We start from the raw sequence: 57249 nt of genomic DNA on the forward strand, positions 1-57249 counted from the left end.
GCATCGGCGCCGCCGTGCGCCTGCGCGCCGTCGGCCGCCGCCGCCACCGACGCGCCCGACGGCACGAGATCGGGCGGCAGGTCCTTGATCTCGACGGTCTGCGCGGGCGCCATCACGGTCAGCCAGTTCGCGAGGTTCTCGAGCTGCCGCACGTTGCCGGGAAACGGCAGCGACGTCAGGTATGCCAGCGCCTCGTCGGACACGCGCTTAGGCTCGACGCCGAGATCGCGCGCACTCTTCTGCAGGAAATGGCGCGTGAGCAGCGGAATGTCGTCGCTGCGCTCGCGCAGCGGCGGCAGGCGCAACCGGATCACGTTGAGCCGGTGATACAGGTCCTCGCGAAACAGCCCCTGCCGCACGCGCGATTCGAGATTCTGGTGCGTCGCGGCGATCACGCGCACGTTCGCGCGCAGCGGATTGTGGCCGCCGACGCGATAGAACTGCCCGTCCGACAGCACGCGCAACAGGCGCGTCTGCAGGTCGAACGGCATGTCGCCGATTTCGTCGAGGAACAGCGTGCCGTTCTCGGCCTGCTCGAAGCGGCCCTGCCGCGTCGTCTGCGCGCCGGTGAACGCGCCGCGCTCGTGGCCGAACAGCTCGGATTCGAGCAGGTCCTTCGGAATCGCCGCGGTGTTCAGCGCGATGAACGGGCCGTTCGCGCGCGGGCTGTGACGATGCAGCGCCCGTGCGACGAGTTCCTTGCCGGTGCCCGACTCGCCGGTGATCAGCACGGTCGCGGCCGAATGCGACAGGCGGCCGATCGCGCGGAACATGTCCTGCATCGCGGGCGCCTGGCCGAGCATCTCGGGTGCCTCGGCCACGCGGTCGTCCTGCGGCGCGCCGCTGCGCAGGCTTTCCTCCACCGCGCGGCGAATCAACTCGACGGCCTTGTCGACGTCGAACGGCTTCGCGAGATATTCGAACGCGCCGCCCTGGAACGCCGCGACGGCGCTGTCGAGATCGGAGAACGCCGTCATGATGATGACGGGCAGGCCCGGCAGGCGTTCGTGCACCGCCTGCAGCAGCTCGAGGCCGGAACCGCCCGGCATCCGGATGTCGGACACGAGCACCTGCGGCGTCTCGTGATCGAGCGCGGCCAGCGCATCGCGCACGTTCGCGAAGCTCTTGGTCGCGAAGCTGTCCCGGGCGAGCGCCTTTTCGAGCACCCAGCGGATCGATTGATCGTCGTCTACTATCCAGATCGGCTTCATAGGTCGGTCAGATATTGGTGAATCCGGTGAATCGCACTGTCGCCGCTCAGGGGTCGAGCGGCAGCAGAATCTGAAATTCGGTACGTCCCGGGCGGCTTTCGACCTCGATCATCCCGTCGTGCTGCTGCACGAAGGTCTGCGCAAGCGTGAGGCCGAGGCCGCTGCCGTCGTCGCGCCCGGACACGAGCGGATAGAAGATCCGGTCGCGGATCTCTTCCGGAATGCCGGGCCCGTTGTCGATCACGTGCAAGTCCAGTGCCAGCTTGTACAGCCGCTTGGCGATCGTCACCTTGCGCGCGACGCGCGTGCGCAGCTCGATCTTCGCGTCGCCCTGCGCGATCCGTTCGCGCAGCGCCTGCGCGGCGTTGCGCACGATGTTCAGCAGCGCCTGGATCAGCTGCTCCTTGTCGCCGCGCAGGTCCGGCACGCTCACGTCGTAGTCGCGCTCGATCGTGAGCCCGCGCGGGAATTCGGCGAGCATCACCGCACGCACGCGCTCGCAGACCTCGTGGATGTTCACGTCGCCGACAATGTGCGGATGCCGGTGCGGCTCCAGCAAGCGGTCGACGAGCGTCTGCAGGCGGTCGGACTCCTTGATGATCACCTGCGTGTATTCGCGCAGCTCGTCGCGCTCACGTTCGCCGAGCTCGAATTCGAGCAGCTGCGCGGCGCCGCGAATCCCGCCGAGCGGGTTCTTGATCTCGTGCGCGAGGTTGCGGATCAACTGCTTGTTGACCGCGGTCAGGTCGTGGATGCGCTCCTCGCGGTCGGTGCGCGACTGCCGTTCGTTCTCGAACAGCTCGACGAGCACGAAATCGGGTGCGCTCTCGAGGAAGCCGACGATCGCATGCACGTGCAGCGGCTCGCGGCCGGGCCGGTCGAGCACGGTGTCGAGATGCGTCGCGTGAAAGCGCTCCTCGCCGATCGCGGTGATCGTCGACGCCAGCTCGTTCGCGTTCGGAAAGATCTCGCCCCACGGCCGCTGCGCGAGCTGGCGGCGCGAGATGTCGAGCATCGCCTCCGCGGACGGATTCGCGAACGCGATGCGCAGCGTCTTGCGGTCGAGCACCAGCACGACCGTCGGCAACGCCTCCAGCCCCGCCAGCAGGCCCGAGCGCGCGAGCCGCTCGTCGTCCGTCGGTTGGCCGGCGTGTCCTGTCTTCGCCTTGATCAGATTCTTCAGAACCATCGTGCGTGCGTGTCGCGCCTGCTGCGCCAGAAGCCAGAAAAAAGAAATCGCGGAACAAAAAGGGGACGGCTGGGCGCCGTCCCCTTTTCAGACTCCGCCGTTCCCGCCGCGCGCCGCGCGACGGGAACGAACCGGCATGACGGCGCTGAATCGAAGCGCCATCGCCGATTACAGCGAGTAGTACATCTCGAACTCGATCGGATGCGTCGTCATGCGGAACTTCGCCAGCTCCTGCTCCTTCAGCGCGAGGTACGCATCGATCATGCCGTCCGTGAACACGCCGCCGCGCGTCAGGAACTCGCGATCCTTGTCGAGCGCTTCGAGTGCCTGGTCGAGGCCCGCGCAGACGGTCGGGATCTTTGCATCCTCTTCCGGCGGCAGGTCGTACAGGTTCTTGTCGGCGGCTTCGCCCGGATGGATCTTGTTCTGGATCCCGTCCAGGCCGGCCATCATCAGCGCGGTGAAGCACAGGTACGGGTTCGCCATCGGATCCGGGAAGCGCGTCTCGATGCGGCGGCCCTTCGGGTTCGACACGTGCGGAATGCGGATCGATGCCGAGCGGTTGCGCGCCGAGTACGCGAGCTTGACCGGTGCCTCGAAGTGCGGAACCAGGCGCTTGTACGAGTTCGTCGTCGGGTTCGTGATCGCGTTCAGCGCACGAGCGTGCTTGATGATGCCGCCGATGTAGAACAGCGCCTGTTCCGACAGGCCCGCGTAGCCGTTGCCCGCGAACAGGTTCTGGCCGTCCTTCCAGATCGACTGGTGAACGTGCATGCCCGAACCGTTGTCGCCGACGACCGGCTTCGGCATGAACGTCGCGGTCTTGCCGTACGAGTGCGCGACGTTGTGGATGATGTACTTCGACCATTGCGTCCAGTCGGCGCGCTGCACCAGCGTCGAGAACTTCGTGCCGATTTCGTTCTGGCCCTGGCCCGCCACTTCGTGGTGGTGCACTTCGACCGGGATGCCGAGCTGTTCGAGCAGCAGGCACATTTCCGAACGCATGTCCTGGAACGTGTCGACCGGCGCGACCGGGAAGTAGCCGCCCTTCGTGCCCGGACGGTGGCCCGTGTTGCCGCCTTCGAAGTCCTTGCCCGACGACCACGGCGCTTCTTCCGAGTTGATCTTCACGAAGCAGCCCGACATGTCCGTGTTCCACTGGACCGAGTCGAAGATGAAGAATTCCGGCTCCGGACCGAAGTAGGCCGTGTCGCCGATGCCCGTGCTCTTCAGGTACGCTTCGCCGCGCTTCGCGAGCGAACGCGGATCGCGCTCGTAGCCCTTGCCGTCGGCCGGCTCGACCACGTCGCAGGTCAGCACGAGGGTCGACTCTTCGTAGAACGGGTCGACGAATGCCGCGTTCGGGTCCGGCATGAGCAGCATGTCCGACGCCTCGATGCCCTTCCAGCCGGCGATCGACGAACCGTCGAATGCATGGCCGCTCTCGAACTTGTCCTCGTCAAACGCCGAAACCGGCACCGACACGTGCTGCTCCTTGCCGCGCGTATCCGTGAAGCGGAAATCGACAAACTTGACGTCCTCGTCCTTCACGAGCTGCATGACGTCGGCGACGGTTTTACTCATAACCTCTTCTCCTGATTGAACAATTCCGGCGGACTGGGAACCGCCTCGTTTATCGAGCTGACCGGGGATCAGGCTTTGGCGCAGCGTGCCCCGATTCGACCGAATTCCATAGAGCAGCTTCCGTGCCAGCATGCGCGATTCCGGCGCAAATCGCGCGGAGGCGCGCCGCCACGGGGGCCGGCTGCGCGATTCCGGGGCCCGGCGCCGCCTCGGCCGCCGATCGCATGCACCGCGCCGGTGCAATCCCGCCGGCGCGCCGCCGACACCGAATCATCTTGGTGCACGCGCGCCATTCTGCACCTTTTTGGTGAGCGCGTGTGCGGTGCGCGCGCGGCATCGCCACCGGAACGCCCGGGCGACGGCGCGGCGCTAGAATGTTCGTTTGACCGATATGGAGACTCCCTGCCATGAGTACGCTCGAACAGCTTTACGCGAAGGCCGACGAACGCCGCGCGCAAGGCTCGCTCAACTATGCCGGCGCGCTGCTGCCGGCCGAGGCTTTCGAACTGCTGCAGCTCGATCCGTCGGCGCGCCTCGTGGACGTGCGCACCCGCGCCGAGCTCGACTGGATCGGCCGCCCGCTCGTCGGCGACGGCCAGTACCTGCATCTCGAATGGACGCGCTACCCGGGCGGCGTGCCGAACGCCGGCTTCGTCGACGAACTGCAGGCGGCCATCACGCCCGATACGCCCGTGCTGTTCCTGTGCCGCAGCGCCGCGCGCTCGAAGCTCGCCGCGGTCGCCGCGTCGCAGGCCGGCTTCACGAAGGCGTTCGACCTGCTCGAAGGCTTCGAAGGCGCGAAGGACGCCGAAGGCCACCGCAAGACGGTGGACGGCTGGTGCTTCCGGAAACTGCCCTGGATCGGCGCCTGACCGCGCGCCGAACCCGCCCGCATCATCGTCGAGCCGGGCGATGACATGCCGATGACGGGCCGCGTTGCGCGGCCCGCTGCTTTTGCGCCGCCGGGCCGCGGCCGGCGCGCGTCGGCCGTCAGCGCGGCGTGCCAGGCTCGACGATGTCGCCGCCGAGCAGGTGGACGCCTTCGCGCAGCTTCACGAACGCGGCCGCGACCGCTTCCGGCTCGCCCTTCACGCCGAGGTCGATATGGCGGCGCGCATAGATGCCGCCGCGCTCGGCGTCGCCGACGCTCGGCAGGCTGAACACGCGCACGCCGGGGAAATCGCGCTCGATGCGCTCCATCAGCGGCGTGAGCGTCGATTCCGGCAGCTCGAACACGTACAGCGAGCGCTCCGCATGCGGCGTCGCGTGATGCAGGTGCGCGTACTTCGTGTCGAGCACCCATTCGATCATCGGCCACGCCATCACCGGGAAGCCCGGCATGAAATGGAGATCGCCGACCGAGAAGCCCGGAATCCGGTTGTAGCCGTTCGGGATGATCGTCGCGCCGACCGGGAACACGCCCATGTTGAAGCGGTGCTGGTTTTCCGGCGAATCGAAATCGACCGGGCGGTCGGGATCGGTATGCGTTTCGCGGATCCGCTCCTCGATCAGCCGCTTCGCTTCCGGATGCAGCTCGAGCGGCACGCCGAGCGCGGCCGCCGCGCACTGGCGCGTGTGGTCGTCCGGCGTCGCGCCGATGCCGCCCGTCGAGAACACGATGTCGCCCGACGCGATCGCGCGTGCCAGCGTCGCCGTGATGCGCGCCGGATCGTCGCCGACGTACTCGGCCCAGTCGAGCGCCAGGCCGCGCGCGCCGAGCAGCTCGATGATCTTCGCCAGATGCTTGTCCTGCCGGCGGCCGGAAAGGATTTCGTCGCCGATGATGATGATGCCGATGCTCATGCCTGCCCCAGGTCGATGGTGGTGGCGCGCGGTGCCGCGCGCAGGTCTTCCAGCGCGCGCAGGCAGTAGTGCCCGAACCACAGCGCCGAGAAGACGAGGATGAAAGCGTAAACCCAGATCATGGCCGCCGCGACGAACGGGAACAGCACCATCATCCAGATCGACGACACCCAGACGAAGGTCGGCACGGTGCCGAGCAGCCCGGTCGCGATGCCGATGCCGATCAGCGGCCAGCGGTGCCGCCGGATCAGCTCGCGGCGCTCGTCGCGGCTCGCATGCTGCGCGAGCGCATCGTAGGTCATCACGCGATAGGTGAGCCAGCCCCAGATCACCGGCGGCAGCAGCGCGAAGAACGGCGGAATCAGCCACAGCGGGATCGTGACGACCAGCACGACCACGCCGACGATCGCCGCGCCCAGCGAATTGAACACGCTGCCGAAGAAGGTGCCGCCGCGCTTTGCCTCCAGCGCGGCGAACTGCCGGTTCGACAGGTGCTTGACGACGACCGGCATCGAGATCGACGCGATCAGCAGCAGCACGGTCAGCACGATCAGCGGAATCGCGAGCGACACGACGACGAACGGTGCGACCACCGCATGCAGCTGCGACATGCCGACCGCGTCGAAAGCGCGGTACAGCGCGGCCGTCAGCACGAAGCCGTCGAGCGCGCCGCGCGCGGCGTCGATCAGCGTCTGCCACGAGAACCACAGCAGCGCGCCCCAGAACAGCGCGGAGACGACGAACGGCATCAGGGTGAGCCACAGCATGCGCGGATGCAGCGCACTCGCGAATGCACGGATGAAGGAGCGCAGCAGGTCGTTCATGCGAGCCTGTCTCGATGAGGAAAAACGGGGAAAGGATAAACCACGCGGCCCGCATGCGCCAAAGCGCATGCGGGCCGCGGGGGAAAGCCGTTCAACGGGAAAACGGCCGGATCAGGCCGACGCCGCGCCGCGCTTGGCGGGGAACAGGCGGCGGAAGATCCGCACGAACGCGAGGCCGTGCTGCGCCCAGAAGCCGTCGCCGTAGGAAACGCCCTCGACCTGGTCGCGGATGCCGGTCGGCTCGACCGTGCGGTTCCACGACGCGGTGCCGAACATCATGTCCCACCACGGGAACAGTACGCCGAAGTTGCAGCCGTACTTCGTGCCTTCGTGGCCGTAGCCGACCGCGTGGTGGCGCCGGTGGAAGGTCGGGCTCACGAACAGGCGCTCGCCGAGCCAACCGAACGACAGCCGCGCATTCGTATGCTGGATGCTCTGCATGAAGTTCGTGAACGCGGTCAGCACGACGAACTGCGACGGCGTCACGCCGATCACGAGCGCGATCGCCGCGAAGAAGCACGACTGGATCACGTCGTCGAGCAGGTGGTTGCGGTCGTCGCACCACAGCGACATCTGCCGCTGGCTGTGATGCACCGCGTGCAGCTCCCACCAGATGCCGAACTTGTGCTGCCAGCGGTGATACCAGTAGCCGGCGAAGTCGAGCACGACGAGGTAGATCGCGAACGCGACGATCGGCTGCGAAGTCACGCCCGGCCACAGATAGTCGAGATTGACGTTCGCGACGCCGTGCAGCCGCAGCCACGCCTGGAAGTTGTCGAACAGCGGCTGCAGCGCGAAGAAGAAGAACAGCGAGTAGATGCCGAGCTTCGCGATCGCCGTGTAGATCACGTCGACCCGCACCGCCTTGCGGCTGCTCCAGCGCTCGACCGGCAGCAGCGCCTCGAGCGGGCGCAGCAGCACGAACATCAGCACCATCTGCAGCGCGCCGACGATCACCCAGTACAGCGCGTCGTAGGTGTCCTCGTCATAGTCCATCAGGTTGAACTTGAAGAGGAGCGGCTGCACGACGTCGACGTACAGCCAAGTCTGGATGTCCGACACGAACGCATCGATCAGGTGCAGCATGGCCCGTCTCCGTCCGTCACGCGCCGTTCGCCGCGCGCCACGGCGCGCGATCGTAGAAGTAGATGCCGTGCGGCGAGCGGCCGACGGCGATCGTCTGCACCAGCTTGCGCGACGCCAGGTCGATGATCCCGACCTTCTTCGCGAAGCGGAACGTCACCCACAGCGTCTTCTTGTCGGCCGACAGCTCCATGTCGTCCGGGCCCGGCAGCAGGCCGGTGATGTCGCCGACGTTGGTCAGCGTGTTCTCGTCGATGATGCTGATCGTGTTCGCGACGCGGTTGGTGACCGCGACGTGCGTGCCGTCGGCGAGCGAGCGGAAGTTGTGCGCACCCTTGCCCGTGTAGATCTGCTTGACGACCTTCTGGTTGCGCCAGTCGACCACGGCGACATAGTCCGCGCCGGTCATCCCGACCAGCAGGTACTTGTCGTCCGGCGTGAGCCACAGCCCGGCCGGCACCTTGCCGACCTTCATCTTCCACTTGACCGTCTGGGTCGGCAGGTCGATCGCCGCGATCTCGCCGGACACCTGCAGCGACACGAGCAGCGTCCTGCTGTCCTTGGTGAACGCGAGGTGGCTCGGCATCACCGCGAGCGGCACGCGCTTCGCGAGATGCAGGTCGCGGCCGTCGTAGCTGTAGATGTCGACGCGGTCGAGGCGCAGGCCGGCCGCCGCGAACCACTTGCGGTCCGGCGAGAAGCCGAGCTGGTACGGGTCGTCGATCCCTTCGACGGTGCGCTGCAGCTTGCCCGTCTTCGGATCGAGGAACATCAGGCTGTTCGAGACCGAATTCGCGACGATCAGCGACGAATTGTCGGGCGTCGCCATCAGGTGATGCGGTTCCTTGCCGGTCGGCATCGTGCCGACGACCTCGCGGGTCTGCTGGTCGATCAGGGAAAGCGTCGCCTCGGCCGAATTGAGGACGATCACGTTATTCGCATGTGCGGCGGGCGCCAGCACGGCGGCGGCCAGCGCAAGCGTGCGGCCGAGGGAAAGGAAAGTGCGCATGAAGACTCACGTCGTGGAACAACCGTCATTGTAGAACGTTCAACCGGCCCCGCCGGTTGACGGAGGCCGGCATTGCGCCACTTCGACGCACGCCGCCGGCGGCATGCGCGGCGCCCTGACCGGCTGCCGGCCGCAGCCGGCAGCCGCACGGGCCGGGAAAGCGGTCGCGCGTCAGCGCTGCATCGACTCCCAGACCTTGTACAGGCGCTTGACAGAGACCGGCATCGGCGTGCGCAGTTCCTGCGCGAACAGCGAAATTCGCAATTCCTCGAGCAGCCAGCGGAATTCGGCGAGGCGCGGGTCGACCACGCCGCCGCGCTGCGATACCGCGCGCTGGTATTGCTGGACGAGCGGCTGCAGTTCGCCGGCCTGCTTCGCGTCGCGCGCCGGATCGGCCTTCAGCTTGTCGATCCGCAGCGCGATGCCCTTCAGGTAGCGCGGGAAATGCGCAAGCTGCACGTAAGGCGTGTCGATCACGAAGCGCTTGCCGACCAGCGCGCCGAGCTGCTGCTGGAGGTCCGCGTACGCCTGCGCGAACGGCTTCGCCTGCGCGAGCTTCTTCGCGAGCCCCGCGTATTCGGCGAGGATCTGCCCGACGAGCCGCGCGATCTCCTGCGCGAGCAGGTTCAGGCGGCTGCGACCCTCGTCGCGGCGCGCGTGGAAGCTCGCGTCGTCGTCGGGCAGCGGATCCTGCAGGCACGCGCGGTCGAGCGCCGTGTCGATCAGCTGGTCGCGCAGTTCGTCCTGCGTGCCGAGCGACATGTACTGCATCGCCATCTCGCGCAGGCCCGGCAGGTTCTTCTCCAGATACTTGATCGGCTCCTTCAGCTGCAGCGCGAACAGCCGGCGCAGGCCTGCGCGGTGGATGCGCGCGGCTTCCTCGGGCGAATCGAACACCTCGACGTCGCAGTGGCTGCCGCGATCGACGAGCGCCGGGTAGCCGTACAGCGTCTGGCCGCGCCGGCGGATTTCCAGCAGCTCGGGGAGCTTGCCGAAGTTCCACGTCGTCAGGTTCTCGTACAGCGCGGTCGCGCCGGCTTCGGCCGAAGCGGCCGTGTGCGGCGCCGCGCCCTTCTCGCCCTTGCCGCCCTTCCCGCTGCGGCCGTCGTGGCCGGCAGCGCCGCCCGCGGCGGCCGGCATCGTCGCGGCGCCCGCGTCGGCGTCGCCGCCGGCCGCGATCGTCGACGCCGCCGCGATCTTCTGGAACTGCTGCTGCGCCTGCGCGCCGAGCTCCTGGCGAAGCTGCGCGAGATTGCGCCCCATCGCGAGCTGGCGGCCGTGCTCGTCGATCACCTTGAAATTCATGAACAGGTGCGCGGGCAGCGTCTCGAGCTTGAAGTCGGCCGTCTTCATCGCGACCTGCGTCTCGCCGCGCACGTCGGCGATCAGCGCCTCGACGAGGCCGCCCGCGCCGAAACGCTCGCGGCCCGTGCGCTCGACGAAGCCGGCCGCGTACTCGGGCAGCGGCACGCAGTGGCGGCGCAGCTTCTGCGGCAGCGACTTCAGCAGCAGCTGCACCTTTTCCTTCAGCATCCCCGGCACCAGCCACTCGCAGCGGCGCGCGTCGACCTGGTTCAGCGCGAACAGCGGCACCGCGAGCGTCACGCCGTCGCGCGGCGTGCCGGGCTCGAAGTGATAGGTCAGCGCCATCTCGACGCCCGCCATCGTCGCGCGCTTCGGGAACAGCTCGGTCGTCACGCCGGCCGCCTCGTGGCGCATCAGGTCGTCGCGCGACAGGTACAGCAGGCGCGGCTTGTCCTCGGACTGGCCGCTTTTCTTCACCTCGTCGCGATACCAGCGCTCGAATGCGGCGCCCGTGTGGATGCCGTCCGGAATCGCGTGGTCGTAGAACGCGTAGATCAGCTCGTCGTCGACCAGCACGTCCTGCCGGCGCGACTTGTGCTCGAGCTGCTCGATGTCGGCCAGCAGCTTGCGGTTGTGCGCGAAGAACGGCAGCTTCGTGTCGAACTCGCCTTCGACGAGCGCGCCGCGGATGAACAGCTCGCGCGCCCGCGCCGGATCCTGTTTGCCGAACGCGACGCGCCGCCGGTGGTAGATCGGCAGCCCGTACAGCGTCGCACGCTCGAACGCGCTGACCTGCGCGGGGCGCTTCTCCCAGTGCGGCTCGGACAGCGACTTCTTCAGCAGGTGCGCGCCGATCTTCTCGATCCATTCGGGCTCGATCTTCGCGAGGCAGCGCGCATACAGCCGGCTCGTCTCGACGAGCTCGGCCGCCATCACCCAGCGGCCGGCCTTCTTCGCGAGCGCGGAGCCCGGCCACAGATAGAACTTGATGCCGCGCGCGCCGAGATAGTGCGGATCGTCGTCGGCCTTCATGCCGAGGTTGCCGAGCAGGCCCGTCAGCAGCGCCAGATGCACCTGCTCGTAGGTCGCGTCGGCTTCGTTGAGGCGCCAGCCGTGCTCGCGCACGACCGTCAGCAGCTGCGAATGGACATCGCGCCACTCGCGCAGCCGCAGGTGCGACAGGAAGTTCTGCCGGCACGCGTCGATCAGCTGGCGGTTCGACTTCTTGTGCGCGACCGCTTCCTCGAACCATGCCCAGATCTTCAGCCACTGCAGGAATTCCGAGCGCTCGTCGGCAAAGCGCCGATGCGCCTGGTCGGCCTGCTCCTGCGCTTCGATCGGGCGGTCGCGCGGATCCTGCACGGACAGCGCGCTGGCGATGATCAGCACCTCGCGCAGCGACTGCTGGTCGCGCGCGGCGAGAATCATCCGGCCCACGCGCGGGTCGAGCGGCAGGCGCGCGAGTTCGCGACCGAGCGGCGTCAGCGCGTTGTCGTCGTCGACCGCGCCGAGCTCGTTGAGCAGCTGGTAGCCGTCCGCGATCGCGCGGCCCGGCGGCGGCTCGAGGAACGGGAAGGTTTCGATCGCCGTCAGGTGCAGCGACTTCATCCGCAGGATCACCGACGCGAGCGACGAGCGCAGGATTTCCGGATCGGTGAAGCGCGGCCGCGCCTGATAGTCGCTTTCCTCGTACAGGCGGATGCAGATGCCGTCGGCCACGCGGCCGCAGCGGCCCGCGCGCTGGTTCGCGGCGGCCTGCGAGATCGACTCGACCTGCAGCTGCTCGACCTTGTTCCGGTACGAATAGCGCTTCACGCGTGCGAGACCCGTGTCGACGACGTAGCGGATCCCCGGCACCGTCAGCGAGGTCTCGGCGACGTTGGTCGCGAGCACGATGCGGCGCGCGTTCGACGCCTTGAACACCTTGTCCTGGTCGGCCGCGGACAGCCGCGCGAACAGCGGCAGGATCTCGGTATGCGGCGGGTGATGCTTGCGCAGCGCCTCCGCGGCTTCGCGGATCTCGCGCTCGCCGGGCAGGAACACGAGCACGTCGCCCGGGCCTTCCCGGCACAGCTCGTCGACCGCGTCGACGATCGCGTCCATCAGGTCGCGCTCGGCCTCGCGCGCGGTTTTCACGCGGTCGCGGCTTGCGGTGCCTTCGGCATGCTTCACCGCCGGCCGATCCTCGGCCACCGGGCGGTAGCGCACCTCGACCGGATACAGCCGCCCGCTCACCTCGATCACGGGCGCGGGGCGCGCGTCGGTGCCGAAATGGCGCGCGAAGCGATCGGCGTCGATCGTCGCGGACGTGACGATCAGCTTCAGGTCCGGCCGCTTCGGCAACACTTCCTTCAGGTAGCCGAGCAGGAAGTCGATGTTCAGGCTGCGCTCGTGCGCCTCGTCGATGATCAGCGTGTCGTACGCCTTCAGCAGCGGATCGGTCTGCGTCTCGGCGAGCAGGATGCCGTCCGTCATCAGCTTCACCGACGCGCCCGGCGCGAGATTGTCGGTGAACCGCACCTTGTAGCCGACCACTTCGCCGAACGGCGTGCCGAGTTCCTCGGCGATCCGGCGGCCGGTCGACGACGCGGCGAGACGGCGCGGCTGCGTGTGGCCGATCAGGCCCGTGCCGCCGGCGCCGAGGCCGCGGCCGAGTTCGAGACAGATCTTCGGCAGCTGCGTGGTCTTGCCCGAGCCGGTCTCGCCGCACACGATGACGACCTGATGACCGGCGATCGCGCGCGCGATTTCGTCGCGTCGGGCCGACACCGGCAGGCTTTCGGGGAACGTGATCGGCGGAATCGGATTCGGTGCGACGGCGGCGCGCGGCGCACGTTCGCGGCGCGGCGCGCGCGCGTCGGGTGCAGCGGGCTGGCGCGGCTCGCCGCCGTGCGGCTTGCCTTGCTGCGACTTCGGCGGCTGGCCCTGCGCGTGGCCCTTTACCTCGCCCTGCTGCTGGCGCGCGTCGGCCGCACCATCCGGGTGCCGGGCCGACGGCGTTTTGGCCCGCGTCGGCGCGGGACTTTTAGGTACATTCGACATGGGGGCGCATTATAATCCCGCCCATGAATTCCCAAACCGACCTCCCCCCCGCCCAGACCGGCGACGCGAACCCGCCGGCCGCCGACGATACGGCCGCCAGCCACGCGCAGTTCGTCGACTGGATGCGCTCCGTCGCGCCCTATATCCACAAGTTCCGCAACAACACGTTCGTCGTGGGGTTCGGCGGCGAGGTGGTGCAGCAGGGGCTGCTGAATGCGCTCGTGTCCGATATCGCGCTGCTGCAGGCGATGGGCATCCAGATCGTGCTGGTGCACGGCTCGCGGCCGCAGGTCGAGGAGCAGCTGAACCTGCACGGTGTCGAATCCGAGTTTTCGCACGGGTTGCGCATCACCGATGCGCGTGCGCTCGAATCGGCAAAGGAAGCAGCCGGCGAAGTGCGCCTCGACATCGAGGCCGCGATCAGCCAGGGGCTGCCGAACTCGCCGATGGCGCATGCGCACATCAGCGTCGTGTCGGGCAACTTCGTGACCGCGCGGCCGGTCGGGATTCTCGACGGGGTCGATTTCGCGCATACGGGCATCGTGCGCAAGATCGATGCCGAATCGATCCGCCATTCGCTCGCGAGCCGCAAGCTCGTGCTGCTGTCGCCGCTCGGTTTCTCGCCGACCGGCGAGGCGTTCAACCTGTCGATGGAAGACGTCGCGTCGGCCGCCGCGATCGCGCTGCGCGCCGACAAGATCGTGTTCCTGACCGAAGGGCCCGGCATCGTCGACGACGAAGGCGCGCTGATTCGCGAAATGTCGCTCGATTCGGCCGCCGACCTGCTCGATTCCGGCGACCTGCAGGGCGACGACGCGTTCTTCCTGAAGCATGCGATCCGCGCGTGCCGCGGCGGCGTCACGCGCGCGCACCTGATTCCGCAATCGCTCGACGGCAGCATGCTGCTCGAACTGTTCCTGCACGACGGCGTCGGCACGATGATCTCGTACGAGAACCTCGAGAGCCTGCGCGAGGCGACGCCGGACGACGTCGGCGGCATCCTGTCGCTGATCGAGCCGCTCGAGACGGACGGCACGCTGGTGCGGCGCGGCCGCCACCAGATCGAACGCGACATCGATCACTTCTCGGTGATCGAGCACGATGGCGTGCTGTTCGGCTGCGCGGCGCTGTATCCGTACCAGCAGGAGAAGATCGGCGAAATGGCGTGCCTGACGGTCGCGCCGGAAGCGCAGGGCTCGGGCGACGGCGAGCGCCTGCTCAAGCGCATCGAGCAGCGCGCGCGGGCGCGCGGCCTCACGCACATCTTCGTGCTGACGACGCGCACCGAGCACTGGTTCCTCAAGCGCGGCTTCGTGAAGGCGACCGTCGACGACCTCCCCGAAGACCGCCGCAAACTCTATAACTGGCAGCGCAAGTCGCTCGTGCTGATGAAGCAGCTCTGAGCGCAGGCACGCCTGCCCTCCCCCAGACCGATTACAGGAGAAGTACACGATGGCTCGAATGATTCAATGCGCGAAGCTCGGCAAGGAAGCCGAAGGTCTCGATTTCCCGCCGCTGCCGGGCGAACTCGGCAAGCGCATTTACGAAAGCGTGTCGAAAGAAGCGTGGCAGGGCTGGCTCAAGCAGCAGACGATGCTGATCAACGAGAACCGCCTGAACATGGCCGACCCGCGCGCGCGCCAGTACCTGATGAAGCAGACCGAGAAATACTTCTTCGGCGAAGGCGCGGACCAGGCGTCCGGCTACGTGCCGCCGACGGAAGGCTGACGCACGTCGCAAGGGCGGCCCCGTTCGGCCGGCCCTGCGGTCATACGAAAACGGCACCGTGTTGCGCACGGTGCCGTTTTCGTTTCGGGCGACGCGACCGATCGGACGCACTGGCGCGTCCATTGCGACGCGACGCCACCGGCGACTCACCCGGCCGGCTTCAGCGCGCCGCGCTCGTCGCCGTTGTCGCCCGTGCCGGCCTGCTCCGGTTCACCCGACGCGCTCTCGATGCCCCACTCGGCCGCGTCGCTGCGCTCGGCCGTCGACAGCTCGTCCGCGCGATGGCCGGTGCGGTTCAGCAGCGCGAGCATGCAGACCAGCGACACCAGCGCATAGACGCCCGACGCGATCGCGACGCCGACGATGCTACCGGTCGCGTTGAGGATCGCCTGCGCGAGCACCGGCGTGCCGCCGCCGACGACCAGCGCGCTCAGCTGGTACGCGAGCGACAGCCCCGTATAGCGAATGTTCGCCGGGAACACGCGGGCAAGCACGCCGCCGACCGCGCCATAGAACATCGCCGACGGAATCGTCGAGATGCACATGCCCGCGACGGCCGTCCAGTACGAGCCGGTGCCGACCGCATGGAACATCACCGGCATCAGCACGATCTCCGGAATCAGGATCCAGCACATCGCGCGGCGCATGTCGACCTTCGACACGAACCACGCGCCGACCGGCTGCATCAGGAACTGCACGACGAGCGAGATCGACAGGATGCCGAGGAAGGTGCCCTGCGCGTAGCCGAGCTCCTTGGTCGCCCACGACAGCGCGAACGTGCTGCGGAAGTACGTGACGTTGATCACCGGCAGCGTGCCGGCCGCGAGCAGCACGACCACCCAGTGATCGCGCACGACTTCGCGCAGCGGCAGCTTCACGGTGCGCTTGCGCGCGAGCACGCGCTGCATGTCGACCGACTCCTCGAGCTTCAGCCGGATCACCATCCCGACGATCACGAGCACCGCCGACAGCAGGAACGGAATGCGCCAGCCCCACATCAGGAAATCGGGCGTCGGCATCGCGCTCAGCGCGAAGAACGCGCCGGTCGCGAGCAGGTTGCCGGTCGGCGAGCCCTGCTGCGCGAACGCCGCATAGAGAATGCTCTTGCGCTTCGGCGCGTTCTCGCTGGCGATCAGCACCGCGCCGCCCCATTCGCCGCCGACCGCGATGCCCTGCAGCACGCGCAGCGCGACGAGCCCGGCCGGCGCCCACACGCCGATCTGCGCGTAGCTCGGCAACAAGCCGATGCCGGTCGTCGCGAGGCCCATCATCACCAGCGTGATCACCAGCGCGGTCTTGCGGCCGACGCGGTCGCCGAGATGGCCGAACACGATGCCGCCGAGCGGCCGCGCGGCGAAGCCGGCCCAGAACGTGACGAACGCGAGCAGCGTCGCGACGCCAGGATCCATCGCGCTCGAAAAGAACACCTTGCCGAACACGAGCGCCGCGGCCGTGCCGTAGATATAGAAGTCGTACCACTCGATCGTCGTGCCGACGAAGGCCGCGAGCGCGGCGCGGCCGGGCTTCGGGGGCGAGGCGGGTTGGGTTTGCGGACCGGTCATCGATGTCTCCATGTTCGTTGTCGGCGGCGCGACTGTCGCGCGCCTTGTCCGTTTGGCCGGTGTCGCGCCGCCGGCCGGCGGCGGCCCGTCAGCCGGGCGGTTCCTGGTCGGGCGCCGCCTTCAGCACGCCGGCGTCGAGCAGCTGCTGCTGGCGCTCGGGATCGATGCCGAGGCGATCGAGCACTGCGCGCGTGTCGCGGCCGAGCGCCGGCGGCGGCGAACGGTAGGTCGCCGGCGTGCGCGACAGCTTCACCGGCGATGCGGTGCCGCGGTACGCGCCGAGTTCGACGAACAGGTTGCGATGCAGCGCATGCGGGTCGCACGCGACGTCGGCCACCGTGCGCACCGGCCCGCACGGCACGCCGGCCGCCATCAGGTCGCGCGCGAGCGGTTCGCACGCGTGCGCGGCGAGCCGCGCCTCGAGTTCGGCCTTCAGCTCGGGCCGGTGCGCGCAGCGGCTGCGGTTGTCGATGAAGCGCGGATCGCCGGCGAGCGCCGGCGCGCCGAGATGCGCGACGAGCCGCGCGAACTGCCGGTCGTTGCCGACCGCGAGAAAGATCGGCCCAGTCGCGGTGCGGTAGCTGTCGTACGGCGCGATGTTCGGATGCGCATTGCCGCTGCGCTCGGGCACGCGTCCCGAACCGAAGAAGTTCGGCAGGTGCGGATGCAGCAGCGACACGCCGCAGTCGTACAGCGCGATGTCGATCGACTGCCCTCGCCCGCTCTTGTCGCGCTCCGCGAGCGCCAGCAGGATGCCAGCGAGTGCGTTGAGGCCCGTGACCATGTCGACGATCGGCAGGCCGATGCGCGTCGCGTCGCCGTCGCGTTCGCCGTTCACGCTCATCAGCCCCGCCATCGCCTGGATCACCGCGTCGTAACCGGGCAGGCCGCCGAGCGGACCGTCGTCGCCGAACCCCGTCACCGCGCAGTGGATCAGGCGCGGGAAGCGCGGCTGCAGGTCGCGCGCGTAGTCCATCCCCCAGCGCGCGAGCGTGCCGGGCTTGAAGTTCTCGACGAGCACGTCGGCGTCCTCGAGCAGGCGCCACAGGATCGCGCGCCCTTCGTCGCGCGACAGGTCGAGCGCGAGCCCTTCCTTGTTGCGGTTCACGCCCATGAAGTACCAGGCCGTCTCGCCGACGAACGGCGGCCCCCAGCCGCGCGTCTCGTCGCCGGCCGGCGGCTCGACCTTGATCACCGTCGCACCGTGATCGGCGAGCGCCTGCGTGCAATATGGGCCGCCGAGCACGCGGCTCAGGTCGACGACCTTCAGGCCGTCCAGCGCACCGCGCGACGCGCTCATCGCATCACCTCCGGCAGCAGGTCGAGCGCCATGTCGAGCGGCACGGGCGCGCCGCGCAGCAGTGCGCCGATCGCCGCCGATTCGTCGTCGTGCGAGGCCGGCGCGAGCGGATCGACCGGCAGCAGCTTGTAGCGTACGAGCAGGTGCGCAAGCGCGAGGCGGCGGAAGTCCGGCGCGAGCTGCGCGCCTTCGCACGCCATCAGCACGGCCGCGCTCGCGTAGTACAGCGCGGACGCGGCCTGCCGCACGCACGCGTCGTCGCCTGCCGAGGCGACCCGTGCGAGCCCGTCGCACGCCCGCGCCAGGACGCGCCGCAGCGCCGCGCGGCTTGCGTCGGGCAGCGGCGCCGCGCCGAGCCGGTCGCCGAGGAACGCGCGCAGCGCATCGAGCGCCTGCTCGCGCTGTGCGGCGCGCGCGACGTCGAGCGCGACGATGTTGCTGGTGCCTTCCCAGATCGAGCCGAGATGCGCATCGCGCACCAGCCGCGCGTCGCTCCATTCCTCGATATAGCCGGTGCCGCCGCGCACTTCCATCGCGTCGCCCGTCACGCGGCGTGCGTCGCGGCACGCGCGGAACTTGATCAGCGGCGTCAGGATGCGCACGCAGCGCGCGGCCTGAAGATCGCCCGCGTCGGCCTGCGGCAGCAGCAGCGCGATCTGCATGAACATCGCGCGCGCGGCCTCGGCGGGCAGCAGCATCTTGATCAGCTGGCGCTGCATCAGCGGCATCTCGATCAGCTTGCGGCCGAATGCGTCGCGGTGCGCGGCGACATGCAGCGCCTCGTTCAGCGCGCGCCGCATCAGCCCCGCCGCGCGCACGCCGTTCGACAGCCGCGACATGTTGATCATGTCGGCCATCTGGTGAAAGCCGCGGCCGATCTCGCCGATCAGGTAGGCCTGCGCGCCTTCGAGCGCAATCTCGCCGCTCGCCATCGAGCGGCTGCCGAGCTTGTCCTTCAGGCGCACGATCCGGTAGCGGTTGCGCGTGCCGTCCGGCAGCGTCTTCGGCAGCAGGAACAGCGCGAGGCCCTTGATGCCGTCCGGCGCGCCGTCGGGACGCGCGAGCACCATCGCGAGATCGGCGTCCGCGTTCGAGCAGAACCACTTGTCGCCGTACAGGCGCCACACCGCGTTGCCCTGCGCGTCGGTGTCGCGCGCCGCGCGCGTGCCGATCCGGCCGACGTCGGAGCCGGCCGCCTGCTCGGTCATGAACATCGCGCCCTGGTACAGCGTGTCGAAGTCGCGCGACGCGAGCTTCGGCAGATAGTGCGCGACGAGATCGGGATCGCCGAAGCGGCGCAGCGTGCGCGTCAGCGAATCGGTCATGCTGACCGGGCAGCACAGCCCGAATTCGGCCTGCACGAACAGGAAGGTCAGCGCGTACTTGACGAGCGGCGGCACCGCGTCGGACTGGTGGCTCAGCGCCGCGAGCCCGAGCTCCGAATACGCGACGCGTTCGAGCGCGACATAGGCGGGATCCTTGTCGATGCGCTGCACGGCCTCGCCGCGCCGGTTGCGATGTTCGAGCACGGGCGGATGCTTGTCCGCGCGCGACGCCCATGCGTCGAGCTCGTCCGACACGCGCGCGCCGAGCGCATGCAGTTGCGGTTCGAGTTCGGCGTATTGCGCGTCGCCGAGGTGCAGCTTCAGCAACGCGCCGAGATCGGGATCGGCGGTGAAGAAATTGACGCCCCGGCTGTCGGGGATATTGGATGCGCCGGCGGCCGGCGGTCGAGCGGTGTCGTTCATGCATGCGTCTCCGGTATCGGCCGGCCGCGTGGCTGCTGCCCCGCGCCGGCGCTCTGTCAGGCTTTCCGGACAGCGTAGGCGTGCGATCGATAAGCGTCCAATACAGGATTTATCCGGTACGATAGACGGCACTTATCGATGCCGGGGCCGGGAGGAGACACCATGGAACTGAGGCAGTTGCGCTACTTCGTGGCGGTCGCCGAAGAACTGCATTTCGGGCGCGCGGCCAAGCGCCTGTTCATCTCGCAGCCGGCGCTGAGCTTCGACATCCGCAAGTTCGAGGATGCGCTCGGCGTGCAGCTGTTCTCGCGCACCAACAAGGCGGTCGCGCTGACCAATGCTGGCGAGGTGCTGCTCGGCGAAGCGCGCCGGCTGTTGCTGCAGGCGGCCGAGGCCGAGCGCCTGACGGTGCGCTCCGCGTCGGGCCTCGCAGGCCGGCTGCGGATCGGCTTCGTCCATTCGATGCTGTATCGCGGGCTGCCCGACGCGGTGCGGCGCTTCGAAGCCGACTATCCGGGCGTCGAGGTCGTGCTGAGCGAGATGAACACGCACGCGCAGGTGCAGGCCGTCCAGCGCGGCCAGATCGATCTCGGCTACGCGCACTGGGGCCACTTTCCGCCCGAGGTCGAGTCGACGCCCGTCTATGCGGAACCGTTCGTCTGCTGCCTGCCGGCCGCGCACCCGTTCGCGCGGCGCCGGCAGGTCGCGCTCGCCGCGCTGGCGGCGGAGCCGTTCATCCTGTTTCCGCGCGACGCGGCGCCGCACTATCACGACCTGATCATCGCGCAGTGCGTGAACGCGGGATTCAGCCCCGTGATCCGCCACGAGGCGCGGCTGTGGCAGACGATCCTGTCGATGATCGAGTTCGGGATGGGCGTCGCGCTGGTGCCGCGCGTGCTGCAGCAGGTGAAAAGCGACCGGCTCGCGTTCCGGCCGCTGAAGGATACGTCGCTGGAATCGCGCACGCTCGAACTGAAGCGCGGCGGCAGCGCGGAACCGGTCGCGCTGCGCTTCGCCGGGTATGTGCGCGCGTCGATCGACGCGCTGCCCGCGTTGGCGGGCTAGCGTCTCGGCTGCGGCGCCCCGCTACTTCGCCTCCGGCTGCAGCGCGGGCTGCGCGCGGCGATACCACACCGCGTAGACAACGGACAACGCGACCAGGAACGGGATGCCGAAGACCAACGTCATGTGGAATTCCGGCGTGAAGTACGTCGTCGCCATCACCGCGATCATCAGGCCCGCGCCGAGCAGCGTCAGCACCGGAAAGCCGCGCATCCGGAAGGCGGGCGCCGGCAGCCCGAGCGCCGCGCGGCGACGCCGGAAGCAGTAGTGCGTGACGAAGATCATCATCCACGTGAACAGCGCGCCGAACATCGACACCGACATCATGATCGTGAACGATGCGTCCGGATACAGCACGCTCAGCACGGTCGCGAGCGCGATGCCGAGCGTCGACAGCATCAGCGCGCCGAACGGCACGCCGCGCGCGTTCACCTCGCCGAGCGCCTTCGGCGCGTGCCCCGCGCGCGACAGGCTGAACATCATCCGCGTCGTGATGTAGAGCTGGCTGTTCATCGCCGACAAGGCGGCGATCAGCACGACGAAATTGATCAGCCCCGCGGCGCCCGGCAGGTGGATCGCCTCCATCACCTTGACGAACGGGCTCTCGTCGCGCCCGGCTGTCGTCCACGGCACGATCGCGAGCATCAGCGCGAGCGTGACGAGATAAAACAGCACGAGCCGCACGATCGTCGAGCGGAATGCGCGCGTGACCGCGCGCTCGGGATCCTCCGCCTCGCCAGCCGCGACCGCGATCATCTCGATGCTCAGGTAGCTGAAGATCGACACGATCACCGCCACCCACATCCCCCACATGCCTTTCGGGAAGAAGCCGCCGTGACCGGTGTAATGATGGAAGCCCGCGCGCGCCGCGCCGCTGCCGACCAGTTCGGGATTGCCAAACACGACATACGCGCCGAGCGCGATGAAGCCGACGATCGCCGCGATCTTCACGACCGAGAAGCCGTACTCGACCGCACCGAACACGTCGACGCTGCGCGCGTTGACGAACACGAGCAGCGCCGAGAAACCGACGATCCATACCCAGCCCGGCACGCCCGGAAACCAGTACTTCATGTACAGCGCGATCGCGGTGACCTCGGTGCCGACCGCGAGCACGATGCACGCCCAGTACGCGTAGCGCACCAGGAAGCCCGCCCACGGGCTCACGTAATGCTCGGCATACGCGCCGAACGAACCGGACGTCGGATGGGCGACCGTCATCTCGGCGAGACAGCCCATCAGCAGCAGCGAGATGAACGCGCCGATCGCGTAGCTGACGAGCACGCTCGGGCCGGCGAAGCCGATCGCGAAGCCGCTGCCGAGAAACAGGCCGGTGCCGATCGCGCCGCCGATCGCGATCATCGCCATCTGCCGTGCGGAAAGCGTGCGGCGCAGGCCGTGCTCGCGCGCCGCGATATGCTGGAATTGCCCTTCTGGTTGCATCGAATGACCTCGTTCGAAAGCGATTGTCTGGTCGAAGCCGCGACGGCGCGCGGCGCGGCGCCGGTCCCTCCGGCTGCCGCGACGCGACGCACGCCGCGCACTCAGAACATGTGGCGCAGGCCGGCCGCGACGCCGGTCTGGTTGCCGCGGCCCGGCATCTCGGTGAACGCGCCGCCGGTGACGCGGTTGTAGTCGACCGTCGCGTAGACCTGCGTCGCCTTCGACAGCGCGTATTCCGCCTCGAGCACGCCCGTATAGCGCTTGCCGCCGTTACCGGCGATGCCGTTGACGTTGCGGATGTCGTCGTAGTACGCGACGCCCGTCACCGACACCGCCGGTGTGAGCTTCACGCTCGCGCCGGTGTAGAAGATCGCGTCGCGGCGCGGGTTGTCGGCGAACGAACCGTAGGTCACGTCGCGCTCCGGCGCATTCAGCAGTTGCTGGTCGAGCACGCCCGAACGATCGATGCCGCCGAGATAGCCCGCATACAGCGTCGCCGCGCCGAACGCGTAGCGCGCGCCCGCGCCCCACGCCTGCTGCGCGCGACTGTTCAGGTCGCGCACCTGCTGGTACGTCGCGCCGACCATCAGTCCGCCCCGCGTATACGACGCGTGCGCGCCCCAGTACGCATTCGCGCCGAGGCTGCCCGCGACGCCGCCGAAGCCGTAGCTCGCGCCGACGTTCAGTCCGCCGAAGGTGCCGTCGTAGCTGACCGCGTTACTCGCGCGCCCTTGCGTGAGAAAGTACGGCCACATGTTCGCTGTGTAGTTGCCGACCGTCAGCGGATCGAGGTCGCCGAACAGGTTGAACGCCTCGGTCGCCTGCCGGCCGAGCTTCACCGTGCCCCAGCCGCTCGCCAGACCGACATACGCGTAGCGGCCGAACAGCGCGCCGTCGAGCTGCCCGTTCTGCGGTTCGAAGCCGCTTTCGAGCTGGAAGATCGCCTTCAGCCCGCCGCCGAGCGCCTCGCTGCCCTTCAGGCCCCAGCGGCTGTTGGTGATCGCGCCGTTGGTCATCTGCACGCTCGCGTCGTTCGACGCATCCGCATGCGTCGTGTAGCGGATGCTCTGGTCGACGATCCCGTACAGCGTCACGCTGCTCTGCGCGATCGCGCCGCCGGCGACGAGCATGCCTGCCGTCATCGGGACTACGAATCGACGGATTCTCCTCATGTTCTCCTCCAGGCCTGTTCTGATGATTGTGGTGGGGTGATGCAAGCCGCCCGCAGGCGGCTTTCCTGCTAGGTTCGTACCGTCGGCAGCGCGACGTATGCGACGAGTTCGACGCGCATCGCCGGATGCGCGAAGCCCTGCACGCCGACGCACGTGCGGTTCGGATAAGGCGCGCGGAAATGACGCCGGTATTCGGCATCGAATTCGGGCATCGCCTGCACGTCGGACAGGTACACGAGCACCTGCGCGACATCGTCCATCGTCGCGCCCGCCGCCGCGACCGCCTTCGCGAGATTCGCGAGCGTGATGCGCGCCTGCTCCGCCATCGTGGCGCCGACGATCGCACCGGACGCATCGACCGGCCCGTGACCGGTAAACATCAGCCCGGCCGCGCGGGTCGCCCACGAGAACGGCTGCGCGAGCGGCGGCAAGTCGACCGGAATCGTTTCTGCCATCGTGTCTCCTCCTTCGAATCGGTAACGGGGCGCTCAGGCGGCCCGGCGCGCCGGGCTGCCGAGCACGTCGCCGATCGCGGCAGCGACGTGGTCGACGTTCGCGTCGTTCAGGCCCGCGATGCACATGCGTCCCGAGCGCAGCAGATAGACGCCGTGCGACGCGCGCAGGCGATCGACGTCCGCCGCCGCGATGCCCGTGTAGCTGAACATCCCGCGCTGCGTGACGAGCGCATCGAACGAGCGGCCGGACAGGCGCGCGTCGAGCCGTTCCTTCAGCGCGCCGCGCATGCGCTTGATGCGCGTGCGCACCTGCGCGACCTCGTCTTCCCAGCGCGCGCGCAGCGCGTCGTCGTTCAGCACCGTCGACACGAGCTGTGCGCCGAACAGCGGCGGGCTCGAATAGGTGCGGCGCACGCCGGCCTGCAACTGGCTCAGCACGGTCGCGGCCTCGCCTGCGCTCGCGCAGACCACCGACAGCCCGCCGACGCGCTCGCCGTACAGCGAAAAATTCTTCGAGAACGAATTGCCGACGATCGCCGGCAGCCCTGCGTCGACGATGGCGCGCACGGCCCAAGCGTCGTCGGCAAGGCCGTCGCCGAAACCCTGGTACGCCATGTCGAGGAACGGGATCAGTCCGCGCCGCGCGAGCACGTCGATCACCGCGCGCCATGCGTCGCGGTCGAGGTCGAGGCCGGTCGGGTTGTGGCAGCACGGCTGCAGCAGCACGACGCTGCGGGCGGGCAGCGCATCGAGCGTCGCGAGCATCGCGTCGACGCGCAGCGCGTTGCGCGCTTCGTCGTAGTACGGATACGTATGCACGTCGAGGCCCGCCGCCGACAGGATCACGCGATGGTTGTCCCAGGTCGGGTCGCTGATCCACACCGCGCTGTCGGGGAAGTAGCGCTTCACGAACTCCGCGCCGAGCCGGATCGCGCCCGAGCCGCCGAGCGTCTGCAGCGTCGCGATGCGCCCTTGCGCGAGCGCGGCGCAGTCGGCGCCGAACACGAGGCGCTGCACGCCCTGCCGATACGCGGCCTGCCCTTCCATCGGCAGATAGGTGTGCGGCGCGGCGGCCTCGCGCAGCCGCTCGGCCGCGATGCGCGTGCTGTCGAGCACCGGAATGCGGCCCGCGTCGTCGTAGTACAGGCCGATGCTGAGGTTGACCTTGTGCGGATGCGCGTCCTGCTGGAACGCCTGGAACAGCGACAGGATCGGATCGCCCGGATAGGCGGGAATGTGTTCGTACATGGCGAAGATGACGTGAAGGTTGAAGGCGGCGGCACGGCCGGCGACGGGCCGTGCGGTCGAGGCATGGGGCGCATGTTATCGAGGACGAAATAGAATGAGCTTCACTTTTCGATGACGAATCCGGCCGTTTGCAGTAGAGTCTGCGGCTTCCATCTCAATTTTTATCGGATTCTGCGAAATGGCTCTGGACCGAACCGATATGCGGATCCTGCGACAGCTCGAGCGCGACGGCCGCATCAGCAATCAGGACCTCGCGAACGCGGTCGCGCTGTCGCCGTCCGCGTGCCTGCGGCGCGTGAAGCTGCTCGAGGAACGCGGCGCGATTTCCGGCTACCGCTGCATGATCGAGCCGAAGAAGGTCGGCGTCGCGTTCGAGGCGCTCGTGCATGTGTCGATGCGGCCCGACGTGCCCGAATGGCACGACACGTTCGTGGAGGCGATCCGGCAGTGGCCGGAAGTCGTCGCCGCGCAGATCGTGACGGGCGGCTCGAACTACGTGCTGACGGTACGCGCACGCGACCTCGACCACTACTCGGATTTCGTGATCAACCGGCTGCATCGCGCGACGGGCGTGATGTCGATCAACTCGAGCATCGTGCTCGCGACGCTCAAACGGGACGGGTCGATCCTCGACCTGGTCGAGCCGTCGACGGCCGGCTGACCGGTTCATGCACGCGCCTGAAAAAAATTTGCAGAAAGTACTTTACGAACCCGAAAAGCTCTGACATAATTTCAGCTTCTTTGGGCGGTTAGCTCAGCGGTAGAGCACTGCCTTCACACGGCAGGGGTCACTGGTTCGATCCCAGTACCGCCCACCAAAGAATTCGAAGGCCTGCGTCTCACGACGCGGGCCTTTTTCATTTCCGTGCCCCTTCCCTTCGATCGACAATCGCACGCGCATTCGCGACATCGCGGCCCATCGCCGTAATAGCCGGTAACGATTTCGTAACATCGCGCCGATATCGGCTGACTAGAATCGACGCACAAACAACGGCCGACCGAGGCGGCGCCGGCTCCCAGTCAATACGAACAGGACGGATGGCCCGGAACACGCATCGCGTGTCCGGTTCGCACCGTTCCGACTACCCATGACAACGTCCAACTCACATACGCTGTGGTTGACCGGCCTGAGCGGCGCCGGCAAATCCACGCTGTCGCGCGAAGTTGCCGCACATCTGCGCGAACACGATATCCCGGTCTGCATCCTCGACGGCGACGAACTGCGTTCGGGCGTCTCGCCCGATCTCGGCTTCAGGCGCGAGGACCGCGCCGAAAACTGCCGGCGCACCGCCGAAATCGCGAAGCTGCTGAACAGCCAGGGCATCACGGCCGTCGTCGCGCTGATCTCGCCGTACGCGGCAGACCGGCAGCTGGCGCGCGAGATCGTCGGCGACGAACGCTTCGTCGAGATCTACCTGAAGACCGACATCGCGACCTGCTCCGCGCGCGATCCGAAGCGGCTCTACGCCAAGGCGATGACGGGCCAGACGCGTCAGTTCACCGGCATCTCCGATCCATACGAGGCGCCCGTGTCGCCCGATCTCGTCATCGAGACCGGCGCGATGTCGATCGCCGATTCCGTCGCGCGCATCGTCGCGTTCGACCAGCAGCGCTTCGCCCATCTGTAGCCGCGCGACGCACGCGGCGACGCGGCCGCCGGCGGGCGACGCCCCGTCACGCCGCGCCGCCGATCCGCTGCGCCGTCGCATCGAACGCGCGCTTCGCCTTGTCGACGATCTCGTCGATCTCCTCCGTGCCGATCACCAGCGGCGGCGACAGCAGCATCCGGTCGCCGGTTGCGCGCATGATCAGGTTGCCGTTGAAGCAGAAGTCGCGGCAGATCGTGCCGATATCGACGCCTGCATCGAAGCGCGTGCGCCGCCGCCGGTCGCGCGCGAGCTGCACGCCCGCGACCAGCCCCGCCCCGGCAATCTCGCCGACGATCGGATGATCGCCGAGCGCTTCCGCCAGCCGCCGCTGGAAATACGGTCCGGTGTCCTGCTTCACGCGCGCGACGATCCCTTCGTCGCGCAGCAGCTTCAGGTTCGCGACCGCGACCGCGGCCGCCACCGGATGCCCCGAGTACGTGAGGCCGTGGTTGAATTCGCCGTTGTCGATGATCGGCCGTGCGACGCGCTCGTGGATGCCGACCGCGCCCATCGGGATATAGCCCGACGTCAGGCCCTTGGCCATCGTGATCAGGTCCGGCTCGAAGCCGAAGTGCTGGTGCGCGAACCATTCGCCGGTGCGCCCGAACCCGCCGATCACTTCGTCGGCGACCAGCAGGATGTCGTACTTGCGGCAGATCCGCTCGATCTCCGGCCAGTACGTCGACGGCGGGAAGATCACGCCGCCCGCGCCCTGGAACGGCTCGCCGATGAACGCCGCGACGTTCTCCGCGCCGAGTTCGAGGATCTTCGCTTCCAGCTGCTGCGCACGCGCGAGGCCGAACGCCTCGGGCGTCTCGCCCGGCTGCGCTTCGCCGAAGAAATACGGCTGGTCGATATGCACGATGTTCTCGACCTTCGACGGCATCTGCTCGTGCATGTAGCCCATCCCGCCGAGCGTGCCGCCGGCGATCGTCGAGCCGTGATAGCCGTTCTTGCGCGAGATCACGTATTTCTTCTGCGGCTTGCCCTGCACGCGCCAGTACTGGTGCACGACGCGCAGCACCGTGTCGTTGCCTTCCGAGCCGCTGTTGCAGTAGAAGAAGTGGTTGAAGCCGGCCGGCGTGACTTCCGCGAGCATCGCGGACAGCTCGATCACCGGCGGGTGCGTGGTCTTGAAGAACGTGTTGTAGAACGGCAGCTCCTGCAGTTGGCGATACGCGGCGTCGGCGAGCTCCTTGCGACCGTAGCCGACGTTCACGCACCAGAGGCCGGCCATCCCGTCGATGATCTTGTTGCCTTCCGAGTCCCACAGGTAGACGCCGTCGGCCTTCACGATCACGCGGCTGCCTGCGCGGTTCAGCGCGCCCATGTCGGAGAACGGGTGGATGTGGTGCGCGGCGTCGAGCGCGCGGTATTCGGCGGTCGAGCGCGCGGCTTGCGTCGTGCGGGCCGCGGGCGCGGCGGGCTGGATCCAGGCAGATTCGTTGCGGTACGTCATGTGTTTCCTCCGTATTGCGGTCGTTGCGCGCTTACACGTGCAGCAGCAGATGGCGGCGTTCCCACGAGCTGATCACGCGGAAGAACGCTTCGTATTCGGTGTCCTTCAGCGCCAGGTACGCCTTCACGAACTTGTCGCCGAGAATGCCGGCCAGCGGCGTGCACGCGGCCATCAGCGAGATGCCCTCCTCGAGATTGCGCGGCAGCTGGTACGGCAGGTCGTAGCCGTCCGACGCGATCGGTTCGGTCGGCGCGAGCTGTTGCGTGAGGCCGAGATAGCCGGCCGCGAGCGTCGCCGCGAACGCGAGGTACGGGTTGCAGTCGACGCCCGGAATCCGGTTCTCGATGCGCCGCGCGACCGGGCTCGACTGCGGGATCCGGAAGCCGACCGTGCGGTTGTCGTAGCCCCACTGCACGTTGATCGGCGCGGCCATGAAGCGCGACAGCCGGCGATACGAGTTGATGTACGGCGCAAAGATCGGCATCAGCGCCGGCGTGTACTTCTGCAGGCCCGCGAGATAGCTGTGGAACAGCGGCGAAACCGCGCCGTCCTCGTCGGCGAACAGGTTGCGGCCGGTGCGCGCATCGGCGAGGCTCTGGTGGATGTGCATCGCGGAGCCCGGCTCGCCTTCCATCGGCTTGGCCATGAAGGTCGCATACATGTTGTGGCGCAGCGCGGCCTCGCGCACCGTGCGCTTGAACAGGAACACCTGGTCGGCCAGCGACAGCGCGTCGCCGTGCACGAAGTTGATCTCCATCTGCGCGGCGCCGACTTCGTGGATCAGCGTCTCGATGTCGAGGCCCTGCATTTCGCAGTACTCGTAGATGTCCTCGAACAGCGGATCGAACTCGTTGACGGCCTCGATCGAATACGACTGACGCCCGGTTTCCGCGCGCCCGGTGCGGCCGACCGGCGGACGCAGCGGCAGGTCGGGATCGGCATTCATGTCGACCAGGTAGAACTCGAGTTCCGGCGCGACCACCGGCTTCCAGCCCTTGGCCTTGTACAGGTCGAGCACGCGGCGCAGCACGTAGCGCGGCGAGATCTCGACCGGCGAGCCGTCGAAATGGACGCAGTCGTGGATCACCTGTGCGGTCGGGTCGACCGCCCACGGGATCAGGCAGATCGTCGACGGATCGGGCACGCAGACCATGTCGGGATCGGTGACGCCGGTCAGCGTGCCGTCTTCCGGATAGTCGCCGGTGACGGTCTGCACCATCACGGCCTGCGGCAATCGCATCGATTCGCCGGATTCGAATTTGTTGCGCGGAATGATCTTGCCGCGCGCGATGCCGGCCATGTCGGGAATGATCGCCTCGACCTCGGTGATGCGATGCTGACGCAGGAATTCGCTCAGTTCGGGTTGCATGATCGGCCTCTTTCAGTCGACGTCGGATGCGGACGGCAGCGGCGACTCGCCGCCGGCCGCATGAATGCGATGCGTCATGCGTGCGCGGCACGCCGCGCCGAATGCCGCGAAGATGGCGCGCGACAGCGGCTGTTCCGCGTAGCGCCACTCGGGATGCCACTGCACGCCCAGCGCGAATGCGCGCGCGCCGCGCACGCTGACGGCCTCGACCAGCCCGTCGGGCGCGCTCGCCTCGACGGCGAGCCCCGCACCGACGCGCGCAATGCCCTGGTCGTGCAGCGAATTGACTGTCGCTTCGCGCGCGCCGTGCGCGATCCGCTGCAGCAGCCCGTCGGCCGCGAACTGCACGACGTGCGCGGGGCCGTACTGCCGCTCGAGCGGATCGTCCAGTCGCTCGCGGTGATCGTCGAAGCCCGCGGTCGCATGCAACCGCTGATGCAGCGTGCCGCCGTAGGCGACGTTCAGCTCCTGCATGCCGCGGCAGATCGCGAGCACCGGCACGCCCGCGTCGATCGCCGCGCGGATCAGCGGCAGCGCGGTCGCGTCGCGCGCGGGATCGTGCAGCGTGTCGGGCGCGCTGGTCTCGCCGCCATAGTGATGCGGCTCGACGTTCGAATAGCTGCCGGTCAGCAGCAGCCCGTCGATCGATGCGGCGATCGCGGCGGCCGGCTGCCGCGCGCCGAGCGCGGGCAAGACGAACGCGAGCACGCCCGCGCCGTCAATCAGCGCGGCGAGGTATTTCTCGCCGGCCGTATGGTTCGGGTGGGCACCGCGCATGATGCGGTCGGCGGTGACGGCTACGATCGGGCGCGCCCGCATGATCGCGTCTCCGGTGACGGCGCGACGCGCGGCCGCGCGCTGGACGAACAAAGCCCGCGCCGTGCCGGCATGCGCATGACGCGCTGCGTCGCGCACCCACGGACGATCCGGCCGCCCAAGCGGTGCGGCGGCAGGCGATGCGGGCCGGTGTGGAAGCGGAAACGGACGCTAGGGCAACAACGAAGCGCTGCCGTCGCACTGCACCGCGCTGAATACGTGCACGGTCACGAGGTTGAAGCGGCGCAGGCCGCGAGGAGAGGCAATGAAAAAACGAGGCTCGCGCAAACGGGCGGCACGCGTGCCGCGATCAGCATGCCGGTTCGTCCCGGCCTGATGCGGCGCGCCCGCCGACGGACTTCGGGTCCGGCGTATCGATGGGCTGGCGGCTTTCACGATCGTACTCGACTGACTGATGAAGGCAGGACACGTGTCGCGGTCAAGCGGATACGGCGCGCGGCACGTCGGCTAGACATCACGGCGCCCCGGCGCGGCGCGGTTCGGTGTCCCGGATGCCCGCCCCGCCGATGCGTATGTGACGACTCCCTGACATTCAGCTTATATCACCTAAAAATTGCGTCAAATTTTCAGGTACCGATCGCGACTCCGGCCAGACGAAAAAAACGGCGTCGATCCGGACGAATCGATGCCGTTTTTGTGCGTTGCGGTCGCGCATGCGCGAAGCGGCGCAGGCCGCCCCGCTCCGTTTCGCCGCACCGCCGCAACGGGGCGGCGCGATGCTCAGCGATGCGCGAGCGCGGTTTCGACGAGCGTCTGCAGCAGCGGCGCGACCTGTGCCGCGCGCGCTTCGTCGTACGCGTACGGGCGCGTTTCTTCCATGTAGGTGATCTGCGACAGTTCGAGCTGCACGGCCTGCACGCCGGTGGCGGGCACGCCGTAGTGACGCGTGATGTAGCCGCCCTTGAAGCGCCCGTTCGCGACGGCCGTGTAGCCGCCGTGTTCGAGCACGCGCGCGGCGAGCGCTTCGGCCAGGCCGGGCGCGGCGCTCGCGCCGCTCGACGTGCCGAAGTTGAAGTCCGGCAGGCGGCCTTCGAAGAAGCGCGGCACATGCGAGCGGATCGAGTGCGCTTCCCACACGAGCACGCGGCCGTGCTCGCGCTTCAACCGCTCGATTTCGCGTTGCAGCGCGCCGTGATACGGCAGCCAGTAACGATCGCGGCGGCGCATGATTTCGTCGTTGCCGGGCAGCGCGCCGGCCGGATACAGCGGCGCCTTGTCGAACGTGTCGACCGGCACGAGGCCCGTCGTGTCCTGCCCCGGGTACAGGTTCTCGTTGTCGGGCGGACGGTTCAGGTCGACGACGTAGCGCGCGTGCGACGGCACGAGGATCGACGCGCCGAGCGTCGCCGCGAACCCGTACAGGCGTTCGAGGTGCCAGTCGCAGTCGTCGACGAAGCGCGCGTCGGGCGTCATCGTCGCGGCGATGTCGTCGGGGATGTAGGTGCCTGCATGCGGAATCGAGATCAGCAGCGGCAGCGTGCCCTGCTTCAGCGTGAATACAGCCGGTTGTTCAGTCATGTCGCATCACCGTAGAAGTCGAGCGGCGCACGCATGCGGCGTGCGCCGGTTATCGCGCGTCAGCGCAGCAGTTGCGCCAGCGCGGCGCGGTAGTCGGCATACGCGGCGGCTTCGTCGCGATGGCGGCGGCCGCTCACGACGCGCTCGCCGCCCGTATAGACGTCGAGCACCGGCGTGTCGCCGTGCTCGGCGAATACCGCGCCCGACAGCCAGGCCGCGCTGTCGTGTTCGGCGATCGCCGGGTGGTCGGGGTCGAGCACCAGCCAGTCGGCGCGGCAGCCTTCGCGCAGCGCGCCGATGCGCCGCCCGCTCGCCTGCGCGCCGCCCGCGAGCGACGCATCGAACAGACGATCCGCGACGCGGGCCTGCGTCTCGCTCGCGAGCACGTTGCGCGCGCGGTGCACGAGCCGCTGCCCGTATTCGAGCAGGCGCAGTTCCGCGCGCCAGTCGACCGATGCGTGGCTGTCGGAGCCGACGCCGATCACGCCGCCGTGCGCGAGATAGTCGACGGCCGGAAACACGCCGTCGCCGAGATTCGCCTCGGTCGTCAGGCACAGGCCGGCCACCGCGCGACGCTTCGCGAGCGCCTGCGTCTCGGCCGCGTCGATGTGCGTCGCATGCACGAGGCACCAGCGCGCATCGACGTCGAAGCGGTCGAGCAGCCACTGCACGGGGCGTGCGCCGTACGCGCGCACGCAGTCGTCGACCTCGGCCGTCTGCTCGGCGATATGGATATGCACGGGCGCGTCGTCGGGCAGTCCGTCGAGCAGCACGCGCAGGCCGTTTTCGGACACCGCGCGCAGCGAGTGCGGCGCGACGCCGTAGCGCAGCCCGCCATGCTCGGGCGCGGCACGGCGCATCGCGTCGAGCAGTTCGAGCAGGCCGTCGGGCGTGTTGATGAAGCGGCGCTGGTCGTCGCGCGGCGGCTTGTTGCCGAAGCCGGCGAACTGGTACGACACCGGCAGCATCGTGATGCCGATGCCGGCCGAGCGCGCAGCGCCGACGACGCGCGTGCCGAGCTCCGCGAGCTGCGGATAGCGGGAGCCGTCCTGCGCGTGATGCACGTAGTGGAATTCGCACACCGACGTGTAGCCGCACTTGAGCATCTCGACGTACAGCCAGCGCGCGATCGCCGCGAGCGCATCGGGCGTGATCTTCAGCGCGAAGCGGTACATCAGGTCGCGCCAGCTCCAGAAGCTGTCGGCCGGATTCGCGCGGTATTCGGTAAGGCCCGCCATCGCGCGCTGGAACGCATGCGAGTGCAGGTTCGGCATGCCCGGCAGCACGGGCCCGGCTGCGTGCGCGACACCTGCCGGCGCGTCGGTGTCGGGCGTCACGTCGGTCAGCGTGCCGTTCGCGTCCCAGCGCAGCAGCACGTTGCGGCGCCAGCCGTCGGGCAGATACGCATGGTCCGCAAACAATATCGAATCGGTCATCGTGAGTCCTTTGTCGGGCGGACTTGGCGCTTTAGCGCTTAGTCCACCCCCATGCAAAGCTGTCGGGTGGACTTGGCGCTTTAGCGCTTAGTCCGACCCCATGCAAAACCGTCAATTCACGCGACGAAACACCGTCGTCCCGCCGCGCACGACCTGCTCGCACAGCGGCCGGCCGATCCAGTAAGCCAGCTCCGACAGCGAACCGGCCGACCACACCGCGAAGTCGGCACGACGACCGACCTCGAGCGCGCCATGAGCATCCGCCCGGCCGAGCGCCGCGGCCGCATGGCGCGTGACGCCCTGCAGCACCTCGGGCACCGTCATGCGGAACAGCGTGCACGCGAGATTCATCGTCAGCAGCAGCGATTCGAGCGGCGACGTGCCCGGGTTGTGATCGGTCGCGAGCGCGATCGGCACGCCGTGCTTGCGCAGCAGTTCGATCGGCGGCAATTGCGTTTCGCGGATGAAGTAGTACGCACCGGGCAGCAGCACGGCGACCGTGCCGGCCGCCTTCATCGCCTCGATGCCGGCTTCGTCGAGAAATTCGAGGTGGTCGGCGGACAGCGCGCGATAACGCGCGGCCAGCGCAGTGCCGCCCGCGTTCGACAACTGCTCCGCGTGCAGCTTCACGGGCAGCCCGCGGCGCGTCGCGGCCTCGAACACGCGCTCGGTCTGCGCGAGCGAAAAGCCGATGCGCTCGCAGAACACGTCGACCGCGTCGACGAGGCCTTCGCCGGCCAGCGCCGGCAGCATCCGGTCGCACACTTCGTCGATGTACGCATCCGCGCGGCCCGCGTATTCGGGCGGCAGCGCATGCGCACCGAGGAAGGTCGTGTAGACCGACACCGGGAAGCGCTCGCCGAGCTGGCGCGCGACGCGCAGCATCTTGCGCTCGCTCGCGAGATCGAGCCCGTAGCCCGACTTGATCTCGATCGCGGTCACGCCTTCGGCGAGCAGCGGCTGCAACCGCGCGGCGGCCTGCACGAACAGCGTGGTCTCGTCGGCCGCGCGCGTCGCGCGCACCGTCGACACGATCCCGCCGCCCTGCCGCGCGATTTCCTCGTAGCTGACGCCCGCGAGGCGCTGCGCGAATTCGTCGGCGCGCGTGCCGCCGTAGACGAGGTGCGTATGGCAGTCGACGAGGCCCGGCGTCACCCACGCGCCGTGCAGATCCTCGCGCTGCCAGTGTGCATAACCGTGCGGCAGCTCGCCGAATGCGCCGAGCCACACGATCGTGCCGGTTTCGTCGACGGCGATCGCCGCATCGTCGATCGTTTCGTCGGGATGGCCGTGCGCGCACAGCCTCAGGTGATGCCAGACAGTCGGTTTCATGCGTTCAGTCTCGTTCGCCGACGGCAAGCGATACGGCCAGCAGCGCACCGCCACCGCTCACGACGACGTCAAACGCACGCTGCAGCCCGTCGAGCCGCAGCGTGTCCATTTCTTCCAGTGCGTAGCGCGCGCCGGCGACCGCGACGTCGACGGCGCCCGCGGCGCAGAACAGCAGCACGGTATCGGCGCGCTCGACGCGATGCACGCCCGCGCGCCACACGTCGAGCGCGCCGCGCGCGGCCGAACGGCGCGTCATCAGGTTGAAGTCGCGGGTCGGCCCGTCGTGCAGCGTCGCGTCGATCGCCGTTTCGCCGGCGAAATCCGCGCGCGCGAGCGGCGCATCGAGCACGTGGCGCGCGCCGTCGGCCGCCGCGAGCGTCATGCCCGCGCCGGACAGCAGCACCAGCGTGCGGTCGATTCCGTCGAAGCGCGAGAACGGCCCGGCCGCGCCGACGTCCGCGACGCTGACGCGCCATGCGAACGCATCGAGCGCGGCGCCGGGCGGAAATGCGGCGATCTCGCGCGTCACGCCGCCGCCGTTCTTCCACGGCGACGCGACGAGATCCGCCGCGCGGGTCAGCGCGGCGGACACGGGCGCCTGGTCGAGCGCCGTCATGCTCAGCGGCCGAGCATCGGCAGCTTCAGGCCGGCTTCGCGGGCCGTCTGCTGCGCGAGTTCGTAGCCGGCATCCGCATGGCGCATCACGCCCGTCGCCGGGTCGTTCAGCAGCACGCGACCGAGACGCTCGTGCGCGTCGGCCGTGCCGTCGGCGACGATCACGACGCCCGAGTGCTGCGAGAAGCCCATGCCGACGCCGCCGCCGTGGTGCAGCGACACCCACGATGCGCCGCCTGCCGTGTTCAGCAGCGCGTTGAGCAGCGGCCAGTCGCTGACCGCGTCCGAGCCGTCCTTCATCGATTCGGTCTCGCGGTTCGGGCTCGCGACCGAACCCGTGTCGAGGTGGTCGCGGCCGATCACGATCGGCGCCTTCAGCTCGCCGTTCTTCACCATCTCGTTGAACGCCTGGCCGAGGCGGTAGCGATCCTTCACGCCGACCCAGCAGATCCGCGCCGGCAGGCCCTGGAACGCGATGCGCTCGCGCGCCATGTCGAGCCAGTTGTGCAGGTGCGGATCGTCGGGGATCAGCTCCTTCACCTTCTGGTCGGTCTTGTAGATGTCTTCCGGATCGCCTGACAGCGCGACCCAGCGGAACGGCCCCTTGCCTTCGCAGAACAGCGGACGGATGTACGCCGGCACGAAGCCCGGGAAGTCGAACGCGTTCTCGACACCCATTTCCAGCGCCATCTGGCGGATGTTGTTGCCGTAGTCGAGCGTCGCCGCGCCGCGTTCCTGCAGCGTCAGCATCGCGCGCACCTGGGCGGCCATCGACTGCTTCGCGACCTTCACGATGCTTTGCGGATCGACCTTCTGCGCTTCGCGCCATTGCGCGACGGTCCAGCCCTGCGGCAGGTAGCCGTTGATCGGGTCGTGCGCGCTGGTCTGGTCGGTCACGCAGTCCGGCGTGACGCCGCGCTGGACGAGCTCCGCGAACACGTCGGCCGCGTTGCCGAGCAGGCCGACCGACACTGGCTTGCCGGTGCGCTTCGCTTCCTCGATCATGCCGAGCGCTTCGTCGAGCGTCGTCGCCTTCTTGTCGACGTAGCGCGTCTTCAGGCGGAAGTCGATGCGCGTCTCGTCGCATTCGACCGCGATCATCGAGAAGCCCGCCATCGTCGCGGCCAGCGGCTGCGCGCCGCCCATCCCGCCCAGGCCGCCCGTCAGGATCCAGCGGCCCGACGGATCGCCGTTGAAGTGCTGGTTCGCGACCGAGAAGAAGGTTTCGTAGGTGCCCTGCACGATGCCCTGGCTGCCGATGTAGATCCAGCTGCCGGCCGTCATCTGGCCGTACATCATCAGGCCCTTGCGGTCGAGCTCGTGGAAGTGGTCCCAGTTCGCCCAGTGCGGCACGAGGTTCGAGTTCGCGAGCAGCACGCGCGGCGCATCCTTGTGCGTGCGGAACACGCCGACCGGCTTGCCCGACTGGATCAGCAGCGTTTCGTTTTCCTCGAGATCCTTCAGCGACGCGAGGATCTGGTCGTAGCATTCCCAGTTGCGCGCCGCGCGGCCGATGCCGCCGTACACGACCAGCGCGTGCGGATGCTCGGCGACTTCCGGGTCGAGGTTGTTCTGGATCATCCGGTAGGCCGCCTCGGCCAGCCAGGTCTTGCAGACTTTCTCGCTGCCGCGCGGGGCGCGGATCGTGCGCGTCGGATCGAGACGGGGATCGATGTGTTTCGGATGGTTCATGACGACAGCTCCCGAAGGAAATGAAATATCAATAGGAATCAGAAATGCCCGGTGAAGCGATAACGGCTGCCGGGGTGCCACAGATTCGCCACCGAGGCGACGACGCCCTGCGACCAGGTGCGCCGATGTAAAACCAGACACGGCTCGACGTCGTCCATCCGCAGCTGCTCGCGCCGCTCGGGCGCCGGGGCCGCCGCTTCGATCCGGTATTCGACGCGCTGCAGCGGAGCCGCGCGCATCAGGTACTGGTTCGGCGTCGTGTTCGTGAAATCCTGCCGGGCGTAATCCGGCGCGACCGCCGGATTCACCCACCGCTCTTCGAGCTGGACCGGCTCGTCGTTCTCGAAGTGCAGCACCTGCGAATGAAACAGCTTCGCGCGCACGGCCACCTGCATCTCGTCGGCGAGCGCCTCGTCGGCGCGGACCGTCTCGAGACCGAGCACGCGGGCGTGGTACGCATGCCCGCGCGCGTCGACCTCCTCCGAGATGCTGCGGATCGCCACCAGCGTCGACTCGTACTTCGGCCGCGCGACGTAGGTGCCCGCGCCCTTCATGCGGGTCAGCACCTGCTCGGCCGTCAACTCGCGCAGCGCGCGGTTGACGGTCATGCGCGCGACCCCGAACTCGCGGGCCAGTTCGTTCTCGGACGGCACCTGGTCGCCCTCGGCCCACTCGCCGGCGTGGATGCGGCCCAGGATGAAGTCCTTGATCTCCTGGTAGACCGGCGCGTTCATCGGCTTACTGTTCCGACGCGAACGAGAACGGCGCGACCTTCGCGAACGCACGCTCGCCGACGAGCTTCGCGATCACCGCGATGTCCGGTGCGAAGTAGTGGTCGAGCTCGTAGTGCGCGACCTTGCTGCGGATCGTTTCCATCACGCCGGCGAGCTTCGGGCTCGTGTGGTACGGCGCGCGCAGGTCGACGCCCTGGGCGGCGGCCAGCAGTTCGATCGCGAGGATGTGCTTGGTGTTGTCCGCGATGTCGGCGAGCTTGCGCGCGGCGAACGTCGCCATCGACACGTGGTCTTCCTGGTTCGCCGAGGTCGGCAGCGAGTCGACCGAAGCCGGATGCGCGAGCGTCTTGTTTTCCGAGGCCAGCGCGGCGGCCGTCACGTGGGCGATCATGAAGCCCGAGTTCACGCCGCCGTCCTTCACGAGGAACGGGGGCAGGCCCGACAGCGTCGCGTCGATCAGCAGCGCGATGCGGCGCTCGGCCAGCGCGCCGATTTCCGATGCGGCGAGCGCGAGGTTGTCGGCCGCGAACGCGACGGGCTCGGCGTGGAAGTTGCCGCCCGACAGCACTTCGCCGGTATCCGGGAAGATCAGCGGGTTGTCCGACACGGCGTTCGCCTCGACCAGCAGCACGTCGGCCGCGTGGCGCATCTGGTCCAGGCACGCGCCCATCACCTGCGGCTGGCAGCGCAGGCTGTACGGATCCTGCACCTTGTCGCAGTCGCGGTGCGACTGGTTGATCGGCGAGCCTTCGAGCAGTTCGCGGTAAGCCGCGGCCGCGTCGATCTGGCCTTGATGACCGCGCAGTTCGTGGATGCGCGCGTCGAACGGCTTCACCGAGCCGGCGGCCGCGTCGACCGACAGCGCGCCCGCGACCAGCGCGGTGCGATACAGGTCTTCGATCGCGAACATGTTGTCGAGCGCCAGCGCGGTCGATGCCTGCGTGCCGTTCAGCAGCGCGAGGCCTTCCTTCGCCTGCAGCGTCAGCGGCGCGAGGCCCGCGACGCGCAGACCGTCGAGTGCGCTGGCGCGCTCGCCGCGGATGAACACTTCACCGACGCCGAGCAGCACGGCCGACATGTGCGCGAGCGGCGCGAGGTCGCCCGATGCGCCGACCGAGCCCTTCACCGGGATCAGCGGCAGCACGTCGGCGTTGAACAGCGTGATCAGCGCGTCCATCACCTCGCGGCGGATGCCCGAGTGGCCGCGGCCGAGGCTCGACAGCTTCAGCGCCATCAGCAGGCGCACCGACGAGCGCGCCATCGGCTCGCCCACGCCGACCGCGTGCGACAGCACGAGGTTCTTCTGCAGCAGTTCGAGCTGGTCGTGCGGGATATGCGTGCTGGCCAGGCGGCCGAAGCCCGTGTTGATGCCGTACGCCGGCTCGCCCTTCGCGGCGATGTCGGCGACCGCCTTCGCGCCGGCGTCGATCTTCGCGAAGCTGGCCGGGTCGAGCTTCAGCTGCACGGACTCGCGTGCGATCCGACGCAGTTGCGGGAGGGTCAGGTGGCCGGGGGTAAGCGTGATCATGTGAGCAATCCTGTCTAGACAAGTTCGGGATGGATTGCAGTGTAGCCATCCAAACTTGTCTAGACAACCCGTTTTCACCGATTTCGACTCAGGAGTTTCCCTGATGTCCGCCCCGGCCCGCCGGCTCGGCCCGCGGCACCGCGGGTTTAACATATGTTGCAGTTATTTTGTCTTTGGCAACATACGGATCACCATTCGTCTACGGAGATCCGCCATGAACTTCCCGTCCCGGCTCGCCGCCCTGCTCGTCGCCGCCGGCGCGCTTGCCGGCGGCGCAGCGCACGCCGCCGAACCGCTCTCGGGCACGCTCGAGAAGATCCGGCAGAACAACCTGATCTCGATCGGCCATCGCGAAACCTCGGTGCCGTTCTCGTACGTCGATGCGAGCGGCAAGGTGATCGGCTTCTCGCAGGATCTGTGCGACCGCGTGATCGCCGCCGTGAAGGCGCGCACCGGCAAACCCGACCTGCAGGTGCGCTTCATCCCGGTCACGTCGCAGAACCGCATTCCGCTCGTGCAGAACGGCACCGTCGATCTCGAATGCGGCGTGACGACCAATCTCGCCGCGCGTCATGCGCAGGTCGCGTTCTCGACCACCTTCTTCGTCGCGACGACGCGCCTGCTCACGCGCACGAACTCGGGCATCCGCGACTTTCCCGATCTCGCCGGCAAGACGGTCGTGACGAACCAGGGCACGACGTCCGAACGCCTGCTGCGCAAGATGAACGAGGAAAAGAAGATGAACATGCAGATCATCAGCGCGAAGGACTACGGCGAAGGACGCCTCACGCTCGAATCGGGCCGCGCGGCCGCGTACATGATGGACGACGTGCTGCTCGCGGGCGTGCGCCAGCTCGCCGCGAAGCCGGCCGACTGGCAGATCGTCGGCACGCCGCAGTCGTCGGAAGCCTACGGGTTCATGCTGCGCAAGGACGATCCGCAGTTCAAGGCGCTCGTCGACGGCGTGCTTGTCCAGATGATGAAGCGCGGCGAGATCGACGCACTGTACGACAAGTGGTTCATGAAGCCGGTGCCGCCGAAGGGGCTGTCGTTCGACTTCCCGATGAGCGACGTGATCAAGGCGCGCTACGCGGCGCCGAACGACATGCCGCTCGAATGAGCGCCGGCGCCGCTCACGTGCGCGGCCACGCGACGCACGCCGCGTAGTCGGGCGCCGCGTCGAGCCACGCGGCGTCGAACGCGGCCACGCCGGCGGCGGGCGCGGCCGGCGCGACGATCGTCGTCGCGGGCGTTGCCGCGTCGCGCGGCGGCACGACCGCGAACGCGCCGAGCCCGCCGACGATGCCCGTGCCGAGCGCCTTGAGCAGCGCCTCCTTCGCGGCCCACACGCGCATGAACGCGGGTGCGCGCGCCGCGTCGGGCAGGCTGTCGAGATAGGCCGACTCGGCCGGCGCGCACACTTCGCGCGTGAGCGCACGCCAGTCGGTCGGTCGGCGGCACGATTCGATGTCGATGCCGACGCGGCCGGCGGGCGCCCACGCGATCAGCGCATGGTCGCCCGAGTGCGATACGTTGAAGTCGAGCGACGTGCAATGCGCGGCATCCAGCGACGGACGGCCCGACGCATCGACGACGATCGCGACCGCATCCGGCGCGACGCCCAGCGCCGCACCGAGCAATTCGCGCAGCGCGGCGCGCGTCGCGGCGCTGCGCACCGCGTCGTCGTGCCTCAGAAAGCGGGCGGCCCGCGCCCGCTCGGCGTCGCTCAACGACGCATACGCGGGCGACGCGAGCGGCACGTTCCAGTCGAAATCGATGCGGACGATCCGCACGCCGGCGCGGGACGCGGCAGGCGGTGCGTCGAGCGCGTGCATGCGATACGCGCGCGGCGTGTCGGCGGAAGCATCGAGAGCGGGCGGACGGGACATCGGATGTGCGGCGGGCTGTGACATGAAACGTCCGATGTTAATCGATCGCGCCGGCGCGCGATCCATGTCGTGTCGCGTGCGCCGCTACCCGTTCGCGACGACACCCGGCACGCCGATGCCCGTCGGCCGCTCGCGCAGCGCCGGATGGCGCGCATGCGCGTAGCCCGGCGCATCGGCCGGCAGCGCGCCGTGCTGCAGCCAGTACAGCGCGAGCGGCCACAGCGTGTCGGTAAAGCGGCTGTGGAAAAACGCGAAATGGCCGATCGCCTCGACGCCGATGTCGCGCGGCGCGATCCGCCAGTGCGTGACGTCGCTGCCGGTGTAGTAGCCGACCAGCCGCTCGATCGCGTCGACGGTGCCGAATTCGTCGTCGTCGAGACCGATCGCGAGCATCGGCGCGGTCAGCCGCGCGAAGCGCGCGGGCAGCGCGGCGCGGCCCGCGGCGGTTTCGGCCAGCAGGCCGCCGGTGTAGACGTCCTCGAAACGCGGCCGCGAGCGCGCCCACGACAGCGCGACGCCGCGCGGCGTGTCCTCCATCCAGCCGAGCCGCTTCGCGGGCACGTAGCCGAACACGGCCGCGAGCGCCGGCATCGCGACGTGCCACTTCCACCACATGCGCCGCCGCACGGCCGGCAGATAGTCGCGCCAGTACGCGTACTGCGAACCGACCGTCAGCACATGCCGCACCTGCACGTTCGACGCGGCAAGCCCGAGCGCGAACCCGCCGACGCTGTGCGCGACCACGTCGAGCGGCTGCCCCGGAAACGCGTCGCGCGCGTATTGCAGCGCAGCCTCGCAGTCGAGCCGCCCCCAGTCGAGCCAGTTCGCCCGCAGCGTCGCGAGCCGCTCGGGGCGCGACCCGCCGATGCCGCGATAGTCGTACACGAGCACGTCGCGCCCCTGTGCGAACAGCCAGGCCGCGAAACGGAAGTAGTAGTCGCAGCGCACCGAGGTCGCGCAATTGACGACCGTCACCGGCCGCCCGGCCGCGCCGCCGCGATGCCGCCACACATGGCCGCGCAGCGCGTAGCCGTCGGCCGCGCGCAGCGTCACGGGTTCGGGCGGCAGCGCGCCCGTTTTGCGTTCGCCGCGCGCCGGCTCGCTTCCTTCGTTCGAAATCGTCATCCTGTCTCCTGTCGATCGCGGCCGGCGCTGCGGCGCCTGCCGTCGATCCGTGCTTCATGCCCGATCGGGCTCGGCGCTGCAGCGCGCGGCCCGTTCGTCCGCCACGCGGCCAGTGCGCGCCGCCTGATGCGGGAACCGCGACGCACCGGCGCGCGGCCGCCCGCCTCCATTGAACTTGACGCGCGCCGCGTTCTCAACCAATCTTGCTGCTTCGTTCGCATGAGCCACACGCATGTCAACGCCGCTCGTTCGTCTCCCGTCGCTGGACCTCGTCCGCGGTTTCGTCGCGGTCGGACGCCGCATGAGCATCACGCTCGCCGCGCAGGATCTGTGCGTCACGCAGTCGGCGGTCAGCCGGCAGATCCACGCGCTCGAAGCCCATCTCGGTGTCGCACTGCTGCGGCGCGGCTACCGGACCATCGCGTTCACGCCGGAAGGCGAGCGGCTGTTCCGCGCCGCCGATGCGGCGCTGCACAGCCTGCAGGACACCGTCGCGTCGCTCGCGGCCGCGCGCGAGCGCCAGCCGGTCACGATCACCGCGAGCATCGGCGTTACCGCACTGTGGCTGCTGCCGCGACTCGGGCGCCTGCAGGCGCGTCTGCCGGAGATCGACCTGCGCGTGGCCGCGAACGACAAGGTACTCGATTTGCGCACCGAAGGCATCGACCTCGGGATTCGCTACTGTCCGCGCGACCGCGCGCCGGGCGGCGCGCTGCGCCTGTTCGATGAGATCGTGCTGCCGGTCGCGCACCCGGCGCTCGCCGCACGCCCGCTCGTCGACGCCGCCGCGCTCGCCGACCACGTACTGCTCGAGTTCGACGGACCGCAGCAGCCCCACCTGCAATGGCGCACGCACCTGCACGCGGCCGGGCTCGGCGACGCGCGCCCGAAGGGCGTGCTGCGCTTCAACCAGTACGATCAGGTGATCCAGGCTGCAATCGCGGGCCAAGGCGTCGCGCTCGGGCGGCTCGCGCTGGTCGCGCCGATGCTGTCGGACGGGCGGCTCGCGGTGCTCGGCCCGCGCCCGCGCGCGCAGCCGGATCCGTACGGCTACTGGCTGTTCCAGCACGATGCGGCACCGCGGCGCGAAGTCGCCGAGGTGCGCGACTGGATGCTCGCGGAAGCCGCCGAATGCGATGCGATGATCCGCGCGCACGACGCGGCGCGGGACTGAACGCGCGTCGATCGTCGCAATGCAGCCGAGGCCGGCCGCCCGCCGCCTCGCATTCCCGCCACGCATGCGAACCTGACCGAATGATCGCTTGAGCCGGCGCCGGCCCGATCGTCTAATCGGACCAGACGCGGCCCTTGCGCCGCGCGCGTTCATCCGGAGACCCGCATGACCCCGATCGAGCAAGACGTCCGACGCCGCTGGCTGCCCGTGCTCGCGGGCGGCCTCATCATGGGTGCCGCGCTCGGCATCCGCCACGTGCAGGGCCTGTTCCTCGCGCCCGTCACGCTCGACCACGGCTGGTCGCGCGAAGCGTTCGGCCTCGCGCTCGCGTTGCAGAACCTGATCTGGGGCGTCGCGCAGCCGTTCACCGGCATGCTCGCCGACCGCTTCGGCTCGGTGCGCGTGATCGTCGTCGGGATGCTGCTGTACGCGGCCGGGCTCGTCACGATGGCGCATGCGACGTCGACCGGCGTATTTACGGTCGGCGCCGGGCTCGTGATCGGCATCGCGCTGTCGGGCTCCGCGTTCGCGTCGATCTACGGCGCGCTCAGCCGCCTGTTCCCGCCCGACCGGCGCGGCTGGGCGCTCGGCGTCGCCGGCGCGATCGGCGGGCTCGGCCAGTTCTGCATGGTGCCCGTCGCGCAGGAACTGATCGGCGGCATCGGCTGGCAGCATGCGTTCATTGCGCTGGCTGTCGTCGCGGCGCTGCTCGCGCCGCTCGCCGTGCTGCTGCGCGACCGCCCCGCCGAGGCTGCGGGCGCCGCCGCCGATGCCGATCAGTCGATCGGCGACGCGGTGCGCGAGGCGTTCGCGCATCGCGGCTTCTGGCTGCTCAATGCCGGCTTCTTCGCGTGCGGCTTCCAGCTCGCGTTCATCGCGACGCACCTGCCCGCCTACCTGCTCGATCACGGACTGCCGGCGCGCCACGCCAGCGTCGCGCTTGCGCTGATCGCACTGACCAACGTGGCCGGCACTTACGCGTGCGGTCATCTCGGCGGCCTGCTGCGGCGCAAGTACGTGCTGTCCGTGCTGTACCTCATGCGTGCGCTCGCGATGGCCGTGTTCGTCGCCGCGCCGCTGTCGCCCGCGAGCGTCTACGTGTTCGCTGCCGTGATGGGCTTCACGTGGCTCGGCACGGTGCCGCTGACCAACGGCGTGATCTCGCAGGTGTTCGGCGTGCGCTATATCGCGACGCTGTTCGGCTTCGTGTTCTTCGGGCACCAGCTCGGCAGTTTCTTCGGCGTGTGGCTCGGCGCGCTCGTGTACGACGCGATGCATTCGTACCTGCCGCTGTGGCTCGGCTCGATCGCGCTCGGCGTGCTGGCGGCGCTCCTGCATCTGCCGATCGACGACGCGCGCGTCGCGCGCCGCGCGCCGGGCGAGGCCGCGTGGGCATGATCCGCGCGACGCTCGCCGCCACCGCGCTCGCGTTCGTCGCGTGGTGCGGCGCCGCCTACTTCGATCCACACGTCGCGTTCGCGCTGCTCGAACACGTCGCGTTCTGCAATTGAAGGCGCGTGCCGCGCCGGCGTCGGGCTCAGCGCCGCTTCGGCAATGCGGCCAGCGCATCGAGCGCGCGACGACGCGCCGCGTCGTGCTCGACGAGCGGCGCCGGGTAATCGACGCCGAGCCGCACGCCGGCCGCTGCGAGTTCCAGCGGCGACGCCTGCCACGGCGCATGAATCGCCGCATCGTCGAGGCCCGCGAGCTCGGGCACCCAGCGCCGCACGTAGGCGCCGTGCGGATCGAACCGGCGGCCCTGCGCGACCGGATTGAAGATCCGGAAATACGGCGCGGCATCGGCGCCGCAGCCGGCCACCCACTGCCAGCTCGCCGCGTTGTTCGCGGGATCGGCGTCGACCAGCGTGTCCCGGAACCACGCTTCGCCCTCGCGCCAGTCGATCAGAAGATGCTTCGCGAGAAACGACGCGACGACCATCCGCACGCGGTTGTGCATCCAGCCCGTCGTCCACAGTTCGCGCAGGCCCGCATCGACGAGCGGATAGCCGGTCCGGCCGCGCTGCCACGCGCGCAGTGCGGCGGGATCGTCGCGCCACGGCATCGCGTCGAACTGCGCACGGAAGTTGTCGGTCGCGAGCGACGGGAAGTGATACAACAGCGCGTAGCTGAATTCGCGCCAGCCGAGCTCGCTCAGGAACTTGTCGGCACCTGCCGACCAGGCCGCGCCGCCCGCCTGCGCGGCCCCCTGGACCGCATGCCATACCTGCCGCGGCGACACGTTGCCGAAGCGCAGGAACGGCGACAGCCGGCTCGTCGCGGGCTGGTCCGGACGATCGCGCGCCCCCGCATAGCCGGCGAGCGACGCGCTCGCGAATGCGTCGAGCCGCGCGTGCGCGCCGGCTTCGTCGGGTGCGGGCCACGCGTCGCGCAAGCCGCCGGCCCAGTCCGGCGTGTGCGTGCGCAACGCGAGCGCGTCGAGCGTCAGCGCGCGTTCGCGCACGCTGTCCGGCCAGGAATGAAACACGATGTGCGCGGGTGCCGGCAGCGGCGCCTCGACGATACGGTCGCGGCGCGCCGCGCGCCAGTACGCGGTGAAGACCTGGAACGGCGCGCCGGCGCCGGTCAGCACCTCCCACGGCTCGTTCAGCAGGCTGCCGTTGCTGCTTTCGACCGCCAGCCCGCGCGCCTTGAGCGACGCCTTCAGCGCCGCATCGGCGTCGCGTTGCGGCTGCGCGTAGCGACGGTTCCAGTAGACCGCCGCCGCGCCCGTGTCGTGCGCGATGCGCTCGATCTCGTGCCGGGCGTCGCCGCGCAGCACCAGCAGGCGTCCGCCGTGACGCGCGAGCGCCGCGTCGAGCCCGGCCAACGAGCCGTGCAGCCACCAGCGCGCGGCGCCACCGAGCGGTCGCCCCGCGCCGGCGCCCGTGTCGTCGACGAACACGCAGACGAGCGGCCGGCCCGACGCGACCGCGCGCGTCAGCGCGGGCTGGTCGGTCAGGCGCAGATCGTCGCGGAACCAGACGATCGCAGGTGCAGCGGACGACGGGACGGGCACGGGTACCTCGAGGCGGGAAGCGGAACGTGATGCGTATTGTCGCGGGTGCGATGCGCGGTGTCGATGTTCGACGGGTGCAGTAACGCAGGGGTTCGCTGACGGTTGGCACGCGATCGCACCGCAGCGCCAGACCGTGGTTTTCATCGCGTGCTCCGGTCGCATGCCCTGCCCCGCTTCCCGTCCGCACCAGCCCCGTGAAACGCCCTAGTCCATTCCGACGATTCTTCGCGGCGCGCACCGGCCTACGCTCGATCTCGGGTTCGCCGCGATGCGCGGCACGCGCCGGCCGCCGCCGACGCAACGCATTCCGCGACGCACACCCACAGGCGCGCCCGCGCCGGCGGCCCTCATCTGCGCGCCGGCCGGCGTCGGCGCAAACGCTTTCGACCGCTGCCCGCCCCGCCCGTGCGCGGACGCGCGCGCAGCCCCATCCGATACCGCCATGACCAAACCCGCCAATCTCGTCACCTCGATCACCGTGGACATCGACGCACCGGCTTCCGTCGTCTGGGAAGTCTTGACCGACTTCCCGCGCTACGGCGAATGGAACAGCTTCTGCGTCGGCCTCGAAACGACCGGCCGCCTCGGCGATTTCGTGCACATGCAGGTGCGCATCCCGGGCACCGACACCGTGATCCCAGTCAATGAAATCCTCGTCGCGTTCGAGCCCGAACGCCTGCTGTCGTGGGAACAGCGACCGACCGACGACAACCAGGACGCCGCGCGCCGCGACCAGTACATCGAGGCCGACGGCGCCGAACGCTGCCGCTACTTCACGACCGACCAGTTCCTCGGCGTCAACGCGGACACCATCATGCAGAACCACGGCGCCTGGGTGCAGCAGGGCTTCGACCAGTGCGCGCGCGACGTGAAGCAGCGCGCGGAAACCCTGCATGCGGCGCGCCGCCGCAAAAGCGCATGACGGAGTCGCGCCGATGCCCGACCTGCAGACGTCGTCCGACCATCACGACATTCTCGAGCTGATCGTCGCGTATTGAGACTGGCTGATCCCGGCCGCTCCGACGCGACACGCTGCGCGTTCGATCCGCGGCGCGTTGCGTTCCGCGCTGCCGTCAGTCGAGGCGGAACGCCGCCTCGAAACGCGCGGCGAACGCGTCGAACTCGGCTTCCGGCAGATGATTGATGCCGCCCGCGCGCTTGCGCCCGCCGCCGGTCGGAAAGCCGCGGCAGAATTCGTCGGCGCCGAGCGGCCGGCCGTCGGGCACGCGCACGCTGACGACCAGCCCGCCGTCCGCGCGCGGCGACAGCACCGCGAGCGCCGCATGCGGCGCGCTGCGCATCCGCTCGTTCGCGAGCATGCCGGTCGCGCGCCGCGCCCACGGATGGTCAGGCATCCGGATCAGCGTCGCGCCCGGCACGTCGCGCCACGGCGCGAGCGCGCACGCGCGCGCCATGTCGTCGCGATAGCCGTCGCGCAGCGCGGCGAACACCGGCGTGTCGCGCACGAACGCGAGCGGATCGGCGCACGGCAGCATCGCGTCGGCCAGCGCCGCAGGATCGAAGTGCAGGTCGCCGATACACTCGCCGTACGCGTTGTAGTTCAGATAGAGCCCCAGCTCGGCGAACATGTCGCGCTCGGCCGCGCCGATCCCGTGCTCGCGCGCCAGCGCGTCGCCGAGCGCCGGCAGCTCGTCGCCGAACGCCGCGACGATTGCCCAGCGCGCGTGCCGGCCGCCGAGATGGCGGTTCACGATCGCGCTCGTGCAAACGTCGGCCGACGTGTCGATGTGCGCGACGAAGCACGGATCGCCGGGCAGCTCGCCCGCGAAGTGATGGTCGAAATAGCGGATCGTCACGCCGTCGCGCAGCAGCCGCGCGCATGCGTCGCGGTTCTGGTCGTGCGACACGTCGAGCACGGTGATGCGATCGCCGGCCCGTGCGTCGATCCGTTCGAGCAAGCGGATGTCGCGCTTCACGCCCGTCACGAGCGTGCCCTGCGCCCCTTCCGCGAGCCGCAGCTGCTGGAGCGCGCACAGACCGTCCGCGTCGCCGTTGAACGCGTAGAAGTGTCGTCCGTCGTGGTGCTGCTGCATGATCCGTGGCTCCATCGTCAGGGCATGAAATCGCCGCCGTTCGCGTCCAGCGTCGCGCCCGTCACCGCGTTCGCGTAATCCGACGCGAGGAACAGCGCGGCGCGCGCACAATCGTCGTCGGTCGGCAGCTTCGCGAGCGCGATATTCGATGCGATCGGCGCGATCAGTTGCGCTTCCGGCACGCCGTACTCGGCCGCGGCCTGCCGGAAATAGGTCTGCGTCGGCACGCCCCACATCCAGCCCATGTGGATGCTGTTCGCGCGAATGCCGTGCACGCCGAGCTCGCGAGCCAGGTATTTTGCCGCAACCGCGAGCGCGCCCTTCGACACAGCGTAGCCGGATTCCCCTGCAAAAGGCTTGCGGGTCGCCTGCGTGTTGATCATCACGATCGCGCCGCGCTTCTGCCGCTTCATGTGCGGCACGATTTCCTGAGTCAGCGCCATCGTGCCGAACACGTTGGTGTCGAACACCGCGCGCCAGCCGTCGAGGTCGGCCTCCTCAACGGGCTCGGGGAACGTGCCGTGCACGAATGCGCTGTTCACGAGCGCGTCGATCCGGCCGAAGCGCTCGACCGCCTGCGTCGCGAGCTGCCGGCATTGCGCGCGGTCGGTGATGTCGGTCGCCACCTTCAGCACCTCGCAGTCGACGCCGAGCTCGGCGATCCGCGCCTGTGCATCGTCGAGCTTCTGCGCGGTGCGCGCCGCGACGACGACGCCGCGCGCGCCTTCGCGTGCCGCCTCGACGGCGAGCTTCACGCCGAGCCCCGGCCCGATCCCGGAAATCACGACGATCTTGTCCTTCAGCAACATGGCTTGTCTCCTGGTTGTCGTTCGTCCCGCAAGCGCTGCCGTCAGCCGGCTGCCCGCAGGTGCCGCGCGCGATACGCGGCGAAATCGCGCGCGAGCTGCGCATCGGTCAAGCCGAAGCGCGCGATCGAATAGTCGTGCGCGGCGCGCTTGTCGCGGCCGTTGCGCGCGAGCCAGTCGGCCATCGCCGCGCGCTGCCGTGCATCGAGCGACAGGCCCGCGAAGCGGTAGACGGCCTCGGCGACACCGAGCGGATTCGACACGGTGTCCTCGAAGCGGATATCGAGGAACCGCTCGGCAGGCAGCGCATCGCGCGCCCGCATCGCCGCGCCGATCGCGCGCGCCATTCCCGCACTCCATTGCGCGCCGACGGTGCGCGGATCCGGATTGTCCGCGTACATCTGCCACAGCGTGTGCGCCATGCTCGCCATCGACGGGATCGTCTGCGCCGGGTCGCGGTGCGTGAGCACCACCTGCGCGCGCGGAAACACGCGGCACAGCACGTCGAGCGCATGCAGGTGCTGCGGCGTCTTCAGCAGCCAGCGCGCGGCCGGCGCGACGCCGCGCTGCGCCTTCTGCCACTGCAGGAACTGCAGCATCCGCTTCAGGTACGTATAGACCGGCGTGAGGTCCTGCTGCTCGAGCCACGCCGTATAGCGCGGCACGTTCGCGTACGAATCCATCGCGCACACGAACGAGTGCTCCATCAGCATGAACTCCTCGTCGGCGAGCATCGCATCGAGCGGATGGATCGACAGGATCTGCGGAATGCAGTCGATCATCGTCGCGACCTCGGCCTGCGCGCGTGCGATGCGCACGGTCGGCGCGGCGAGCGTTTCGCCGGCGAGCGGCGCCGGATAGCGGGTTTCCCACCACGCGGCCGAATGAAAGCGCGGATCGACGGCCAGCAGGCGCTGCAGCAGCGTCGTGCCGGTGCGCGGCAGGCCGACGATCACGAGCGGATCGTCGATCTCGATGTCGGCGATGTCCGGATGGCGCCGGCAGTAGGCCTCGACGACGAGCCGGTTCACGAGCTGGCCGACGAGCTTCTCGCGCATCATCGCCACGCCGCGCGCGGACAGCCGCGCGTCGTCGATCAGCGACGCGCACATCACGTCGAGCGCATCGCGATACGGGCCGTCGCCGAATGCGGTAAGCCCGCCCGTGCGCGACACGGCCTCGGCGATCAGCGCGTCGGGGTCGAGCTGCATGCGGATCTGCTCGAGCAGCGCGTTCATGCGGCCTCCTGCAGCGTCGCGAGCTTGACGACGCGCGTACGCGGATGCACCGGATGCGCGGCGCCGACCCAGCGCCAGCAGATCGTGCCGGTGCGATGCCCGGCCGTATCGAGCCAGTTCGCGTCGCCCGGCCTCGCTGCGGCGACCACGACCGTCACGCCGCCGTCGGCGTTGCGCTTCGCGCGGTGCTTGTTCACGCACACGTCGAAATGGCGATAGTCGAGCGACTCCATCCAGTAGTTGTTGAGCTGCACGTTCCAGAAGTCGCAGTCGGGCACCGTATCGACGTCGATCACGAGCGCCTCGTCGTCGGCGAGCGACCAGCACGAGTGGTAGTAGTAGATGTTCGGGTCGCCGCCGACCGACTGGCACAGCGCCTGGTCGGCGGGCGGCAGCGCGTTCACGTGCGAGCGATAGCTCGCGGCCCAGTCAGCGAACAGTCGCGCGGTCTGCTCGACGAACTGCGCGGCACGCGTAAGGCCGCCCTGCAGCGTGACGGGATCGAGCGGCGCCGGACGGACATCCGCGCCGATGCGTTCGATCTTCAGTTGCGCGGGCGTCTCGGTGCGCCGGTCGAGGAAGGTCTGGCGCACCAGTAGCGCGTTGGTGCCGGGCTCCATGCGCAGCCAGTTGCCGGCGCGCGGCGTTTCGCCCAGCACGATCTCGAAGCTGCCGTCCGGCGCGACCTCGAGCTGCTTCGCGTCGAGAAAGCCCGTCAGCAGCATCTTGCCGTCGGTCTCGTAGCCGCCCTTCTGCGTGCCGAAGCTCAGATACGCGACCGTGCCGCGCCGCCCCGTCACACGGTATTCGCAGCGGCCGTCGAGACGCGCGTACTGGTACAGGTTGTCGGGATTGTCGGCGCCGATCTTCGCGGTCTCGTGCGACGGCGAGAAAAAGCCCGGCCACGCGCCGTCCGCGAATTCGACGTGCATTTCCAGCGCGATGCGCATCAACCGGCTCAGGTAGCGGAACCCTTCCGCGCGCGTGAGCGGATCGTCCGGCGCGTCGGCGCGCAGGATCTGCTGTCCGCTGCGTTTCAGCGTGTCGCAGAAATCGGCCCAGGTCTGGCCCGAAAGCAATTGCATGGCACGTGTGTCGTCCGTCATGTGTCGTCTCCGCCGATGGTCGAGCGTCCACCTTAAGCGGGCGCGCCGCGCGTCACTTCGTCCGGGTGGACTAAGGAAAGATCCGCGCCCCGGCCGCACCGCGACTTAGTTCATCCGGACGAAGAGCGGCACGGCGGTGCGCCGATACCGTTGGCGTCATGCACGAATCGCCGCACATGTCGCGCGGCGCCGGCATGGAACAGGAGACGAACGATGTTGACCCACTTGGAGCGGCTGGAGGCGGAAAGCATCCACATCATGCGCGAGGTGGTCGCGGAGAGCGAAAACCCCGTGATGCTGTATTCGATCGGCAAGGACAGCTCGGTCATGCTGCATCTCGCGATGAAGGCGTTCTACCCGGCAAGGCCGCCCTTCCCGCTGCTGCACGTCGATACGACGTGGAAATTCCGCGAGATGATCGCGTTTCGCGACGCGACGGCCGAACGGCTCGGCCTCGATCTGCGCGTGCACGTGAACCCCGATGGCATCGCGAACGGCATCAATCCGTTCACGCACGGCTCCGCGCTGCACACCGACGTGTGGAAGACGCAGGGCCTCAAGCAAGCGCTCGACCACTACGGCTTCGATGCCGCGTTCGGCGGTGCGCGCCGCGACGAGGAGAAGTCGCGCGCGAAGGAGCGCATCGTGTCGCTGCGCTCGGAACAGCACCGCTGGGATCCGAAGCGCCAGCGCCCCGAACTCTGGTCGCTGTACAACGCGCGCAAGCGCAAGGGCGAAAGCCTGCGCGTGTTCCCGATCTCGAACTGGACCGAGCTCGACATCTGGCAGTACATCAGGCTTCGCGAGATCCCGATCGTGCCGCTCTATTTCGCGAAGGAACGGCCCGTCGTCGAACGCGACGGCGCGCTGATCATGGTCGACGACGAACGGCTGCCGCTGCGTGACGGCGAGGTGCCACAGCTGCGCAAGGTGCGCTTCCGCACGCTCGGCTGCTATCCGCTGACGGGCGCGATCGACAGCGACGCGACGTCGCTCGACGACATCCTGCGGGAGATGCGCGAGACGCGCACCTCCGAGCGCCAGGGACGCCTGATCGACAGCGATTCGGCCGGTTCGATGGAAAAGAAGAAACAGGAGGGCTATTTCTGATGGCACACGTACTCACCGCGCCCGACACGCTCGCGCGCCCCGCTTCCGATGCGCTCGCCCACGACGCTGCGCAACCTTGCGATCTGCTGCGCTTCATCACCTGCGGCAGCGTCGACGACGGCAAGAGCACGCTGATCGGCCGCCTGCTCTACGAATCCAACCTGCTGTTCGACGACCAGCTGACGCAGCTCGAAGCCGATTCGAAGAAGCTCGGCACGCAGGGCGGCGAACTCGATTTCGCGCTGCTCGTCGACGGGCTGTCGGCCGAGCGCGAGCAAGGCATCACGATCGACGTCGCGTACCGCTTCTTCGCGACCGCACGGCGCAAGTTCATCGTCGCCGACACGCCCGGCCACGAGCAGTACACGCGCAACATGATCACCGGCGCGTCGACCGCCGATCTCGCCGTGATCCTGATCGATGCGCGCAAGGGCGTGCTCACGCAGACGCGCCGCCACAGTCATCTCGTCGCGCTGATCGGCATCCGGCGCGTGGTGCTCGCGATCAACAAGATGGATCTCGTCGACTACGACCGCGCGGTGTTCGAGCGCATCGACGCCGACTATCGCGGATTCGCCGCCGAGCTCGGGCTGTCGGACATCGTCAGCATTCCGATGTCGGCGCTGCGCGGCGACAACGTGATCGTGCCGAGCGCGCGAATGCCGTGGTACGCGGGCCCGACGCTGATGCAGCAGCTCGACGCCGTGCCGCTCGCCGCGCGCGTGACGCGCGACGAACCGTTCCGGCTGCCGGTGCAGTGGGTCAACCGGCCGCACCTGAATTTCCGCGGCTATGCGGGCAGCATCGCATCGGGCGAGATCCGCGTCGGCGAGCGCGTGCGCGTGCTGCCGTCCGGCAAGGAGAGCCGCGTCGCGTCGGTGCTCACGCCGGCCGGCGAAACCGGCGTCGCGCACGCCGGCGAGGCGGTCACGCTGACGCTCGCCGACGAGCTCGACATCAGCCGCGGCGACATGATCGCGCGGGCCGACGCGCCGCCGGAAGTGGCCGACCAGTTCGAGGCGACGCTCGTCTGGATGCACGACGAGCCGCTGCTGCCGGGCCGGCCGTATCTGGTGAAGCTCGGCACGCAGACGGTCGGCGCGACCTGCGCGACGCCCAAGTACAAGATCGACGTGAACACGCGCGAGCATCTGGCCGCGCGCACGCTCGCGCTGAATGAGATCGGCGTGTGCAACCTGAGCTTCGACCGGCCGGTCGCGTTCGATCCGTACGAGCGGAATCGCGATACGGGCGGCTTCATCGTGATCGACCGCTTCAGCAACGACACGGTCGGCGCGGGGATGCTGCACTTCGCGCTGCGCCGCGCGCACAACGTGCACTGGCAGGCGGTCGACGTCGACCGCGACGCGCGCGCCGCGCAGAAGGCGCAGACGCCGCGCATCGTGTGGCTGACGGGGCTGTCGGGCGCCGGCAAGTCGACGATCGCGAACCTCGTCGAAAAGCGGCTGCACGCGCTCGGCAAGCACACCTACCTGCTCGACGGCGACAACGTGCGGCACGGACTCAACCGCGACCTCGGCTTCACCGAGGCCGATCGCGTCGAGAACATCCGGCGCGTCGCCGAAGTCGCGCGGCTGATGCTCGACGCGGGACTGATCGTGCTCGTGTCGTTCATCTCGCCGTTCCGCGCGGAGCGCGACATGGCGCGCGCGATGGTCGGCGCCGACGAGTTCGTCGAAGTGTTCGTCGACACGCCGCTCGCGATCGCCGAGGAACGCGACCCGAAGGGCTTGTACAAGAAGGCGCGGCGCGGCGAGCTGAAGCACTTCACCGGCATCGATTCGCCATACGAACCGCCCGCGCAGCCTGAACTGCGCATCGATACGGTGACCGAAACGCCGGAAGACGCGGCGGCCCGCATCGTCGCACACCTGCTGCGCGAACGCGCGGCTTGACGACGTCGGCCGGTCGCCCCGCGTCGTCTACTCCGTTCGGATGACGCGGGCCGCCGGCCGACCGGTATGCTCGTCGAAACCCCTCATCCCGATCAGGAGACGACGAGCATGCGGATCGCGGCGCCGCCCGACCCCACGGCCACGCACGACGGCTTCGACGATGCGGCGTGGACCGCGCGCGAACTGAGCACGTGGCTCGGCCTCGTCTATCAGGGGCCGTCGGAAGCGACGCCGTGGGCCGGTTTTCTCGAAGCGATCCGCGTGCGGCTCGACGCGAGTTTCACGACGCTGGTGCTGCGCAACCCCGGCGGCGCACGACGCGGGCTCATCATCAACGCGTCGACGCACGGCCCGCTGCTGCCCGGCGAACCGTCGTACAGCGAACAGTTCTACGCGCTGTGCCCGTTCCTCGACCAGCCGCCCGGCCAGGTGTTCACCGCCGACCGGCTGTTCGGCGAGCCCGCATGGTGCGCGCACGACTTCTACCGGCAATACCTGCAGCCGCTCGACCTGCGCTATATCCTCGGCGCGAATTTGCGCGGCGAGCGCGGCGTCGAATGCGCGTTCTTCGTGAGCCGCACGCATCGCAGCCGCGACTTCGATGCGGCCGAACGCGCGCAGGTCGCGACGCTGCTGCCGCATCTGCAGCGCGCAGTCGAGCTGCATGCGGCGCTCGACGTGCTCGACGCCGAGCGCGCGCTGTACGCGGGCACCGTCGACCGGCTCGACGTCGGCACCGCGATCGTCGGCGAGGACGGCCGCGTGATCAAGCACAACCGCATCGCGGCACTGCTGTTCGACCGGCAGGACGGACTGTGCCTGCGCCAGCAGCGGCTGCATGCGTCGTGCCCGCTCGACGAGCGCCGCCTGCAGAAGGCGCTGCAGGCCGCGCTCGAGCACTTCCGCGCGGGCGCGCTCGCGCGCATCGAGGCCACCACGCTGTCGCGCCCCGGCGGCGCGATGCCGCTCAGCGTGCTGCTGCGTCCGCTCGCGCCGTACCGCGGCGCCGAGGATCGCCAGCACCGCCCGGCCGTCGCGGTGTTCGTGCGCGACCCGGCGGCGTCGCCGCACACGTCGCGCGACATGCTGCACCGGCTGTTCCGCCTGACGCCGATGGAAACCGAGATCGCGCTGCTGCTCGTCGACGGCATGACGCTCGACGAAGCGGCCGCCGCGACCGGCATCGCGAAGAACACCGCACGCGCACACCTGCGCGGGATCTTCGCGAAGACGGGCGCGACGCGGCAGGCCGTGCTCGTGAAGATGCTGCTCAACAGCGTCGTGTCGATGGCGTAGCGGGCGGCGCGCGCGGCCCTGACGCGTCGGCGCGGGCCGACCGGAACGGCGCATCTATTCCGATGGCGCCGCATTAGCAGATGTCATACGTCATCAGACATTAAATCCTCAACCGGCCTTGTTTCGCTCTCGCTACTTTTCAGCGAAATTTCCGGGTAAACCCGCGACGCCATGATCGCCCATCCGGCGTACCATGTTGTACGACAACGTACTACATGTATCGCTACCCGGACAGCGAGGCGGCCACCGTGCCCGCTCGCCGCCGTCCGACCGGAGACACCCTTGAACCCGCCCTCGCCCACCCTGCCCGGCCGCGATCCGCTCGCGTCGGCCGTCTCGAAAGTGAAATGGCACGTGCTGCCGCTCGTGCTGATCATGTTCATCGCGAACTACATCGACCGCGTCAACGTCGGCTTCGTCGATCGCCATCTCGAGGCGTCGATCGGCATCGGCGCGGCCGCGTACGGACTCGGCGCGGGGCTGTTCTTCGTCGGCTACGCGCTGTTCGAAGTTCCGTCGAACCTGCTGATGCAGCGCTACGGCGCGCGCGTCTGGCTCGCGCGCATCATGGCGACGTGGGGCCTCGTCGCGGCGGCGATGGCGTTCGTGTGGAACGACACGTCGTTCTACGTGCTGCGCTTCCTGCTCGGCGCGGCCGAGGCCGGCTTCTTCCCCGGCGTCGTGCTGTACCTGTCGCAATGGCTGCCGCCGCAGGAACGCGGCAAGGCGATGGCGATCTTCCTCGGCGGCTCGGCGTTCGCGTCGGTGCTGTCCGGGCCCGTCACCGGCGCGCTGCTGTCGATCCACGGCTTCGGCCTCGAAGGCTGGCAGTGGATGTTCCTTGTCGAAGGGCTGTTCTCGGTCGCGCTGTGCGGCGCGAGCTGGCTGCTGCTGAAGTCGCACATCCGCGACGCGACGTGGCTGACGGCCGACGAGCGCGCGGCACTCGAAACCGCGCTCGACGACGAACGCGCGACCCGCGACGTGCGCTCGAACGTGCGCGTGCCGGGCGTTGCGCTGCTGCGCGATCCGCAGATCGCGCTGTTCTGCTTCCTGTATTTCTCGATCCAGCTGACGATCTACGCAGCCACCTTCTGGCTGCCGACGATCATCCGCAAGATGGGCGGACTCACGGACTTCCAGGTCGGCCTCTACAACACGATTCCGTGGATGATCGCGATCGGCGCGATGTACGGCTTTGCGGTGCTGTCCGCGAAATGGAAGCATCCGCAGCGCTGGCTTGCGTTCGCGCTGGTGCTCGCCGCCTGCGGGCTGTTCGCGTCGACCTCGCACGATCCGGTGTGGTCGTTCGCGTCGATCTGCTTCGCCGCGCTCGGCTTCAAGGCCGCGGCGTCGCTGTTCTGGCCGATCCCGCAGGGCTACCTCGACACGCGCGTCGCGGCGGCCGTGATCGCGCTGATCAACTCGGTCGGCAACCTCGGCGGCTTCGTCGCGCCAACGGCGTTCGGCTATCTGAAGCAACATACGGGTTCGATCACGGGCGGCCTGTATGCGCTCGCGATCGCGTCCCTCGTCGCGGCGGTCGCCGCGCTGTTCGCCCGCACGCACCGGCGCAGCGATC

The 57249-nt window shown here is 68.9% G+C and carries 47 protein-coding genes and 1 tRNA gene (1 of these 48 only partly in view); 16 read left to right on the forward strand and 32 right to left on the reverse strand.

Going from position 1 to position 57249, the window contains the following annotated elements:
- From ntrC to glnA, 3 genes are all read right to left on the reverse strand, one after another.
- Positions 1 to 1211: nitrogen regulation protein NR(I) (ntrC, locus tag BST28156_RS17270; protein ID WP_174902871.1), on the reverse strand; the 1211-nt coding region annotated here is incomplete at its 3' end.
- A gap of 46 nt (positions 1212 to 1257) precedes the next feature.
- Positions 1258 to 2400 (reverse strand): nitrogen regulation protein NR(II), encoded by a 1143-nt coding sequence (gene glnL / locus BST28156_RS17275; protein ID WP_060245300.1) that lies wholly within the window; start codon positions 2398 to 2400, stop codon positions 1258 to 1260.
- Positions 2401 to 2568: 168 nt separating this feature from the next.
- On the reverse strand, positions 2569 to 3984 hold the full coding sequence (gene glnA, locus BST28156_RS17280) for a type I glutamate--ammonia ligase (protein WP_009688920.1): 1416 nt from the start codon (positions 3982 to 3984) through the stop codon (positions 2569 to 2571).
- Between the two features lie 407 nt (positions 3985 to 4391).
- Here glnA and BST28156_RS17285 point away from each other — a divergent pair, with 407 nt between their 5' ends.
- Positions 4392 to 4856, forward strand: coding sequence for a rhodanese-like domain-containing protein (locus BST28156_RS17285; protein WP_059603404.1), 465 nt, complete (start codon positions 4392 to 4394; stop codon positions 4854 to 4856).
- 118 nt (positions 4857 to 4974) lie between these two features.
- Here the strand turns inward: BST28156_RS17285 and BST28156_RS17290 are convergent, their stop codons facing one another.
- The 5 genes from BST28156_RS17290 to hrpA form a co-directional block, all read right to left on the reverse strand.
- Positions 4975 to 5787 carry a competence/damage-inducible protein A gene (locus BST28156_RS17290; protein WP_174902872.1) on the reverse strand — a complete coding sequence of 271 codons (813 nt, stop codon included), beginning with the start codon at positions 5785 to 5787 and terminating at the stop codon, positions 4975 to 4977.
- On the reverse strand, positions 5784 to 6611 hold the full coding sequence (locus tag BST28156_RS17295; RefSeq protein WP_060245302.1) for an EI24 domain-containing protein: 828 nt from the start codon (positions 6609 to 6611) through the stop codon (positions 5784 to 5786). Before BST28156_RS17295 ends, BST28156_RS17290 begins: the two co-directional genes overlap by 4 nt.
- A gap of 111 nt (positions 6612 to 6722) precedes the next feature.
- Positions 6723 to 7697: a sterol desaturase family protein gene (locus tag BST28156_RS17300; RefSeq protein WP_060245303.1), complete on the reverse strand. Its 975-nt coding sequence runs from the start codon at positions 7695 to 7697 to the stop codon at positions 6723 to 6725.
- 16 nt (positions 7698 to 7713) lie between these two features.
- A complete protein-coding gene (locus BST28156_RS17305; RefSeq protein ID WP_060245304.1) occupies positions 7714 to 8703 on the reverse strand; it encodes a YVTN family beta-propeller repeat protein in 990 nt (329 codons plus the stop codon).
- A gap of 171 nt (positions 8704 to 8874) precedes the next feature.
- Positions 8875 to 13050: an ATP-dependent RNA helicase HrpA gene (gene hrpA, locus BST28156_RS17310; RefSeq protein WP_174902873.1), complete on the reverse strand. Its 4176-nt coding sequence runs from the start codon at positions 13048 to 13050 to the stop codon at positions 8875 to 8877.
- A 23-nt stretch (positions 13051 to 13073) separates the two neighbouring features.
- Here hrpA and argA point away from each other — a divergent pair, with 23 nt between their 5' ends.
- On the forward strand, positions 13074 to 14453 hold the full coding sequence (gene argA, locus BST28156_RS17315; RefSeq protein WP_060245306.1) for an amino-acid N-acetyltransferase: 1380 nt from the start codon (positions 13074 to 13076) through the stop codon (positions 14451 to 14453).
- Positions 14454 to 14502: 49 nt separating this feature from the next.
- Positions 14503 to 14778, forward strand: coding sequence for an oxidative damage protection protein (locus tag BST28156_RS17320; protein ID WP_009692666.1), 276 nt, complete (start codon positions 14503 to 14505; stop codon positions 14776 to 14778).
- Positions 14779 to 14924: 146 nt separating this feature from the next.
- On the opposite strand, the gene BST28156_RS17325 is transcribed toward BST28156_RS17320, so the two are convergent.
- The 3 genes from BST28156_RS17325 to BST28156_RS17335 form a co-directional block, all read right to left on the reverse strand.
- Positions 14925 to 16340, reverse strand: a complete 1416-nt coding sequence (locus BST28156_RS17325) for an MFS transporter (protein WP_174902874.1) — start codon at positions 16338 to 16340, stop codon at positions 14925 to 14927.
- Between the two features lie 88 nt (positions 16341 to 16428).
- Positions 16429 to 17640: a CaiB/BaiF CoA transferase family protein gene (locus tag BST28156_RS17330; protein WP_174902875.1), complete on the reverse strand. Its 1212-nt coding sequence runs from the start codon at positions 17638 to 17640 to the stop codon at positions 16429 to 16431.
- Complete coding sequence (locus tag BST28156_RS17335; protein ID WP_174902876.1) at positions 17637 to 19388, reverse strand: acyl-CoA dehydrogenase family protein; 1752 nt, start codon at positions 19386 to 19388, stop codon at positions 17637 to 17639. The genes BST28156_RS17330 and BST28156_RS17335 overlap by 4 nt, the downstream gene beginning before the upstream one ends.
- A gap of 162 nt (positions 19389 to 19550) precedes the next feature.
- On the opposite strand from BST28156_RS17335, the gene BST28156_RS17340 reads away from it, so the two are divergent.
- The gene (locus tag BST28156_RS17340) at positions 19551 to 20453 is read left to right on the forward strand and encodes a LysR family transcriptional regulator (RefSeq protein WP_174902877.1); all 903 of its coding nucleotides are present in this window, start codon (positions 19551 to 19553) and stop codon (positions 20451 to 20453) included.
- A 21-nt stretch (positions 20454 to 20474) separates the two neighbouring features.
- Here the strand turns inward: BST28156_RS17340 and BST28156_RS17345 are convergent, their stop codons facing one another.
- From BST28156_RS17345 to BST28156_RS17360, 4 genes are all read right to left on the reverse strand, one after another.
- A complete protein-coding gene (locus BST28156_RS17345) occupies positions 20475 to 21893 on the reverse strand; it encodes an amino acid permease (protein WP_060245311.1) in 1419 nt (472 codons plus the stop codon).
- Between the two features lie 101 nt (positions 21894 to 21994).
- On the reverse strand, positions 21995 to 23065 hold the full coding sequence (locus tag BST28156_RS17350; RefSeq protein ID WP_174902878.1) for a porin: 1071 nt from the start codon (positions 23063 to 23065) through the stop codon (positions 21995 to 21997).
- A gap of 68 nt (positions 23066 to 23133) precedes the next feature.
- Entirely contained in the window at positions 23134 to 23520 is a 387-nt protein-coding gene (locus tag BST28156_RS17355; protein ID WP_174902879.1) for a RidA family protein, read from the reverse strand.
- 33 nt (positions 23521 to 23553) lie between these two features.
- Positions 23554 to 24768, reverse strand: coding sequence for an amino acid aminotransferase (locus BST28156_RS17360; RefSeq protein WP_174902880.1), 1215 nt, complete (start codon positions 24766 to 24768; stop codon positions 23554 to 23556).
- Positions 24769 to 24946: 178 nt separating this feature from the next.
- On the opposite strand from BST28156_RS17360, the gene BST28156_RS17365 reads away from it, so the two are divergent.
- From BST28156_RS17365 to cysC, 3 genes are all read left to right on the forward strand, one after another.
- A complete protein-coding gene (locus BST28156_RS17365; protein WP_060245315.1) occupies positions 24947 to 25429 on the forward strand; it encodes an Lrp/AsnC family transcriptional regulator in 483 nt (160 codons plus the stop codon).
- Between the two features lie 82 nt (positions 25430 to 25511).
- Positions 25512 to 25586 (forward strand) — tRNA-Val (locus tag BST28156_RS17370).
- Between the two features lie 270 nt (positions 25587 to 25856).
- Positions 25857 to 26396 (forward strand): adenylyl-sulfate kinase, encoded by a 540-nt coding sequence (gene cysC / locus BST28156_RS17375; RefSeq protein WP_060245316.1) that lies wholly within the window; start codon positions 25857 to 25859, stop codon positions 26394 to 26396.
- Between the two features lie 46 nt (positions 26397 to 26442).
- Here cysC and BST28156_RS17380 read toward each other — a convergent pair whose 3' ends face one another.
- From BST28156_RS17380 to hutH, 10 genes are all read right to left on the reverse strand, one after another.
- Positions 26443 to 27876 carry an aspartate aminotransferase family protein gene (locus BST28156_RS17380; RefSeq protein WP_174902881.1) on the reverse strand — a complete coding sequence of 478 codons (1434 nt, stop codon included), beginning with the start codon at positions 27874 to 27876 and terminating at the stop codon, positions 26443 to 26445.
- Between the two features lie 31 nt (positions 27877 to 27907).
- Positions 27908 to 29245, reverse strand: a complete 1338-nt coding sequence (locus tag BST28156_RS17385; protein ID WP_060246493.1) for a glutamine synthetase family protein — start codon at positions 29243 to 29245, stop codon at positions 27908 to 27910.
- 12 nt (positions 29246 to 29257) lie between these two features.
- Positions 29258 to 30064: a gamma-glutamyl-gamma-aminobutyrate hydrolase family protein gene (locus BST28156_RS17390; RefSeq protein ID WP_060246550.1), complete on the reverse strand. Its 807-nt coding sequence runs from the start codon at positions 30062 to 30064 to the stop codon at positions 29258 to 29260.
- A gap of 738 nt (positions 30065 to 30802) precedes the next feature.
- Positions 30803 to 31600 (reverse strand): N-formylglutamate deformylase, encoded by a 798-nt coding sequence (hutG, locus tag BST28156_RS17395; RefSeq protein ID WP_174902882.1) that lies wholly within the window; start codon positions 31598 to 31600, stop codon positions 30803 to 30805.
- 59 nt (positions 31601 to 31659) lie between these two features.
- On the reverse strand, positions 31660 to 33036 hold the full coding sequence (locus BST28156_RS17400) for a formimidoylglutamate deiminase (RefSeq protein ID WP_174902883.1): 1377 nt from the start codon (positions 33034 to 33036) through the stop codon (positions 31660 to 31662).
- Positions 33037 to 33147: 111 nt separating this feature from the next.
- Positions 33148 to 34368, reverse strand: coding sequence for an imidazolonepropionase (gene hutI, locus BST28156_RS17405; protein ID WP_174902884.1), 1221 nt, complete (start codon positions 34366 to 34368; stop codon positions 33148 to 33150).
- Positions 34369 to 34372: 4 nt separating this feature from the next.
- Positions 34373 to 34984, reverse strand: a complete 612-nt coding sequence (locus BST28156_RS17410; protein WP_174902885.1) for a HutD/Ves family protein — start codon at positions 34982 to 34984, stop codon at positions 34373 to 34375.
- A 2-nt stretch (positions 34985 to 34986) separates the two neighbouring features.
- Positions 34987 to 36675, reverse strand: a complete 1689-nt coding sequence (hutU, locus tag BST28156_RS17415) for a urocanate hydratase (protein ID WP_060246498.1) — start codon at positions 36673 to 36675, stop codon at positions 34987 to 34989.
- A 38-nt stretch (positions 36676 to 36713) separates the two neighbouring features.
- Positions 36714 to 37409: a histidine utilization transcriptional repressor HutC gene (gene hutC, locus BST28156_RS17420; RefSeq protein WP_009689679.1), complete on the reverse strand. Its 696-nt coding sequence runs from the start codon at positions 37407 to 37409 to the stop codon at positions 36714 to 36716.
- 4 nt (positions 37410 to 37413) lie between these two features.
- Positions 37414 to 38937: a histidine ammonia-lyase gene (gene hutH, locus BST28156_RS17425; protein ID WP_059604512.1), complete on the reverse strand. Its 1524-nt coding sequence runs from the start codon at positions 38935 to 38937 to the stop codon at positions 37414 to 37416.
- A 214-nt stretch (positions 38938 to 39151) separates the two neighbouring features.
- On the opposite strand from hutH, the gene BST28156_RS17430 reads away from it, so the two are divergent.
- Positions 39152 to 40057 carry a glutamate/aspartate ABC transporter substrate-binding protein gene (locus tag BST28156_RS17430; protein ID WP_059604510.1) on the forward strand — a complete coding sequence of 302 codons (906 nt, stop codon included), beginning with the start codon at positions 39152 to 39154 and terminating at the stop codon, positions 40055 to 40057.
- 13 nt (positions 40058 to 40070) lie between these two features.
- Here the strand turns inward: BST28156_RS17430 and BST28156_RS17435 are convergent, their stop codons facing one another.
- Positions 40071 to 40826, reverse strand: a complete 756-nt coding sequence (locus BST28156_RS17435; RefSeq protein ID WP_059604507.1) for a 4'-phosphopantetheinyl transferase family protein — start codon at positions 40824 to 40826, stop codon at positions 40071 to 40073.
- A gap of 84 nt (positions 40827 to 40910) precedes the next feature.
- Positions 40911 to 41951, reverse strand: a complete 1041-nt coding sequence (locus tag BST28156_RS17440) for an alpha/beta hydrolase family protein (protein ID WP_174902886.1) — start codon at positions 41949 to 41951, stop codon at positions 40911 to 40913.
- A 232-nt stretch (positions 41952 to 42183) separates the two neighbouring features.
- Here BST28156_RS17440 and BST28156_RS17445 point away from each other — a divergent pair, with 232 nt between their 5' ends.
- From BST28156_RS17445 to BST28156_RS35005, 3 genes are all read left to right on the forward strand, one after another.
- On the forward strand, positions 42184 to 43125 hold the full coding sequence (locus BST28156_RS17445) for a LysR substrate-binding domain-containing protein (protein WP_174902887.1): 942 nt from the start codon (positions 42184 to 42186) through the stop codon (positions 43123 to 43125).
- A gap of 165 nt (positions 43126 to 43290) precedes the next feature.
- A complete protein-coding gene (locus BST28156_RS17450) occupies positions 43291 to 44523 on the forward strand; it encodes an MFS transporter (RefSeq protein WP_254596391.1) in 1233 nt (410 codons plus the stop codon).
- Positions 44514 to 44636, forward strand: a complete 123-nt coding sequence (locus tag BST28156_RS35005; RefSeq protein WP_060246505.1) for a hypothetical protein — start codon at positions 44514 to 44516, stop codon at positions 44634 to 44636. The genes BST28156_RS17450 and BST28156_RS35005 overlap by 10 nt, the downstream gene beginning before the upstream one ends.
- Before the next feature lie 26 nt (positions 44637 to 44662).
- Here BST28156_RS35005 and BST28156_RS17455 read toward each other — a convergent pair whose 3' ends face one another.
- Positions 44663 to 46141, reverse strand: coding sequence for a cryptochrome/photolyase family protein (locus BST28156_RS17455; RefSeq protein WP_174902888.1), 1479 nt, complete (start codon positions 46139 to 46141; stop codon positions 44663 to 44665).
- A gap of 442 nt (positions 46142 to 46583) precedes the next feature.
- Between BST28156_RS17455 and BST28156_RS17460 the strand changes: the two genes are divergently transcribed.
- Positions 46584 to 47063, forward strand: coding sequence for an SRPBCC domain-containing protein (locus tag BST28156_RS17460; protein WP_060246506.1), 480 nt, complete (start codon positions 46584 to 46586; stop codon positions 47061 to 47063).
- A 151-nt stretch (positions 47064 to 47214) separates the two neighbouring features.
- Here BST28156_RS17460 and BST28156_RS17465 read toward each other — a convergent pair whose 3' ends face one another.
- The 4 genes from BST28156_RS17465 to BST28156_RS17480 are packed head-to-tail and all read right to left on the reverse strand — an operon-like array spanning position 47215 to position 51345.
- Positions 47215 to 48195: an acetyltransferase gene (locus tag BST28156_RS17465; RefSeq protein WP_174902889.1), complete on the reverse strand. Its 981-nt coding sequence runs from the start codon at positions 48193 to 48195 to the stop codon at positions 47215 to 47217.
- A gap of 17 nt (positions 48196 to 48212) precedes the next feature.
- Positions 48213 to 49004: an SDR family oxidoreductase gene (locus BST28156_RS17470; RefSeq protein WP_174902890.1), complete on the reverse strand. Its 792-nt coding sequence runs from the start codon at positions 49002 to 49004 to the stop codon at positions 48213 to 48215.
- Between the two features lie 41 nt (positions 49005 to 49045).
- Positions 49046 to 50239 (reverse strand): sulfotransferase family protein, encoded by a 1194-nt coding sequence (locus tag BST28156_RS17475; protein WP_174902891.1) that lies wholly within the window; start codon positions 50237 to 50239, stop codon positions 49046 to 49048.
- Positions 50236 to 51345, reverse strand: a complete 1110-nt coding sequence (locus BST28156_RS17480; protein ID WP_174902892.1) for a DUF1214 domain-containing protein — start codon at positions 51343 to 51345, stop codon at positions 50236 to 50238. Before BST28156_RS17480 ends, BST28156_RS17475 begins: the two co-directional genes overlap by 4 nt.
- A 150-nt stretch (positions 51346 to 51495) precedes the next feature.
- Between BST28156_RS17480 and cysD the strand changes: the two genes are divergently transcribed.
- The 4 genes from cysD to BST28156_RS17500 form a co-directional block, all read left to right on the forward strand.
- The gene (cysD, locus tag BST28156_RS17485; protein WP_279611311.1) at positions 51496 to 52455 is read left to right on the forward strand and encodes a sulfate adenylyltransferase subunit CysD; all 960 of its coding nucleotides are present in this window, start codon (positions 51496 to 51498) and stop codon (positions 52453 to 52455) included.
- A complete protein-coding gene (gene cysN, locus BST28156_RS17490; protein ID WP_174902894.1) occupies positions 52455 to 54371 on the forward strand; it encodes a sulfate adenylyltransferase subunit CysN in 1917 nt (638 codons plus the stop codon). Before cysD ends, cysN begins: the two co-directional genes overlap by 1 nt.
- Before the next feature lie 108 nt (positions 54372 to 54479).
- Positions 54480 to 55667, forward strand: coding sequence for a helix-turn-helix transcriptional regulator (locus BST28156_RS17495; protein WP_174902895.1), 1188 nt, complete (start codon positions 54480 to 54482; stop codon positions 55665 to 55667).
- 282 nt (positions 55668 to 55949) lie between these two features.
- A protein-coding gene (locus BST28156_RS17500; RefSeq protein WP_174902896.1) for an MFS transporter crosses the window boundary here: on the forward strand, positions 55950 to 57249 show its 5' portion. It continues 68 nt past the right edge of the window; the window shows 1300 of its 1368 coding nt (coding positions 1–1300); it begins with the start codon at positions 55950 to 55952; the stop codon falls past the right edge of the window.

The sequence above is a fragment of the Burkholderia pseudomultivorans genome, assembly GCF_902499075.1.
Classification (GTDB): domain Bacteria; phylum Pseudomonadota; class Gammaproteobacteria; order Burkholderiales; family Burkholderiaceae; genus Burkholderia; species Burkholderia pseudomultivorans.

Bases quoted from the DNA above. Each gene is read 5' to 3' on its own strand.
- glnL (WP_060245300.1), bottom strand. From the start codon at position 2,400: ATGGTTCTGAAGAATCTGATCAAGGCGAAGACAGGACACGCCGGCCAA.
- glnA (WP_009688920.1), bottom strand. From the start codon at position 3,984: ATGAGTAAAACCGTCGCCGACGTCATGCAGCTCGTGAAGGACGAGGAC.
- BST28156_RS17285 (WP_059603404.1), top strand. From the start codon at position 4,392: ATGAGTACGCTCGAACAGCTTTACGCGAAGGCCGACGAACGCCGCGCG.
- BST28156_RS17290 (WP_174902872.1), bottom strand. From the start codon at position 5,787: ATGAGCATCGGCATCATCATCATCGGCGACGAAATCCTTTCCGGCCGC.
- BST28156_RS17295 (WP_060245302.1), bottom strand. From the start codon at position 6,611: ATGAACGACCTGCTGCGCTCCTTCATCCGTGCATTCGCGAGTGCGCTG.
- BST28156_RS17300 (WP_060245303.1), bottom strand. From the start codon at position 7,697: ATGCTGCACCTGATCGATGCGTTCGTGTCGGACATCCAGACTTGGCTG.
- BST28156_RS17305 (WP_060245304.1), bottom strand. From the start codon at position 8,703: ATGCGCACTTTCCTTTCCCTCGGCCGCACGCTTGCGCTGGCCGCCGCC.
- hrpA (WP_174902873.1), bottom strand. From the start codon at position 13,050: ATGTCGAATGTACCTAAAAGTCCCGCGCCGACGCGGGCCAAAACGCCG.
- argA (WP_060245306.1), top strand. From the start codon at position 13,074: ATGAATTCCCAAACCGACCTCCCCCCCGCCCAGACCGGCGACGCGAAC.
- BST28156_RS17320 (WP_009692666.1), top strand. From the start codon at position 14,503: ATGGCTCGAATGATTCAATGCGCGAAGCTCGGCAAGGAAGCCGAAGGT.
- BST28156_RS17325 (WP_174902874.1), bottom strand. From the start codon at position 16,340: ATGACCGGTCCGCAAACCCAACCCGCCTCGCCCCCGAAGCCCGGCCGC.
- BST28156_RS17330 (WP_174902875.1), bottom strand. From the start codon at position 17,640: ATGAGCGCGTCGCGCGGTGCGCTGGACGGCCTGAAGGTCGTCGACCTG.
- BST28156_RS17335 (WP_174902876.1), bottom strand. From the start codon at position 19,388: ATGAACGACACCGCTCGACCGCCGGCCGCCGGCGCATCCAATATCCCC.
- BST28156_RS17340 (WP_174902877.1), top strand. From the start codon at position 19,551: ATGGAACTGAGGCAGTTGCGCTACTTCGTGGCGGTCGCCGAAGAACTG.
- BST28156_RS17345 (WP_060245311.1), bottom strand. From the start codon at position 21,893: ATGCAACCAGAAGGGCAATTCCAGCATATCGCGGCGCGCGAGCACGGC.
- BST28156_RS17350 (WP_174902878.1), bottom strand. From the start codon at position 23,065: ATGAGGAGAATCCGTCGATTCGTAGTCCCGATGACGGCAGGCATGCTC.
- BST28156_RS17355 (WP_174902879.1), bottom strand. From the start codon at position 23,520: ATGGCAGAAACGATTCCGGTCGACTTGCCGCCGCTCGCGCAGCCGTTC.
- BST28156_RS17360 (WP_174902880.1), bottom strand. From the start codon at position 24,768: ATGTACGAACACATTCCCGCCTATCCGGGCGATCCGATCCTGTCGCTG.
- BST28156_RS17365 (WP_060245315.1), top strand. From the start codon at position 24,947: ATGGCTCTGGACCGAACCGATATGCGGATCCTGCGACAGCTCGAGCGC.
- cysC (WP_060245316.1), top strand. From the start codon at position 25,857: ATGACAACGTCCAACTCACATACGCTGTGGTTGACCGGCCTGAGCGGC.
- BST28156_RS17380 (WP_174902881.1), bottom strand. From the start codon at position 27,876: ATGACGTACCGCAACGAATCTGCCTGGATCCAGCCCGCCGCGCCCGCG.
- BST28156_RS17385 (WP_060246493.1), bottom strand. From the start codon at position 29,245: ATGCAACCCGAACTGAGCGAATTCCTGCGTCAGCATCGCATCACCGAG.
- BST28156_RS17390 (WP_060246550.1), bottom strand. From the start codon at position 30,064: ATGCGGGCGCGCCCGATCGTAGCCGTCACCGCCGACCGCATCATGCGC.
- hutG (WP_174902882.1), bottom strand. From the start codon at position 31,600: ATGACTGAACAACCGGCTGTATTCACGCTGAAGCAGGGCACGCTGCCG.
- BST28156_RS17400 (WP_174902883.1), bottom strand. From the start codon at position 33,036: ATGACCGATTCGATATTGTTTGCGGACCATGCGTATCTGCCCGACGGC.
- hutI (WP_174902884.1), bottom strand. From the start codon at position 34,368: ATGAAACCGACTGTCTGGCATCACCTGAGGCTGTGCGCGCACGGCCAT.
- BST28156_RS17410 (WP_174902885.1), bottom strand. From the start codon at position 34,984: ATGACGGCGCTCGACCAGGCGCCCGTGTCCGCCGCGCTGACCCGCGCG.
- hutU (WP_060246498.1), bottom strand. From the start codon at position 36,675: ATGAACCATCCGAAACACATCGATCCCCGTCTCGATCCGACGCGCACG.
- hutC (WP_009689679.1), bottom strand. From the start codon at position 37,409: ATGAACGCGCCGGTCTACCAGGAGATCAAGGACTTCATCCTGGGCCGC.
- hutH (WP_059604512.1), bottom strand. From the start codon at position 38,937: ATGATCACGCTTACCCCCGGCCACCTGACCCTCCCGCAACTGCGTCGG.
- BST28156_RS17430 (WP_059604510.1), top strand. From the start codon at position 39,152: ATGAACTTCCCGTCCCGGCTCGCCGCCCTGCTCGTCGCCGCCGGCGCG.
- BST28156_RS17435 (WP_059604507.1), bottom strand. From the start codon at position 40,826: ATGTCCCGTCCGCCCGCTCTCGATGCTTCCGCCGACACGCCGCGCGCG.
- BST28156_RS17440 (WP_174902886.1), bottom strand. From the start codon at position 41,951: ATGACGATTTCGAACGAAGGAAGCGAGCCGGCGCGCGGCGAACGCAAA.
- BST28156_RS17445 (WP_174902887.1), top strand. From the start codon at position 42,184: ATGTCAACGCCGCTCGTTCGTCTCCCGTCGCTGGACCTCGTCCGCGGT.
- BST28156_RS17450 (WP_254596391.1), top strand. From the start codon at position 43,291: ATGACCCCGATCGAGCAAGACGTCCGACGCCGCTGGCTGCCCGTGCTC.
- BST28156_RS17460 (WP_060246506.1), top strand. From the start codon at position 46,584: ATGACCAAACCCGCCAATCTCGTCACCTCGATCACCGTGGACATCGAC.
- BST28156_RS17465 (WP_174902889.1), bottom strand. From the start codon at position 48,195: ATGCAGCAGCACCACGACGGACGACACTTCTACGCGTTCAACGGCGAC.
- BST28156_RS17470 (WP_174902890.1), bottom strand. From the start codon at position 49,004: ATGTTGCTGAAGGACAAGATCGTCGTGATTTCCGGGATCGGGCCGGGG.
- BST28156_RS17475 (WP_174902891.1), bottom strand. From the start codon at position 50,239: ATGAACGCGCTGCTCGAGCAGATCCGCATGCAGCTCGACCCCGACGCG.
- BST28156_RS17480 (WP_174902892.1), bottom strand. From the start codon at position 51,345: ATGACGGACGACACACGTGCCATGCAATTGCTTTCGGGCCAGACCTGG.
- cysN (WP_174902894.1), top strand. From the start codon at position 52,455: ATGGCACACGTACTCACCGCGCCCGACACGCTCGCGCGCCCCGCTTCC.
- BST28156_RS17495 (WP_174902895.1), top strand. From the start codon at position 54,480: ATGCGGATCGCGGCGCCGCCCGACCCCACGGCCACGCACGACGGCTTC.